Below are 57,671 nucleotides of genomic sequence, written 5' to 3'. Positions count from 1 at the left end.
GTGGTGGACGCGGGCGACAACGTTGGAATGAAGGTTGCGGTTGCCGCCGCGGTGGACGTAGGCAGTGGAGTAAAAATCAACGTGGGTGTGGGCATGAGTAGCGCCGTTGGCGGCGGCAGCGCCGGTGTCGCGACAACGGGCGGTCTGGTCGGCGCGGGCGCGGTCGGTCGCGGCGTCGCGGTTTCCGGCGCGGCGGCGGACACCATCACGAGTTCCAGAGTCAGCAGCGCATTCTTCTCGCCTTGCGCCAAATCGAGTACGGTGACGAGGACGCCGGGAATCTGTGTTTCGCGGATACGCGAGACAAACTCGACGAGTTGATTCGACGAGCCACGCGCCTGCAAACGCACCGTCGTCACGCGAAATAAATCTGCGCCCGCCCCGGTCGGCGCGCCTTGTGGCGCGCGCGTCGGCGTGAAAGTAACCGGCGGGCGTGTGGCAGTGGGACTGAGCAACACAGTTGGTTGGCTGGTTTGGGCTGGCGGCGCGGCGGGCGCGGCAGGAACTGTCGGCGTGATGGTGCGGGTGGCAGTTACCAGTGGAGTGGGCGTAGGCGGCGCAACACCCGCGCGCACGCTCGTCTGCAAATCAATAATCGTCACGTGACTGTCATCCGCGTAAAGATACAACCGTTTGATGTAATCGCTGATTTGCGCGTCGGTCAGAAATACTTTGGACGCGGCGACGAGCGTCGCGCGCGCATTGTTCAATTTAGTTTGTAAACTGTCCGGGCTTTCGGGCAAAATCCCGCGCGCTTGGGCGGCTTGGCGCGCATCCGTCACCTGGGACGCGAGTTGATTGCGCGTGTTGAGCGTGGGAGCAACGAGCGACGTGTAGAAATACAAATAGCCGAACCCAATCGCGATGATAAAGACGCCAGCGAGAATCGCGTAAAGATTTCTTTGCAAGTAATCTGCCGTGCCCGCCGGCAGCGACGGCAAGCGGAGTGTGGGCAGTCTCATTGCAGTTTCAACTCCAAGACCAACGTGAACTTGATCGTCATCGGGTCGGCGTGAACCACGCGCGCGTCGTCACGCGTCCCAGGAATGAACGCGGCAAGTTTGAACGCGGGATCGCGGAACGCGCCCGGCGCTTTGGTCGCGGTCGGCGTGAAGGTGCTCGTCGGCGTTGGCGTCGCGGTTGCGGTGTGCGTGGGAGTGGGCGTCACGGTGACGGTTGCCGTCGGCGTCGGCGTGGGAATGCGCTCCTCGACTGTGATGCGGTACGTCTTGTCGCTGCCAAACACCGGCAAGCGATTCGATATGGTGACGAACGCGAGTTCGTTCGCCCCAGTTTGCACGAACGAAACGTACGATTCGTACGGGCGGTTCGGACGATCATCATTCTCGTAACTTTGTCCACCGACGCGCACGCGCAGAAATGTGTCCACGCCCATCGCGAGATCGAACGTGTAGATATCGTACTGGCGTCCGCTCTTGGCTTCAAACCAAACGACGTCAAAATCGCCGTTGGGATAAAAATTGTGCAGTTGCGGCGCGAACATGAAAAGCGGTTTGGCTTCGGCTTCCGAATTGTCCGGCTCGTACTGGTCGCGCGGTTCAGTGGTGCTTGTCGGTGTGACAGTAGGCGTCGGCGTGTTCGTCGGCGTGCTCGTGAGTGTGGGCGTCACGGGCACAGTCGTGACCGGCGCACGCGGCGTCGGCGATGGGAACGGCGTGCGCGAGGGAATTTGGGTCCACGTGGCGGCGGGTGTGGGGACGACGGTCGGCGTGCGCGTTTGGGTGACGACCGGCATGGACAGGAATTGTTGCGATTGAATCGTGACACGCGTGAAGAGTTTCGATTGCTCGAGTGAACTGACGTACCCAAGCAGAACATCATCGCGCGCGGCTTGACCGTTGACGATGATCGAATTGTTGGTGAGCGTGAGCGAATTGATTTCGAGAAAGTTGGAATCGTACTGTTGGATCGCCGCCATCACTTGCGGCAAATTGGGACGCGGCGCGGCGAGGGTGGGATAAACGAGATTGACTTGCGCGAGTTGCGCCTGCGCTTGCGCGAGCGGCGTGAGCACGCGCTGCGCTTCCGGGAACGGCGTCGGCACGCTCGTCAGCACGGCGCGCAAAGCGGACAACTCGCTGCGGAGACTGCCCGCGTCTTCGGTCAGCGTCGCGGAAAAAAAATACAGCGGCAAAAAGAAAAAGCCCATCCCGACCGCCACCAACCAAAGGATGAGCGTAGTCCGCGTCAGACGACGCGCAGTGGTTGGCTCGGGTGTCGGTGTGGGAGAAGGAGGCGGCTTGGACGCCGCGGCAGGGCTGGGATTTTTCGGTTGCATCGCGCCCACATTGTAGCCGATTTATCCTCGGCGCGCAATGGCGTCCTTGAGCGTCTGCGCCGCGCTTTTGGCATTCGCGATCAAAACGTCTACGTTGATTTCGGGCAGACCCTTGCAGAAATTTTCGAGCGCGGCGAGCGACGTGTCTTCTTCCTCGAACAAACTCGCGAGGTCGCCCAAACCACCGTCCTCTTGCTTTTCTTCCTCTTCCTCTTCTTCCTCTTCTTTTTTCTTTTCTTCTTCTTTCGCGGCGTCTTCGTTCTTCTGCTCGACCACGTCGGGCGTCCCCGCCACTGGCGCATCCAGGTTCACATCGGCAAGTAGCGCTTCGAGTTCTGCGGCGGACGCTTCCGTCGCGACCACGTGCTCCTCGTCGGCGTGTTCGGAAGCCGGGCGAATACGTTCGCGAATGTACGGGACGACGATGAGCACGAGCGCGGCGAACATCGGCGAGAGTGAGAGCAACAGACTGAGCAAGAACGCCGGTTGTCCAAACAACAACGGCACATACGACGTTTGCGAAACCGGCGGACGCACGGTGTCGGCAAGCGCGACGAGTCGTTGGCGACGCGTGGCATCGTTCACCTCGCGCTGCATCGCGTCGAGCGTGCGCGCGATGTCTTCGGGACGCGCGCCGGCAAGATCGCGTTGCGCCTGAAGCGCGTCGCCGGTGCGCGCGTACTTGTCCGCGATCATCGAGAGGTACATTCGTTCGTATGCCGGCGACGATTGCCACGCCGCGCGCGTCGGTTGATTTAGCGAACCGATCACCCAACCCGTCAGCAACGCGAGCAACACGAGCGCGACAACACCCAGGATCAGCACCAGCGTGCGACGCGATACCTTGAGCGATTGTCGCCGCGCTGGGCGCGGCGGCTCCAGCGGCGTGGTCTCGTTGACCGGCGCACTGGAGTCGGGCGCCATTTCCAACATGCGTTGGAGACGAATGTCGGCGGCGGTTGAGAAGGCGTCGTTCTTTTGCGTTGTCACGTTGAAAGAAGGAGTTGCCATTGTGTTTCAGTCAGGAACGTTATCTACCCAGCCCATCCTTGCGAAGGTTGAGCAATCACCACGAACGCTAAATCACCAACTTGACAAGCGACGGACCAACAAGAACCAGAGCGCCGGAAATGATCAGCAGAATTCCCGCGTAGAAAATGGTCTTGATGATGTGCGAGCCTTCACTCGCGACGACCGCGAATGCGTTGACGAATGCGAGCATAAACGTCATGCCCAAAATCATATCGGTCAGAAAATTGATCTGCGCGGCGTTGAACTGGAACATCCCGCCCAAGCCCATACTCGATAACGCGCTCGTGCCACCGGCGTCCCGCATGACCGCTTCCATCCGCACGGTGAACTGCGCTAGAATCCCTAGCAGAAAGACCATCAACGCGGACATCACACCGTGCATCACGATGATGAGCCACGCGAAGGTTGCCGCAACGCCCCGGCGTTTCTCGCGCAACATCGCGGTCTTCATCGCGAATTGGCTGGTCAAAATGCCGGCGCGTTCGGGGTCGCCGCCCAAGCCCACCGCTTCAGTAAATACACCAGTCGCTTGCTCGGCAAGTTTACTGCCCGTTTCCGTCGCGAACATATCCCAGCACAAGCGCGGTTTGCCGAATGCTTTCAAGCGCAAATCCAACATCCGAATATCCGGCTTGAGCGTCGGGAACGATTCGAACCGCAACGTCGCAATCGCTTCTTTGAGCGTCGTGCCCCGCGAGGTTGCCGCGCCGCCAACCGAGCGCAGGAAATCACTGATCTCACGGTCTTTGCGCTGAGTCTTGCCTTGCGATTGATTGTACACAAGACCAATCGGCGTGACAATGAGACCAAAGGCAATCAATGCCCACCCCTTGTTGAGGTTCAGAAAATAGACCAGCGCGACTGGCACGAGGATACTGAACGGAATCAGAACGCGCGCTAGTGTCAGCGTTAGCTTTTGTTGCTTGGATCCTTTGTGAAGCGCCACGTCGAGCACTTCTTGTGGCGACGTGCGGAGCATAATCCACGCGACGGCGAACGCGCCGCCAATCGAAACGATAATCATGCCTGCCATCGTGATGGGACTCATCGAATAGATCATTGTCGAGACCATAATCATGATCACGATGAGTGCGGCAGACACGGTGACCGAAGTGTACGCGTCGGTCCATTTCTTCAGACTCTCGAGTTTTGTTTCGTAATCGTTGCCGTACTGCTCACCCAGCACACCAGCTTCGCGCGTGAGAAACCCAGGAAGCGGTTCGCCGGAGCGCAATGCATCGGAGAGGCGGAGCAAAAATGTTTTCACTTCTTCCGTCTTGGCGCGCTCGCCCACCATCTGCACCGCGTCGGGATAATTAAAGCGCATATTCGTGACGATCTCGTCCACTTCTTTGAAAAAGCGCGCCGGCGTGCACGGGAGTTTGCGCGCCAATTCGAACACCTTGCTGCGCGAAACGCCCGCCGTCGCGGTGGCAGACATATAAGTCAATTGATAGAACATGTCGAAGGGACTGATTTCCTCAAAGTAGTCCCTGGCGCTGTGCTTCGGCGAGGACGGCGAAGACGTCATAGAAATTCTTCAACTTTCTTTCGACGTGCAAACGTTGTAAAATTTTGGCGCGGCGTTTGAGTTCGGTGTAGATGACTTTTTTCTTGAAGGGCGGAATACCGCGCTTGAGCGCGACTTTTTCTTCGAGCAAGTAACTGTTCATAAAGCCCGGAAAGTCGAACGTGTCCGTCGCGGGATTCCACTTGAACGTTTCGATGAACGAAAAACTTTCCGAGGGCGGGTCATAGCCGACGATTTCGTTGATGCTGGTTACACGCCGCGCCATGCCGCGCCCGGCGATTTTGACCGCGGCTTGGATCAGCACCACGTCGAGAATATCCACGTACGATTTCGGAATGTTGATCGGATCGCCGGTCAAACGTTGAATCAGTTTCTCCACCGACGCCGCGTGGAAGGTGGACATGACGCCGTGACCGGTCTGCATCGCTTGAAACGCGATCGCGCCTTCTTCACCGCGGATCTCGCCCACGATGATGCGGTCGGGGCGTTGCCGCAGCGCGGCTTTCAGCAGATCGAACATGCCGACTTCGGAGCCAGTGTGCTCTTTACCCGAACCGCGCGTCGTCTCGCGGATCCAGTTCTTGTGCGGCACTTGCAACTCCGGTGTGTCTTCGATGCTGACGATTTTTTTGTCGGAACGAATGAACGTGGTGATCGCGTTCATCGTCGTCGTCTTGCCGGACGCGGTCGCGCCGCAAACGAACATGTTCATGCCTTCTTCGAGGACGAACGAGAGATACGCCGCCATCATGTAATCCATCGTCCCGAACTCGATCAACTCGGTGATGCTGACCGGCACGTCGGAAAATTTACGGATCGTAAAGTTGCTGCCGCGCTTGCTCACGTCCGTGCCATAGACGATATTGATACGCGAGCCGTCGGGAAGCACCGCGTCCACGATCGGATTGCGAACGGTGACGGGGCGCTTGATCCACTCGCCCATCCAAATTACAAAGTCGTCCACATCGTCTTCGGTCGCAAAGTTGATCGCGGCTTGGATGCTTTTGAAAATTTTGTGCTCGATGAAAATGAAACCAACGCCGCTGCACGATATATCTTCGATGTAGGTATCGAGCAGGAACGGGGCAAGCAAGCCGAAACCGATTTTATCGCGCAAGAGCAAGTACTTGAGCGCCTCCATCTCGCGCGGCGTCACGATCACCTTGCCCAGGTGTGTGAAATTGTCTTTGCCGTTCGATTTGCCGTTGCCGTTGCCATTCGACTTGGCGTTTGCCGCGGCAGTCGCGGCGGCTTGTCGTTTCACCAACGCCAGAGGGTCTACGAATGTACTCTTGTCAATCGCTTCGAGCAATGCCGCGCGTTTATCATCGGTCGTTTCCGCCGCGCCGATCTTTTCCACATAGTCGAGCAATTTTACTTCGAGTTGTGGGATGATCTCGTCGAGATTGACGACGAGGTGCGGTTCGATGGGAATATACCTATCACGTTCACCTTTAGGGTCGGGAAAGATATGGACGTACAATCCTTCCTTGATCGGATAGATGAGGTTGCGCTGTTCCAAACTCGACATATCGCGCGAGAGTTTGGGATAAAATTCCGGCACGCCGACTTGGTCCATCGGCAGCCAATGGAGATAGTCAAACAGCGTCGGATTTTCCTCGCACGCTTTACGCAGGGCTTTGGAAACCGCGTTGATCGGACAACGCGTTCCGTGATCGCACTGAATATCATTGGGCTGTTCGAACGGCAAAACGACACGACCACCCATAATGGTTTATCCTTTGGCTTTGTTGATCGGAATGACCCGAATGCCCCAACCGGGTTCGACTTCGAAACTGATAATGTTGCCAGTCGTTTGCTCCGCGCCGCGCACCTTGGTCACTTCGAGCGTCTTGACGAGTTTGTTGCCCACTTCTTCGGTGCGGAGTTGCAAGTGCGCGTCGCACAATGAACGCAAGCGGGTGAGCAACTCGCGCGTGAGACCATGCGTGTGAATGATGACCATGACGGTCGTGCCTTCCGCGCACATGCGTTTACTGTCTTCGAAAAATCCCAGCACTTCTTTATCGGACGAGTTTGGAATCGAAGAGGTGAGCGAGTCCACCAAAATCATCTCGCGCCCTTTTTCGTTTTTCATGGCTTTGAGCAGGGTCGGCGGCGCTTCACGACCGAGACGCGCCGTCTCGATCGGAAAGATGCGAAGTTTGTCGAGCAAGAGGTAATCGAGAATGTCCATGTTCAAACTACGCATCTGTTTGACCAGACTCTTGACCGTGTTCTCGCTCGAAAAGAGCGACAGTTTGAGTCCGTCTACCAAACAACCGTACATCATTTGTTGCGAAAGCACGGACTTGCCCGCACCCGAATCGCCTTCGATCAACGTGAGCGAACCGAACGGCACGCCGCCGCCCATTTTGTTGTCGAGGTCATAGTTGCCGGTGGAAATCAGTTTGCTCTTGAGGTCGTCGTCGCTCTTGAGCAGGGGCTTGATCTTGGTGATGAGTTCAGCCGGCGCAAAGGGCTTGATCAGAAAATCGTCAACGGACGATCCCGGACCGATTTCGAGATTTTCGAGTTGACTCTCGTCCGCGATCATCACGATGCGGATGTGTTCCGTCGCGGGGTCTTTGCGGAGCGCCTTGGCAACGTCATTGCCTTTTTGCGAAGGCAATTTGAAATCTACGAGCACAAGGTCGGGTTGTTCGCGCCGCGCGGCGCGCAAACCGGCAGGACCATCCGTGGACGCGATGACAGCATTGCCGTCCTCTTCCAACGGATAGCGCGCCAATTCGACCAACTGCAAATCATTCTCGATCAGTAGAATTTTCTTCTTCTTGGTTGCCATAACGCTAGTTTATCCGAAATAATCAGAGGTCGCGCGATAGCGTGGGATTGAATCGCTCGACCTCTCGAATCGTTCCTGCCGTCACGCGTCAGCGAGCGCGGCGAACCTTCTCCGCGTTGTGTTAGGAATAGTATAACGTGCGTGATTGCGTCAAACAATAGTACAAGTTACTTAAGGACTCGAATCCTATCGCGCGCCGCCCTGGTACACCTTGTTGCGGCTAACGGTGATTTTCATTCCATCGTGGAGGTTTGCGCCGTGTTGGTCAATCACGTTCAAACCGGTCTCGTCAATCGCATTTTCAATCGAATCAATGTTGACGCCTTGCGGCAACACCCAGCGTAACGCGCTCCGCACGGTTTGATTCTCGTCTACCTGGATAGTGACGTGATTATCTTTCCACGCAAAGTACACATAGACTTGAACATTTTTGGTTGACATCGCGATGCTCCTGAACTATAGATGTTGAGGTTTGATATTAGAATTGGATTTGGTCGAGACGTTGCACGCTTCGCGAACGTCTCGACCAAATCTGAAATTCCAAATCATTTTCTTAACGTACATAGTACTCGACAAGAGAGATGTTTGGGCAACTCAACTCTACGCCGGCTCATCGCTTAGTTGGGCTTGCTCCACTCCGCGCGCCCGCTCCGAGATGGCGAGCCACCGACGCAGACGTACCACTTTTTCCGAAAGCGTGTACGCCACTTCGAGCGCGGCGTGCGCCGAGAACGTACTGGGCAGCGGCGGCACGATGACCTTGGGCATTTCAGGCAACATACTTTCGAGCACGCTCAAACGGATGCGCTGATCTTCGCTCAACCCCAGTTCGCGTTGTTCGACCGGGATCGGAACTTGCTCGTTGGCTTGCACTCCGATGAACGCGCCGATCTCGCGCTGAACCGGTTCGATGACGAGCGCGAGCAGGCGTTCGTTCTCGCTCAACAGATCGCCAAACGTTTCCCGATCAATATCCGAAAGAAAAATGCCGTGCCCCGGATGCGAATGCACCCAGGCAATCATCGTGACTTGGGGAAAAATTCCCAGGTCACCGAGCGCGAATTTGAGCAGCGCGAGATATTTCATCTCGAACGCGCAGTACGCCGAGTTGCTCCGATATTGCGGCGGAAAGACTATTCCCTTGAGATACGCCTCGCCGGATTTCATGTACGTGCCAATGCCAATCCCGCCCCATTCATCGCGTTCGAGATTGCCGGCAAATTCCAAGGCGGCTTGATAGACGCGTGTATCAATTACGCATTTTCGGACCGGCGGTTTCATGGATCGTCTCCGTGAATGGTCTCTTCGAGCATCTGCCAAAATCGTTGCGGATGTTCACACGCGCCTTTTTCGTGGACCGGGCACGGCGTCGCGATCCGACATTTTTCGACCGCGTTCTCTTTGCCCAGGAAACCCAGGTGATGATCCACGCGCGCAGCTGGTTTCGCCAACGCCAACAGCGCGAGCAACGTTTGCCAACTCGCAATCGCGGCGGTCGTCGTGACGAGCGCCGCGCCGACTTCCGGCGCGTTCGCATCCTCGCGCGTGCACGAGAGATGCGCTTCGTCCATACTCATCGTTTGCGCGACCGTGCGCCCGCGCGCTTGCTCCCAACGACAAAGCAGACAGCCGTGCTTGGCTGGCTCGATCACCTCGACATCACCGTTAAATCCATCTGACCCGCCATTGACGAGCGGCACAAAACTCAACGCCGCCCATTCGCTGAACACATAGCGCGCGCGAAAGTTGTCGAACGTACTGATCGCCAGATTCGCGTGCGCCATCAACTCGGCGTGCGTGACCACTGTCGTCGCTTGAATCTCTTCGAGCAACGCGGTGACGGTGAGCGCGGGATTGATCCGGCGCAGCGCGCGCGCCGCCGCATGCACTTTCGGCGCGCCAATCGCGCTATCGTCGTACAGCACCTGGCGATTGAGGTTGTGATTTTCAACTTGCGTGTCGGCGTCAAACACGACAAGTTCGCCGGTGAAATCCGACACGGCGAGCAACGCGGCGACCCAAGTACCCAGCCCGCCGATCCCGCCGAGCACGACGCGCGGCGCGTGCGGCGCGGACAACGCGATCGGCGCTTCGACGATGCCATCGTTCTCAAGCCGATTGCCCCAGAACGGCGAATAGTACAAACACTCGGTCGGGCTATCGTAAATCTCCGCAATCGGCTCGCCCAACGTGGATTGTTCGAACAAGAGACGCACCAGATCATTGTTCAAATTTACCGGGACGCGGCAGATCGGCAACGCGCCATCTGGCTTGTCGCTGAACGACGCCGTCGGCGCACCGTCCACCGCGAATACGAGTCCCGCGTTCGCCGGTTCGCGCAACGCATAGTTGAGCGTGACCCAGAACTTGACGATCTCGGAGGGACGAAGGCAACGCGTCACACGCAGCACTTCTTGCGCGGCGAGCGCGCCGCACAGCGAGGCAAGCGCCGGCGTGATGAGATTCGGCGCGAGCGGCGCGGCGTGCGGTTTACGCGCGCCGATAAACATGCCGTAATCGGTCACGCCCGCCCAAATCACCGGAATGTTCGACGGCAACGCGTGCGCCACATCGGAGGTGACGACGACGGCATCGCACGCGCGTGCGTGTTGCGGCTCGACGAACTCCGCGTGGATGCGCGGATTCAATTCCGCGACGCGCCGCGCGAGCGTTTCCGAAATCGGCGCGCCTTCATCCTCCGCGCGAAAAAGAAACTGACCGGCGCGCTGTTGCGTGGTGACGCAGCTAGACGCGGCGGGCAGAGTCAGCGTGCCGACGCCGAGCAGCGCGAGATTCGTCGCGACGTACGGCAAGGCGGGACCATCGCCAAGCAAGAGGATGTTCAAATCCATTACGCGGCGTTGATGCACGAGTCCCAGTTGTCGTTTATAGCGTTCAAATTCCCAGTTCATGGTTTATCTCGGAAGACCTACGAGTGAACATTCAAATCATTCTGCCATGCTGTCATTGCGAGGGCGGTTTTCCCTGGCACTTGCGTTCCCGCCAGGGCAAGTGTGTCCGAAGCAATCCCCAATCAGCGATCTGGCGATTGCGTCGTCGCTACGCTCCTCGCAACGACACGTCTTGGCTGTCTCACGGACGCGCTTTGCTGTGCGTGTTTTCGTTGTTGAGCATGAACAGCACCTGGCGCAGAAAACCCAGGATCGTTCGTTCGCCCGGCGCGATGCGGCGCGCCGTCCAATCTTTTTGGTACGCCAACTCCGCGCTCGTGCACACTTCCGGCAAATTGAGCGGCGGGCGCGGTTGCCATATTTGCATGTGAAAGATAAACGCATCGTCCGGTTTTTCGACCCACGCGCGCGGGCAAACGAACGGATAGCCGTCCAGCGTGATCAAGAGCGCATAGTGCATCCGCGCGGGATTGCCCGCGCCGATTGCCCCGCTCATCTCCAATTGCAATCGGCAGATCATCCCGTTCGCGTTGCGAATCGGCGTGATCGGATAAAAAGTTTGCGCTTGTTCCACATCGCGCTCGATTTTACGACGGAGCGCCTCGGCGAGTTCCATGTTTCAATGACTCGGAAAACCAGAACGCTCGCTGGAGCGTTCCTAGTTTTGCTTATTCATTGCCGTGCGCCCAGAGCACGGCTTTGACGCGCTGAACGAGTTCCTTCGCTTTGATTGGCTTGGTCAAGAACTCGGTTGCGCCGACTTCAAACCCAGCCATGCGGTCCTTGACCTTGCCAGCAAAATCGCCGGCTTCGCGATATTTATCGTCCACGCCGCCTTTTGCCGTCAACATCAACACGCCTATCTTGGCGGTCTCCGGATCCGCTTGCAATCGTTTGCAGACCTGGTATCCGTTCAAGCCCGGCATCATCACATCCAGGATGATGAGGTTTGGTTTGAACGAACGCGCTTTGACCAGACCCTCGTTCCCGTCGAGCGCACAATCCACCTCATAACCCTCTTTCCGCAGCACTGCGGAGATGATGCTCAATTGCGGCTGATCGTCATCCACACACAAAATTCGAAACGCCATCCCTTATCCTCCCGCGAGCGCGTGCGCGGATTGTTCCCACGCCGGATCCGTATAGAACGCGATCACGCGCGTGATTTCTTTTTCGAACGCGGCTACCGCATCGTGTCCGCCCACGAGGTTGCCTTGCTCGCCCATCGTTTCGAGGCGCTGACCGACCTCGCGCGCAGTCAAACCACCCAGGTTCGCCATCACACCCTTGAGCCGATGCGCCTTGGCTTCGACCGCCGACGCGTCTTGATTCGACATCGCGTCTTTGAGCATCTGTAATTGTGCCGGCACTTCGGCAAGCGACGAGGCGACTGCATCGCGCAAAATATCAATGTCCTCGCCCACGACTTCGAGCGCCTCGCGCAAATCCACTGGCGCGGGCTGGGTTTCGATGGGCTTGGTCAGCAACGGTTCGATCACGCGATTCAATTCTTCGATGCGAACCGGCTTGGTGACGTACGCATCCATCCCAGCATCAATGCACTTGGTTTGATATTCCTTCGTAGCAAACGCGGTCATCGCGACAATCGTGAGATGACCGCCGAGCGATTTTTCTTTTTCGCGAATCGCACGCGTCGCGTCCAGTCCATCCATCTCCGGCATCGCGACATCCATCAGAACCAGGTCGAACGGCGGCGCGTCCGGCGCGTGCGAAGATTCAAATTGCTTGACCGCTTCGAAGCCGTTCGACGCGAGCGTGATGGTATGCCCGGCTTTGGTAAGCGATGATTTCGCGATGAGTTGATTCGTCGGGCTATCTTCCGCGACGAGGATCCGTAACGCGCGGAGCCAACCCTTGCCCGTCGCGAAGGCGGCGGGCGCTTGCGCGACTGGGACCAGCATTTTCATCTTAACCGTGAAATGGAACGTGCTACCCTTGCCCAGTTCGCTTTCGACCCAGATGTGACCACCCATCAGTTTGACAAGTTGTTTCGCGAGCGCAAGTCCCATACCCAGTCCGCCAAAACGCCGCGTCGCCGAAGTGTCGGCTTGTTGAAATGGTTCGAAGATGAGTTCATGCCGGTCGGCGGGAATGCCAATGCCGGTATCGCTCACGCGCCAATGCAGTTCTACCTCGCGATCATGGATCGCTTCGGCATCCACGCGAATCGTGACGCCGCCTTTCTTGGTAAACTTGATCGCGTTCGCCGCCAGATTCGCCAGCACTTGACGCAAACGATTCGCGTCGCCGATGAGTTGCCGCGGCACATTCGCGCCCACGGTCGCCGCGAGATCGAGCGCCTTGTCCGATGCGCGCGGCGACATGATCTCGGTCGTGCGTTCGATGGGTTCGCTAAGATTGAACGGTTGCTCTTCCAGTCCCAGCTGCCCGGCTTCGAGTTCGGAGAATTCGATGACATCGCTGACGAGACTGAGCAACGCGTTCGACGATTGCTTGACAGTGTTGACATATTTTTCCTGTTCGATATTCAACGGCGTGCTCAACATCAACTCAGTCATGCCGATGATTTCGTGCAACGGCGTTCGCAGTTCGTGACTCATGTTTGCGAGAAAATCGCTGCGCGCTTTATGCGCGGCTTGAATTTCCTGGCGCGCGTTTTGTAACTCGGTTTTCAAACGCGCTGTATCCTCGCCGAAATCGGACGCAAGCGCGCGCGCGGTGGTGAGCGATTGAATTTTACTGACGAGCGCGTTCGGTTCGTACGGTTTGTTCAACAAACAGTCCAAGCCCGATCCCGACGGAAGATCGGCGGCTTCGCCATTGCTCACCAGCAGGATGATCGGAATCGAATTCGTCTTAGGATCAATCTTGAGAATACCGCACGCTTCCAAGCCGCTCATTTGCGGCATCACCGTGTCGAGCACAATCACGTCCGGTTTTTCTACGGTCGCTTTGACCAGACCTTCTTTCCCATCGGCGGCAAGACTGACTTGATAGCCGGCGCGTTCCAAAATCAGGCGCGCGCGCATCGCTTCGGTGCGGCTATCGTCGACAACGAGAATGCGATTGTTCATGGTCAGACTCCTGGGTGAACGACATTGATCCTACGGACGCGGAAACTTGATTTGCGAAACGGCTTTGACTTTGGCAATCAATTCCGCGCCGACAGAAGCGAAACTCGTATCGGTGAGACTGCTCGGCTTTTGCACGATTTCGAGCGCGCCGGCGAGCAGAATATCGAGACCTTCATGGATGAGCTCTTTTTGTGTGACGCTGGTGACGACGACGATCGGCGTCGGCATTTTCGCCATGATCGCGCGGGTCGCTTCATAGCCGTTCATCTGCGGCATATTAATGTCCATCGTAATCACATCGGGTTTGAGTTGCCGCGCCAATTCGACGCCCTGCGCCCCGTCCGCCGCTTCGCCCACGACCTGAATTTCCGGTTCGCTCCGCAGGATCGCGCAAATCGCTTCGCGCGCGGTCGGCGAATCATCCACCACCAAAACGCGTATCATCGTCTTATCTCCTATACCACAACCAACTCTTGAATTCTCTGCGCGATTCGATCGAGTGGCACGATGTGCCGAACCGCGCCCAGCGCAATGGCTTCTTTCGGCATTCCAAACACCACGCACGATGCTTGGTCTTGCGCGAGAGTGATGCCGCCGGCGTCGCGCAACACTTTCATGCCCACCGCGCCGTCCGCGCCCATCCCGGTGAGAATCACCGCGAGCGCGCTCGCGCCGAATGCTTGCGCGACGGATTGAAACAGCGCGGTCACTGCCGGGCGATGTCCGCCGACGGGTGGATTCTCGCTCAATCCGATGCGCGAAAACCGGTCTACGATCATGTGCCGATCATCCGGCGCAATGTACACCTTGCCCGGTTCGACGCGTTCGCCGGCGCGACCCACTTGGACGTGGAGCGCGCACGCGTCGTTCAGCCACGATGCCAAGCCGTCCACAAACCCGAACGAAATGTGTTGCACGATCAAGATCGGCACCGCAAAATTTTTGGGCATCGCGCGCAACACTTGATGGAGCGCCGCCGGTCCGCCGGTCGAAGACCCGATTGCGACAATTTGCGTTTTGACCGGCGCGCTTTCCACCGCCGCCAATCTCGGCGTTCCTGGGTTGCTTGCCATTGGCAACACCGACGATACACCGAGCGACCGCGCGTGACGCACAACCTTGACCGAACTCATCGCCTTGACCTGGCGAATCAATTGCGCGGCAAACGATTTGTAATCCCCACTTGTGATGCTGTCAGGACGGCGCATCACCGACACCGCGCCCAGCCGGGTGGCTTGTGTGGAAACGCCGATCTCGCGCTCGAAATCAACGCCGGTAACCACGATGATCGGCGCCGGGTATTGCGCCATAATTTCACGAATCGCTTCCAGCCCATCCATCTTGGGCATGTGCAGGTCCATCGTGATCACATCAGGTTTCAAGCGCGCGACCTGGGTCACGGCATCCGCGCCGTTTGCGGCTTCGCCAACCACTTTGAGTTCGGGATCGCTTTCCAAGATGAATTTGGTGCTCTGCCGTAAAACGGCGGAATCATCCACGATCAATACGCGAATCACGTGTTTGTCCTCGTTGGTTGGATCGAGTGTATTTCGCTCCAACCTTCACTAGCTAATGTCCAATTTCTAGATCAACTGCGCTACGGTGTCCAACAGATTACTCTGATCGAAATTGCTTTTGACGAGGTACGCGTCTGCGCCCACTTCCAAGCCGCTCTCGCGATCCTTTTGCGAATCGAGCGACGTGACGAGCACGACTGGAATCTTTTTCAGGTTCGGATCTTTTTTGATGCTCGCGGTCAACTGCAAACCGTCCATGCGCGGCATCAACACATCGGAGACGACGAGATCGTAGCCGCCGTTGGAACTGAGCACGCTCAACGCTTCGACGCCATCCGTCGCCACCGTCACTTTATATCCCGCCGTTTCGAGAATATTTTTTTCGAGTGTGCGCGTGCTGAGCGAATCATCCACGACGAGGATCGCGGCTTGCTTGGTCTTTTTCGTTTTCGCCGGCGCGGCAACGGCGTGATTCTGCGCGCCGCGAATAGACTTGACCAAGTCCATCGGGTTGAGCGTCATCACCACTTTGCCGGAACCCAGGATGGTTGCGCCGGCAACGTTTCGCACGCGCGCCAGTTGTTTACCCAGACTCTTGACGACGCTCTCCTGTTGACCGACGACCGCATCCACAAGGAACGCGACGCGCTTGCGTCCCGATCCCAGGATCACGATAGGCATCTTGCCGTCCGTGCTAACTTGTTGCTCGTCATTTTGCAGTTCGAGTACTTGAGCGAGCGGCACAAGCGACACCGGTTCGTCGTCCACCACGACGGCGCGACGCCCCGACACGGCGGCAATATCTTTTTTACTGATGCGTAGAATCCGCTCGACCGCCGAGATTGGAATGCCGAAGGTTTGGTCGGCAACCTGGACGAGCAATTCCTGGGTCGTGGCGAGGGTGAGTGGCAGAGTCAGGTCGAATGTTGTGCCCTTGCCGAGCGCCGTGTGAACGTCCACCTGCCCTTGCAACGCTTCGACATTGCGCCGCACCACATCCATCCCGACACCGCGTCCAGAAACGCCGGTGATGATCGGGCTAGTGGACAAACCAGACGCAAAGATGAGCATTAACGCTTCGTCATCGCTCAACACCTGCGCCTGTTCGGGCGTGATGACCGCGTGTTTGAGCGCGGATTGTTTTACTCTATCGCGATTGATACCCGCGCCGTCGTCTGCGACTTGAATGACGATGTTATTGCCTTTTTGGAACGCACGCAGATTCACGACGCCTTGCGTCGGCTTGCCCACACGCGCGCGTTCGTCCGGCTTTTCGATGCCATGATCCACGGCGTTGCGAATCAGGTGCATCACCGGGTCTTTGATTTCTTCGAGCACCTTGCGGTCCAGTTCGGTCTCCGCGCCTTCGACGCGCAGTTCAACTTCTTTGCCCATGTCGCGCGCGAGATCGCGCACCATGCGCGGAAATGCGTCGAACACGGTCGCGACCGGGAGCATCCGCACTTTCATCACACCTTCGCCGAGATCGTTCGTGACGCGCGCCAAGTGCAACGCATCGCCGGAAAAACCGCGTTTGAGATCGCCGACCTGGATGGAGAGCGCGCGCAATTTTTCTTGATAGACATCCATCAGCCGAATCAATGGTTTGATTTGTTCGTTGCCATCGTGCAACAGCGCGCTGTTGGCGGCGCGCGCCTTGAGCCACTCGCGATTCAACTCTTCGAGCGCGTGCCCGGTCTCTTCGATCTCGCGCAGACGTTGATCAATCTTGAGACCGGCGACGAGCAATTCGCCGGACCGCGCCATCAACGAATCGAGTTTCCCGGTCGCGACGCGAATCGTATCTTCGTTTGCGGGCGCACCGTGCACGCCGGCTTTGCGGCGTTCTTTTTCTGGCGCGGGCTTGTTGCGCGGTTCCGCGATTGCGCGCGATTCGAACGGTTGCTCTGCCGGCGCGGGAAGTGGTGCGACCACGGCTTGCGGTGTCGGCGCGGACGCGCCATTCGAGGGAACCGGTGAGAGAGGCGCGATCACCGGCGCGGGCATCACGGGTGCAGCGGGAGCATCGCGGATCACTTGTCCGCATTCGGCGGCGTCGAGCCGCGCGTACAACGCGGGCAAATCGAGTCCGTGGTCTTTTTCGGCGAGTGACGCTTCGACAATTTCGCCGACCGAATCAATCCCGGCGTACAGCACATCACACAAATCGCGTGTCAATTGGAGTTTGCCGGTCTTTGCCGCGCCAAATACGCTTTCCAACTTGTGCGCGGTTTTTTCCACATCGGGAAAATCCGCCGCGCCCGCCGCGCCCTTGAGACTGTGCGCTTCGCGGAAAATTTCCGCGAGGAGCGCGGCGCGTTCTTGCTCTTCGGGATTCTGTTCGAGCGCGAGGAGGACGCGGTTCATCGCCTGAATATGTTCGGCGGCTTCGATTTTGAAGGTCGCACGCAATTGGCGCATGATGTCGTCATCAAGGTTGAACATAACTGTCTCCCACGAGTGCTATGCCGTAATCGGTCACATCGTCTTGCGTAGGTCGCGAATCTTGTCACCCAACTCTTCAGCGCGTTCTTTGCCGATCATCATCCCGCCGGAAATCATCGCCCAGTGCGCCAGATTCCAGAGATCGCTCGCTTTTAGATTGCTGGGTTCGCAATTGAGATGCGACCGGCATTGCCGCGCTAGAAATGTTTCCGTCTTGGCGGTATTCTCAAAGTACGGCGTCGCAATTTGCACGACGCTTTCATACACGCTCATTATACTCTCCTCTCGCGCCCAAGTTGATAGGGTGTTGGTTTACCGAATGTCCCATGACCACAGGCACATGGTCACACGGTCTCGCCTGGGTTAGCCAGATTTTGCGACCGTAAAGCGCGCAACCGATTGTTGCAACGCGGCGGCGGTGTCGGTCAGCGTTTGCGCGGCTTGTTGCGATTGCGCCGCGCCGTTCGCGGTCTGCTGCGCAGCTTGGGTCATCTCGTTCATCCCCACAACGATTTGGTCGAGACCGATCGTTTGCTGTTCCACCCCGGCGACAATTTCTTGCGCCGCTTGCGCCGATTCGGACACCGAGTCGGTCAATTCCTGGATCGTGTGCGCGGCGCGCGACACGGTTTCACTGCCGACGTTCACGCCTTTGGTGCCTTGCTCCGTCGCCATCACCGCACGGTTCGTCGCTTTTTGAATGTCACCCAGGATCACTTTGACTTGTGCGGCGGCTTGGCGCGATTGTTCGGCAAGGTTACGCACTTCGTCCGCGACGACGCGAAAGCCGCGTCCCGCTTCGCCAGCTTGCGCCGCTTCGATGGCGGCGTTGAGCGCGAGAATGTTCGACTGCCCCGCAATATCTCTGACCGTGTCAATGATCGCGCCGATCTGTTGCGTTTGTTCGGACAACGCCAAGATATTTTCCGCAATCGCTTCGACCTTGCCGCGAATATCGTGCATCCATTCCATCGTCTCTTCGACGGCGGCAGTGCCCTTGTCGGCGACTTGCATCGCATGTGTCGCCTGCGCGGCAACGCTCTGCGCGCGGTGCGCCACTTGCTCCGCCGACACTTTGATTTGCCTGACTGTGCTCGTCACTTGATTCACCGCGCTCGCTTGCTCGCGCGTGTTCGCCGCCATTTGCGTGGACGACGAGAGAATTTGCGACGCCGCCGAACCAATGTGCGACGCGCTCAGTTGCGATTGCGCCGCGAGACGGTTGAGTCCGCCCACCATCGTTTCGATGCTTTCACCCAACAACGCGAAATCGCCGCGATAGTGTCCGTTCATTTTGACGGTGAGGTCGCCTTGCGCGATCATGCCGAGAATTTGTTTCGTCTGGTTGACCGGTTGCGTCACCGCGTCGAGCGTCGCGTTCACGCCTTCGACGATCTTGCGAAAATCGCCGCCGTGCCGGCTCGCCTCCGCGCGCTGGGTCAAGTTGCCTTCGACCGCCGACTGCGAGAGCGCGTTCACATCGGCAAGGAGCATGGCAACCGAGTCACGCACTTGGCGCAAACTATGGTTGAGCTTGGTGTAATTTTCATGCGTCCCGCGCGTGTATTCGTCCGGTTCCGCAACGCGCAGATCGAGATCGAGATTGCCTTCCGCGAATTTCCGCATATTGCCGGTAAAGCGTTCGAGTTCGACACGCGTGTACTCGTTGCGACGCGTCGTCGCGGTCACCTCGCGTATCACTTCGACGTGTCCTAGCCGCTCGCCGTGGCGATTGACGAGGTACGCCGAATCCACTTGGAAATCCTTGCCCTGTTGATGAAACGTCGCGCGCGAACCGGTCTGGCTGATGTCGGCGCTCCAGTCTTTACACCGTGTGCCGGCGAGTTGCGCGCGCCGCGCGCCTAGGAACTCTTCGACCGGCTTGTTGACGAACGTATAGTTCATATTCAGGTCGGTCACCGAAACTCCAACCGGAATCGCGTCGAGCAGTTGTTCGTACCAAAATATCTTTTCGACGACGGTATCGAGCGTCCGATTAATGCCATCCACGATCTTGCGAAAATCACCGGCGTGCTTCGCCGCGTCGGCGCGCGTTTCGAACTGACCGATGAGCGCGGCTTGGTTGAGCCGATCGGTATCGGCGACGAGCGCGTGAATCGCGTCAATGCAGGTGTTGAGATTGTTCTTGAGTTCGTTGAAATCGCCACGATAGGGATCGGTGATTTTCGCGGGAATGTTGCCTTGCGCGATGCGATCCACATACTCCGCCGCAACATTCAACGGACCGATCACGGCATCGAGCGTATCGTTCATTCCTTGCACGACTTGGCGATAGCCGCCGTTGAATTTTTGCGCGTTGCCGCGCACGTTGAGTTTGCCTTCGGTCGCGGCGTGATTGAGCGTGTTGATTTCGTTCACCAACGCGCGCAGCGACGCGATCATCCGCGTTTCCGCCGCGGCGATCTCGTCTTGGGCGCTGAACGCGGTGATCGCGATATCCAGATCGCCCTCCGCGATATGCGCGAGATTATGGTTTAGGAGATGTTGCAAATCGTCTGCGAATTGATCCATCGTGCCGGCAAGCACGCCGATTTCGTCGCGACGTTGCAGGCGCAAGCGGCGCGTGAGTTGACCCTTGCCCATTTCTTGAATCATCTGGACAGTCTGGGCAACCGCGCCGGTTGTGCGGCGCGCGATGACGATGCCGAGCGTGAGCACAATCGCTACACCCAGCACACCGCCAACCAACGCAAGCGCGCTCGCGACGGTGAAGATCATGTCACCGTGCGCTTTGGCGTTTGCCGCGCGCGCGAGCATCTTGGCGCGTACCGCGTCCGCGGCTAAGGTGAACGCGCGTTGCGCCGTCAGCGCGTCGCCCGCGTCCATACTGAACGTGGATGCGCCCTCTTTGCCGGCTTGCGCGTTGTCGAGCACATCCTTGAGCGCGCGCTGATACTTGATCCAGGCAGAGGCGAGGTTGCCGATCAACGCCTGGTCGTCGCGTTCGCGCGTCATCGCTTCTAGCGCGGTGAGCGCCGCGGTCGTTTGCGCGCTGACGGCATCAATTTGTTTTTGCGTCACGCCGCGTTGCAGCGAGTTGAGAATAAACTTGTACGTGTCGCCGCGAATCTGATACATATCCGCGACGATTTGATCCACTTGCCGCAACGTTTGCAGGTCATGGTTGTAGATCTGGAGCGTTTGGTCGTTGATCTGGTACATCCCCATCGCGCCGACGAGCGTGCCGACGGCGATGACGGAGGCGCATAGTACTGCAATGCCGATCAACTTTGTTTGTAAGCTCAGATCATCCAAATGTTTCAACATAAGCACCTAGTTTCCATACAAGTCGAGAAAAAGATTTGGAATCCGAAACCCGAAGGGTCGCCGAGACCCTTCGGGTTTAGCAAGTCACATTACATCCGGTATTGCGCGACGACGTGCTTCAACTGTTCGGCAAGTTCGTTCATGTCCTGCGCCGCTTTCTGCGATTGTTGCGCGCCAGACGAGGTTTGTTGCGCCGCTTGGTTGATGTCGTTCATCCCAATCACGATTTGGTCCAACCCAATCGTCTGTTGTTCTACTCCCGCTACGATCTGCTGCGCCGCTTGCGCCGATTCATCCACCACCCGCGCCAGCTCTTGGATTGTTTGGGCAGTCCGATTGACCTGCTCGCTCCCCGCATGAACCCCTTTCGTTCCTTGCTCCGTCGCCATCACCGCTTGGTTCGTCGCACGCTGAATGTCGCCCAGAATCGTCTTGACTTGCGCCGCCGCTTGCCGCGATTGCTCCGCCAAACTCCGCACTTCGTCCGCTACCACGCGAAAGCCCTTGCCCGCTTCGCCCGCTTGCGCCGCTTCGATTGCCGCGTTCAATGCCAGGATGTTCGATTGTCCCGCAATGTCCGTCACCGTGTCAATGATCTCGCCAATTTGTTGCGTCTGCTCCGACAATGCCAGGATGTTTTCCGCTATCGCTTCGACCTTGCCGCGAATGTCGTCCATCCCGCGCATCGCCGCGCCGACCGCGTCCGTCCCGCGTTGCGCCGCTTCACTCGCCCGCGTCGCTTGCTCCGCCACACTTTGCGCGCGTTGCGCCACTTGCTCCGCCGATGCTTTGATCTCACGCACCGTAGATGACACCTCGTTCACCGCGCTCGCTTGCTCGCGCGTCGTGCTCGCCATCTGCGTCGAACTCGCCAGAATCTGCGCCGTCGCCGACGTCATCGAGACGGCGCTCTGCTGTGATTGTCCTGCCATCCCTTTCAGTCCGCGCACCAGCGTCTCGATGCTATCGCGCAGAACGGCAAAGTCGCCTTGGTAATGTCCGTTCAGCTTGACCGTCAGATCGCCTTGCGCGATTTGTCCCAGGATGTGCTGCGTGTCGTGGATCGGCGCGACAATCGTATCGAGCATGCGATTGATTTCATCAATCAATTTGCCGTTATAGCCGACGTATTTGCGCGCATCCGCGCGCACTGCCAGATTGCCAGCCGTCGCTCCGGCGATCAACAGATCCATGTCCTGGTTGCGCATGTTGACCGTATCAATCAACGCATTCAGGTTGTTCTTGATCTCGTTGAAATCGCCGTTGTATTTATCTGTGATCTTGGAGGGCATGTCGCCCTTGCTGATGCGATCCACGTATTCCGCCGCCACGTTCAATGGTCCAATCACCGCATCGAGTGTGTCGTTGACGCCTTGTACGATCTTGTGAAAGTCGCCCTGATGTTTCGCGGTATCGGCGCGCGTCGCGAGCTTGCCGGCAATTGCCGCTTGGCTCAATTTGTTCGCATCCGCAATCATCAGGTTGACCGCCTCAATGCACTGATTCAAGTTGTTCTTGATCTCGTTGAAATCGCCGTTGTATTTGTCCGTGATCCTCGCCGGGATGTCACCCTTGCTGATGCGATCCACATACTCCGCCGCCACGTTCAGGGGACCGATCACTGCGTCGAGCGTGTCGTTGACACCCTGGACGATTTTGCGAAAGTCGCCTTGATGCTTCGCGGCGTCCGCACGCGTCGCGAGATTGCCGGCGATTGCCGCTTTCGAGAGCATATTCGCATCGGCGACCAGCGCATTCACTGCATCAATACATTGGTTCAGGTTGTTTCTAATTCCGTTGAAATCGCCGTTGTACTGGTCCGTGATCTTGGACGGAATGTCACCCTTGCTGATCCGATCGACGTATTCCGCCGCGACGTTCAGCGGACCGATCACCGCGTCGAGCGTGTCGTTGACGCCTTGCACGATGTCGCGATAACTGCCCTGGAATTTTGCCGCGTCACCGCGCGTCGCGAGCTTGCCTTCGACGGCGGCTTTGGTGAGCATGTTTGCTTCGCTCACGAGTCCGCGCAGCGATTCAGTCGTCGCCTTCAACGCTGGCGAGATTTCATCTTGGGTATCTCTGGGGTTGACATTGGTTGAGAGATCACCCGCCGCGATTTTCTTCATTGTGCCAACCACAGTGTTCTGGAGATCGTCGGCGAATTGATCCATCGTGTTCGCCAGAATACCAATCTCGTCCTTTCGTTTCGTCCTGAGGCGCATCCCCAGGTGCCCTTTGCCCATTTCCTGGATCATCGTCATCACCGGTACCAGCGGTTTGGTGATGGAGCGTGCCACGAGGAAAGCAGTCACCCCAATCGCGCCAATCAGCAAGAGCGCAGCTAGCATAATGCGCCACACGGCAGTTGCTACCTCCGCATCAATTTTTGCCAGCGAGAACCCCACACGGAACCCGCCCCAGTGCTTGCCTTTGACATAGATGGGCGCCGACATGTCCCACGCTATTTCGCCAGTGTCCCGGCGATAGATCTGACGCAGTATTGGTTGCAAATTTTGGGCAGCAGCAATGCCGACTGGATCATTGAAGAGGCGCTTGGTTCGATTGCCCACCAAGTCGGTCTGATAGTCGCCGGTGAGCATCTTTGTGTAACGCGTGTTGTGTGTGGGAAGATAGCTGTTCGTATCCACCGCTACGGCGAAAAGGACATCCGCATCTTTGAGGTATGTGTCTTCGATCTGGAGGATATTGGCATCCAGGAAACTGTCATTGGCGGTGTGATACTTTTGTGGATTGGTACCCGCGATCGGCTTATAGTCCTCGTCGAACACCTGCGCTTCCGTCAGCCGACCAGTGGCAATGGCATCTTCGAGAACATGACTAACGGACGCCGCGCCAGTCTGCGCCATACTCGTGCCTTTTTGAAGCAAGACTTCTTCCAACGTGTTTTTCTGCGATTGGACATCGTAAAAGATAAACGCAGCCAGCAATGCCGTCATTATCCCGACGATCAGCAATGTCGTTTTCGTTTGCAGACTGCCGGTCACCCATTTTAGGTTTGCCATGTTACCTTGCTCTCCTTGCAATTGCTCACGAACGATATGAGCGGTCCTCACGACGACTTCGTCATCCGTCCCGGACCCGTGCGCTCCACAATTCGCGATTTTTCCTTTGGGGTAGACCGACGATGGTTAGCCAATCTGCCTCCACTCCTAACACTCTACTCGATCTTGTGATGGTTTACTTGAGTTGCCCTACCGACTCGCGCATGCCTCGCGTTCCAGACTGCAACTGTTGTCCACGGAGGAATAATCCTCGCGGAGTATCCATTGGAGTTTTGTTGAATTCACTTTACCTTTATTTTGCGCCGGCGTCGAGAGAACTCTTGGGGGCATAGTCAAATCATACCGGAGTACGCCCTGTTTGAGAGCGCGTTATTAAATCGCTCTCAGAAATTAGACCCGAAGGAACGATCTCCTTCGGGTCTAGTACCTGGGTCACGTCAACCGCTTGCGTGTCGCGGAAAAAAAGGTGAACGCCATCGCGCGACTATGCCTCTTCGTGGACGATGATTCGCTCGTCGCGCAACAGCGCTTCGAGATTCAAGATGATGAGCATATCTTTGGTCACTCCTTGGAGAAATTCTTCTTTGACCGCGCTCTGGGTCGCCAACGGCGGCTTGATGTCACTGACGAGAACATTCGTCGCGCCTTTCACGTCGTCGGCGAGGATGCCGATCTCCAAACCCGCCGCGTTGACGAGAATGACTTTGGTCGTATCCGTGTATTCTTTTTTCTCGACGCCGAAGAAACTGCGAATGTCAATCACCGAGTAGATCGAACCGCGAATGTTGATCACGCCGACGACAAAGCCAGGGGTGCACGGCACCGGCGTGACATCACGCAGCGGCTGCACTTCCTGGACGTAGTCGGTGGCGATGCCGTATTTTTCGTTGGCGAGTTGGAACACCACCAACTGCATCGTCTCGCCCGTATGCGTTTCGGTGGACTTGGTCAACGCCTTGGCGCGTTCGAGCAAGACCGCTTTCATTTTTTCGTACGGCACTGCTTTTTCGCCGGACATTTGGGCTTGCGATTCGGCGAGGTGTTGCCGCACCTGATCCCAATCCAAGTTGCTTTTCTGATTTTGATTTTTGGTTAACGGGTGTGTTGTCTTGACCATCGTGTCCCTCTCTTTACGCCGAGTTTATTCGTCGAGCGCGAGTTCGTTTGCCACCAGCTCAAGCAGGCGCGCGACGACGAGTCCATCCCCTTCAGGAACGACTTCGTCGCGCGGCTTCGCTTGCAACATGCGCTGAACGTTTTGTAATTCACGGCGCGCTTGCTCGCGTTCGCCTTGCCGCCGGTAAATCTGTGCGAGGTTGTAACGCGCCAGCGCGAAATCGCGGTCGAGATAAATCGTCTTCTTGAGGGCGTCCACCGCCATATCGAGCAAGCCGTGTTGCTGGTACACCAGCGAAAGCGTATAGTACGGTTCAGGGTGCATCTTGTCGAGACGAATCGCGCGCTCGCACCAATGTTGCGCTTTTTCGAGATTGCCCTTGTTCGCGTAAATCTTGCCGAGCGTAAAATAAGCCGGCGCAAATTGCGCGTCGCGATCAATCTTTTCGTACAATTTCGCGAGCGCCGCGTCGCTCTTGCCTTCGCGCAACAACTCGAGCGCCTGTTTGTATGCGTCGGGCGGCGGCGCGGCAGGCGCACGTGCGGGTTGCGGCGCGGGGGTAGAAGCAATTGGCAAGACCGGCGGCGGCATTTCAATCGGTTTGAAGGGTTTGACTCTGGGTTTCAGGTGGAGCGCGCTCGGTTTTTGGTACACGACCGTGCCGGGAAAATTCTGCGCCGAGAAATCGCTATAGTACAGCATATTCGGTTCGGACGGTCCGGGAATGAACCAGCCGTCGTTGACCAGCGAGGCGTGAATTTTTTGAATGACGGCGCGCGTCACGCGCTCATTGAAATAAATGGTCACGTTTCGACAGAGGATAATGTCCATCGCGTTCGTGTTGTTCGTGAGCGAAGGGAATGGATCGCTGACCAGGTTAAGATAGTCGAACGTCACCATACGCTGGATAGCATCCGCGAGCACGTACTGATTGCCGTCGAGTTGAAAGTACGTGTCTTGCACGCGTTTCTCGACGCCGCGAAAAGACCACGCGCTGTACCGCGCGGCTTGCGCTTTTTTCAACGCCTCGCGATTGATATCGGTCGCCAGCACCAACACATTCCAACTTTCCAGATTCGGGAGTATTTCCTTGAGCAGGATCGCGATCGAGTACGGTTCTTCCCCGGTCGAACAACCCGCGCACCAGATGCGAATCCGCCGATTGGTATGCTCGCGCTCTTGCACGATGCGCGGCAAGACGTACTTGGTGAGCGCGTCAAAGTGGCTGGTGTTCCGAAAAAAATAAGTCTCGCCGACCGTCAACACGCTGATGACCTGATCCCATAGCGCACCGCTGGTAGGCAAATTGCTCAGGCGACGGTACAGTTCGTCCAGGTCCGCGCAACCGATCACGTCCATCACTTGCGCCAAGCCGCGTCCCAGCATCGCGCGCTTGTCCTCGGGAAAATCCAAGCCGATCCGTTCCAACACGAATATGCGAAACCGGTCATAATCGCCTTGCGACAAGGCAAGGTCACGCTGAACTGGCAGACGCAGCTCATGACGATGAAAGTTATCATAGTTCGACGGGTACAGCGCCGGCGTGCGCGATTCATGGGACTGGTCGGACAAAAAACTTTTCTGATCCATACAACCCATTTAATTCGCGCTCATCTGCGCCGCGGCGGTTTCCAAAAGCACTTGCTTGGGATCGAGAATCAGGATAAGGCGGTCGCCTAGTTTGCCAATCGCCGATAAAAACTCCATCTCCGCGCCCACGGCGCGCGTACTTTCGATATTTGAGGTTGGCATCGTCAGGACTTCGGAGACAACATCTACGGTGAGCGCCACCATACGTCCCCCGGCTTGCGCGATCAACAACTGGGTGTTCAAATCGTGTTCCTTGACCGGCAAACCGCAACGCTTGCGAACGTCCACGACTGGAATCACTTTGCCGCGCAGATTGATGATGCCAACAACCGCATTCGCGACATGCGGCGCGCGAGTGATCGCGACCATCCGCACGACCTGGACGACATTCGCGATATCGAGCGCGTACTCTTGGTCGTCCAATTTGAAGGTGAGCAATTGGACGTGTCCACTCTGCACCGATTTGATTTCGCTATGCAATTCGGTTGCCAGCATGACTCTGCTCCTTGCGCTAGATTCGCGCCTAGCGCGTAAACACCATCGAGGCGCTGATGCCATTCGGCGTAGACACAGTTGCGAGATTAATCGTGCTCGCGTCCACAACGGGTGACACGTTGACAGTGACGACTAACTCTTCACCTGGGTTCAGCACGCCCGGTTCAAATGTCTCGGCAGTGGGCGGCGAAGCGATTTGATAGATTTGTTCGGTCCAATGATTAGCGCCAGCGCCGTAGGGATACCATCTGACCTGCCCCGTGCCACTGCCCGTGTATTGCAAAATCACATCCCAGCGATTGAAATCGGTCAGTTTGGTCGTGCCAATATTTTTGAAGGTCACGTACACGTAATCACCACCCGCCGATGTCGTCGCATTGAGCGGCGAGACGTTCGTGCGGACGCGTTCCCCGGCGCGTTCCTGCATCACGCGCGACGATTCGGCGAGACTCGCTTGCGTAGTCAACGCCGTCGTCGTGACGCCGACGACGACCAGAATCAACAAGCCGATAATGATGAGACCGGTAATCGCGGTTTCCATACTCGCTCCGCCTCGCCTCTCTCCCCTGCCCCTCTCCCCTCTCCTGAAAAATTCAGGAGAGGGGAGAGGGGGAAGGGGATGAGGGGTGAGGTCTACTCACTGAAATAGTATTCCGAGTTCACGCCGTTCGTCAGAACGACCTTGACAAAATAGCGCGTGCCGGGACCGAGAAACGTATAGCCCTTGATAACGAACTTGACGGTGGTCACCGGATTCCAATCCGTGCCGCCGCCTTCAATCGAGTACTGCCAGTACGTCCCACTCCCGGTGTTATACGGAATGCGCGCGAAATTGCTCTGCGGTCCGAAAAACACATCGCTGGATTCGATGGCGAGCACGCGCGCGGTGCCAATGTTCTTGACCCAGAGATGCACTTCATCACTCGGCGTCTTCGCCGCGTGAACGATTTGAATTTGCGTTTTGAAACGCTCGTCCATCCGCGTTTGCATACTGGTCATCGTAGCATTGCTCTGTCCGATCAACGGATAGATTGCGTTGAAGACGGTAATGGCGGAAATGACGCCCGCGACGATCAGGAGACTCGTCACGATCATCTTATCCAAGATTCGCCTCCTCGATGATCTGCAATGCTTCTTCGCCGTCCGCTGCGCGGTCGAGCAATTCGTCCAGCTTCAACACCGCGTCGAGAACCTGGGTCAGCGGCGCTTTGATCGGACCTGTGTCTTCGTAGCGCGCGACGACTTCGATCAACTGTTTCCTGTCCACGTCGAGCAGATAGCCGCGTTCGGCGAACAACGTCACGAGTCTGCCCACACGTCCGCTGCCAAGTCGTTCGATACTCCCCTTTGCCCACACTTCCAGCCGCTTGAGATGTTCATGATGTTCCTCGGCGACGATCGCGTGTTGCGCGTGGCGAATTTCGGCGAGCGGGACGGCTTTAATAACCGGGGTTGGCGATTCCGCCGGTTTGCTCACCGCCGCCGCGGCTTCCGCTGCGTACTGCGCGAGAACAAGCTCGTGTACTTGAGTGATCGTGTGCTGGATTTCGTTCTTGAGAATTTTCAGTTCGAATTCGAGTGCTTTGACACGCTGTTCGAGTTCCACGGTCGAATCTCCGTCGGTCTTGCTGGTTTAGAGCAGATTCCTAACGCGTTTACGGCAGACCTGTCAGGTTCGCTTCGCGGAAACCTGACAGGTCTTGGATGCAACGCACACCATAAATCGAATCGGAATTTGCTCTAGACAATTGTGTGAATCGCGACTAGGATTTTTTGCTTTCGTCCGGCTTGGGCGGTAGCGTCGAGCTTGCCAGTTTTACGCGCAACGCGTCCACCGCTTGGATCGTGCCTTCGGAAGGCTTGCTGTCGTCGGCGCGCAAGCTGGGATAATAGTGCAAGAGCACTTGCTCTTGAATTTCCAAAAGCGTGCGTTGCAAATCATTCTTGAGAATCTTGACCTCGTATTCGAGGGCTTTAACGCGTTGTTCGAGTTCCACAGCGACTCCTTTCAACCTTATCTTAACATGGCGTTTCACGCGGCAATCTAAGCAAATGGTACCCGTCGGGCAAACTGAAAGTACTAGCCGCGCGTTACGGCGCGCGCCAACGCGCGATCAGTTCATCCAATTGCGCGTACACGTCGGCGGGCGCGCGGTCGCGCGCGCGTTGCGCCGCGCGCAAGGCGGACGCGCGGTCGCCGGCTTGGTCATACAGCAACGCGATATTTTTATGCGCTTCCCACACGTTCGCCGCGTCCGGCGCAAGTTCGACGAATTTGGCATAGCTCGCAATCGCGTCGCTCAGTTTGCCTTGCTGATAGTACACGAACGCGAGTTTGCGCGCGGCTTCGGCGAGCGGGATGCGCGCGGCGAGCGCGCGTTCGTACGCATCGGCGGCGCGCGCGAGATCCGGTTGCGCCTTGAACACATCGCCCATCGCCACAAAGGTCGGCGCAAAGTACGGGTCCCGCTTGGCGGACTCGGTTAGTTTGTGCAACGCCGTGTCCGAATTTTCCAAGTACGTCAAATCGAAATCCGCCCACTCGTTCCACAGCCGCACGTCGTTCGGGCTGAGGCGCACCGCCTCGGCGAAATACTTGCTCGTGAGGTCCGCCAGTTTCTTTTTGCCCGGCGTGTTGAGCGGCGGCTCGGGTTTGTACAAGCGCGCGAGGTTCGCGCTATGATCAACGTACAGCGGATTAAAGTTGTACGCCCGGAGGTACATCGTTTGCGCCGCGTACACGGAATCGTTCCGATTCAACCGGGCAATCTGTTGCGCGTTCAAGTTGAGTAGATCGTTCAATTGCGTTTGGTCGCCGAACTGCGAGGGGTTCGTCATATCGAGATAGAATGCCTTGTTGGCAAAGACATTGCCGAGCAACATATAGTACCGATCCGTCATCGGCGCGAGTCGAATGGCTCGGCTAAACAACGCCACCGCCGCGTCGGTCTCGTGCGCGTTCATGAAAAACAGTCCGACTTTGTTGTACGTGTCCGCGCGAATCGGGTTGAGCAACTGCGCGTTGCCTGCGACGATGAGCGCGAACATCAACGGCGCAAATGCCGCAAGCGCCCAGCGATTCACCGCCCAACCCAGAGTTTGCCAGCGCGTTTCCAACGTCAGCGCGACGAGCATGAGCAGAAACAACGCCAGAAGCATAACGCTAAAGAAATCAGTCAAGCCGACGAGTTGTTCCGCGACAACCAGTCCTTCTTGCGTACTCGTCAATTTCGCCGGAACGCTTTTCAACGCGCTCACTTGCGCGCTGTAACCCAAACCAAAGAGCGCAGACAATCCCAGGGTTGAGCCGCTCACAACCGCGAAGGCGTTGCGCCAATTGGCGCGCCCAAGCACCCCGGCACAAAGCAACTCACTCACCGCGAGCGCGACTGCCGCCATCCAAACGCCGAGAAGCATAAACAAAATCGCGAATGAGTCCTGCTGCGAAATGGGATTGAACGCGAGCGCCAGCCAAAACGTTTGCGAGACATCGGCGTTGTTGGAGCGTTGAATGAACTCGAACAAGACAATGACGAGAACGATCGCGCCGACAAGCGCGTAACTCGCCGCCGCGCCGAGCCATTCCGTCGCGTGTTGTGGCGACTGAGTCGCTTCGAGTTTCCGCACGCCGATCGCGATGAAGAGCGCGGCAGTCGCCCAGAAAAGCACGCGAGTCGCGGTGAGGTTGATGCCGAATTGAATCTCGACATAGTGCGCGATGAAACCGGCGAGCAACGCCGCGATCAAGATTTGGCGCGCGGGCAGATTCAGTGGCGGCAATCGCGGATCGCGCAACGCGGCGCGACCCAGGAAAATTCCCAGCCCCACCAAGTTTCCCGCCGGCAACGCGATGCCGAAATACTTGAATTGCCCAACGAGGATGGTCGCCAATCCAAAGAGAAATCCACCGCCCAGCCACAGCCCGATGACTATATTGCGTTCGCGGTTCGTCGGTATCAAATCGAGCCATTTCAAGCCGAGCAAAAAAACCGCGAGCCATAGCCACTGGTAAGCCACCAAGCCGAGAATGCCGGTCGAAACGAGCACATCCCAGGTCTCGTTGTGGCTGTGATCTTCTTTCGTGTTCTCGATGTTGCCGTCGGCGAGACGGAACTGGGTAAAGATCACCGCCATTGAATCCGGTCCATAGCCAATCAAGGGACGCAAGAGATGCCAGCGGTCGGGTGTTCCATCGGGAAATTGCGCGACGGGTCGTTCGGCAAAGATGCGCGCATCGGCTTCCCAGATGAGCGTGCGAACTTTGCCCGTGCCGCTTTCGCCTTCAAAAATGTGACCGAGCGATCCGATATACGGCGCGTTGCGAATCGGTTCGAGCGGAGTGTTGGGCACATTCAGTATGACGAGAGTGAGAACACCGATCAGTCCGACCACGACGATGGTTTGCAACGTGCGCCTCATGCGGAAAACGAGCGCGAGCATCAACGCAAAAAAGCCCAGCCCGGTGATCCATCCGACCCAGGGTCCGCGGCTGATCGTAAACAGAAGGCATATCGCTTGAATCAGCGCGATCAATCCGAAAATCCCGGCGCGCAGCCAAGGCACGCGCGTTGCCGCCGTTCTTGCCGCGTGCGCACTGGCGATGGCTTGACCCAGGGTTAGAAAGAAAACCAGGATCAGATACGCGCCTAAAAAGATCGGGTTGCCGAGCGTGGCGAAGACGCGTCCCGGAATGTCGCGATCCCAGACCAGTGGATCGAGACCATAATTTTGAATGATACCGTACAACGCGATCGGTAAACTGGTGAGCGCGAGCGTCGCGACCAAACGGTCGAATTGTTGGCGCGTCGTCAAGCCCTGCGCCATCAGCGCAAAGAGCGCGACGTACGTCAAGGCGATAGATGCGCCCTGGGGACGCGTGAACGATCCAGTGAAGGAAACCGCCGGAGCAATCGCGGTGATCGTGGTGAGCAGTTGCGCCAAGACAATCGCGAGAGTCGGCAAGACGAGCGGCGCGGCGAACCGTTCGCGCCAGGGTCGTGCGCCGAGCCGGCGTTGTTCCAGCCATTTGATCACCCACGCAAGCGCCATGCCGCTCACACACAATTGGATGAACACCATCTTGTCGGCGTCGAAAATGCGATAGGTATTGACGTTGAGGTACAACGGGGCGAGGATGACCGCGATCAACCATCCTGCCTCGATGAGGCGTTCGCAGAGGATACTCAATCGGCTAGGAGATTCTATTTTCTCGTTTATTTTCATTTCCGGCATACCTGGCTTGATTCACAGGGAAAGGCGGTTTGGCTGAACTGTCAACCAAACCGCCGTACCATGTTATGAAATCGGACTCGGGTTCAATGTGCGCCTAGTGGAGGTCCGTCACGACATCAATCTGAGCCGGCGCGGTGCGTTCGATTTGCAATGTGCCGCCGGTCGGCGGTTTGACTTCGAGTGCAAAGGTTTTGTTGGCAGTCACCGCTGTGATCAGATAGACTCGAATTTTCGCCAAATTGCCAGCCGAGAGAATTTGCAAGGTAGCGGTGTTCGCCGGTGGCTGCGTGACGACCCACTTGCCTGAACCAGCCGTGCTAGACACCGCCGAATCGTACGTGAGGTCCGTGTTCGCGCTCGAATCGCGATAGGTTATCTTGACTTTGCTGAGGTCAACGGACGATCCACCCGCAACCGTCGCGAGGTTAAAGACCACTTGACTACCCGTCGTCTCAAGCACGACACTGCCCTTGAGTTCCATCGAGCCGCGGACTTCTTGCAAGCCACTGTACGCGGCTTCTTTACTGCGTTCGGTAAGGAAGGTGCCGGTCGAAAGAACGGTGAAGGCAAAGATCGCGGCGACGACGACGAAGGCAATCAAGATGATCGCGGTCTCCAGCGCGGTGATGCCACTCTCATCCTTCACCATGCGATTGAATTTAGTGTTCATTGGGATTCTCCCTTTTGTGATTTCTAATTCGGGAAGATGATTGATCCTCCCAACTTCGTTGGCTTGGTCGTTGCCTAGTGCAGATCGGTCACGACGTCAATTGCGGCAGGGCAGGTGCGTTCGATTTGCATCGTACCGCCCGTCGGCGGTTTCACTTCGAGCGCAAAAGTTTTGTTCGCGGTCAAAGCGGCATTCAAATAGACCCGAATCTTCGCCAGGTTACCGGCAGATAGAATCTGCACCGTCGCCGTGTTGGCGGGTGGTTGGGTGGCAACCCAGTTACCCGCGGTGCTGGTCGTGCCCGTCGCGTAGGTGAGGTCCGTGTTCACGCCGGTGTCGCGATAGGTCATCTTGACTTTGCTGAGGTCTACCGACGAACCGCCGGCAACCGTTGCGATGTTAAAGACCACTTCTTGCCCGGTGTTCTCGAGTACGACACTGCCTTTAAGTTCCATCGAGCCGCGGACTTCTTGCAAGCCAGCATACGCGGCTTCCTTGCTCCGTTCCGTGAGGAAGGTACCGGTCGAGAGGACGGTGAAGGCGAAGATGGCGGCGACCACGACGAAGGCAATCAGGATAATCGCCGTTTCCAGCGCGGTGATACCACTTTCGTCCTTCATCATTCGTTTGAATTTGGTGTTCATTCTAGTCTCCTTTTAGAATCTTGATTGTCTGGATAACAAGTGGAAGAGTACGTTGCTTGACTTTCGCTTCGATAGATACCTCCATTTCCGACGACCCTACATCGTTGACGTTTTGCTATTCTATAAACGAATTTAACACAGAGATTACCGGCGTGCCCTTTCAGATTCATTGCAAAATAATTTGCGCGCTTTGTGTTTGCGCTCCAGCACATAGCGCACACCCGCACTACCGGCAAGGACGAGCAGAATCAAGGCAACGATCAACCAAGCCGAGGGCAAGAGTGAATTCACGACGGCGACGATCAACACGACAACGGTCAGTCCAATGAGCATATCGGGACGATTACGGACAAAACTCAACGCGTTGCGCCACGCGATGTTTTGCCATTCCGGGTCTTCCTGTTCGAGCAACAAGACCAGCGGGTACATCTGCAACAAGAGCCATACGAACGCGAGCGCGAGCCAGAACGCGCGCAAGAACAAGGCGAGCGTCGCATCTTCAAGAAACAGACCGCCGGGCAGATACAGATAAATGTTGCTGAACAGGACGATGGCAAGGAGCATATTGACGATGGCGAGCAACCAGGCTTTTTTCTGCCAACGCGCACTCGCGGCTGTTTTTTCCGGTAACGCGTGTTGAATCTCGACAAGCGTCTTCTGAATATCGCGCTTGAGCGTTTTGACTTCGTGTTCGAGCGCTGCGATCCGCTGTTGCATTTGTTCGGATTCCATCCCCACCTCACTCTGTTTCACAGTCACTATACCCGGATTCGGACCCGTCTGCCCTTTCAAGTTCATTGCAAAAAAATTCGCCGAGCGATGTTATGCCGGCGAAAAAAAGTAACCGCGTCCGCGCACCGTGCGTATGAGTTGCGGCGCATCGGGACCGGCTTCAAGTTTTTGGCGCAAGCGAAACACGACCGAACGAATCACATTCTCGACCGTCCATTTGTCCATCCCCACGTATCCCACCGACCGGGCAAGTTGATTGACCGACAACACCTGGTTCGGCTGTTCCATCAGCGCAACAAGAATCGAGATTTCGCTTTCGGTCAATTCGACCGTGTGCGGTGGACGCGTGTGAAGGATCGCCATACGCTTGTCACGAACGAGTTCGAGCATGCTCTCCAGCGGCGGCGGAGACGCCGACGCGCGCGGCGCGGGCGCACTTTCACTCGGATCGCGCAACGCGTCCATCACATCGCCGATCATGTTCACCAAATGTTGGCGACGTAATTGTTGCGCGCGCTCTTCCATCGCTCGCGCGATCACGAGGTAGAGATCTTCCGATTTGCACGGCTTGAGCAAATAATCTACCGCGTTCAACTTGACCGCGAGAATCGCGCTCTCCGCGCTCGCGTGCGCGGTGAGCACGACGATGAGCAAATCGTGACGCAGTTCACGCGCGCGGCGCATGATCTCGGAGCCGGACATGCCCGGCAACACCAAGTCCACGATCATCAAATCGTACGTCTCGCCGGCAACCCGTTGCAACGCCTCTTCGCCGGAACTCACTTGGTCAACACGGCAACCCTTCAATTGGAGAAATTTGGCGATGGGTTGGCGCACATTGTCGTCATCGTCAACGACCAGCAGACGCGGCGCAGACTGGGTAGGCGCAGGAAAAGAAGCAGCCATTGGTTTGGTGACACTCTACCAGATTCGGCTCAACGCCGGCGCGGCGTGCGCGCTTCGTCTTCGACTTGACTCAAAATGATCTGGCGTTGATGCCAACCCCACGATACCGCTGCCACACAAATCAGAACGAGCATCGCTTCGAACATCGCACACCTCCGTGAACAAAAAAATCCCACTCCGAGTGACCGAAGCAGGATGGGTAACGAGATGCAGTGTTGAAATTTCTTCGGCGGCTCGGCGACCATCGTCTTGCGACCTTAGGTCCGTAGCTTTGCGTCGCCGGCTTTCGCCGGGTTTGCCATTTTCGAAGGTAGAGACCTGGCGCGCTTGGTCTCTACTTGAATCTGCGCTCATTATACGCGGCGCGATGCATTAGCTAAATGGGATTGTGGGGCTAGTATCAGAGGACTAGACGCGACGGAAGCGCCGTAGGGTTTTAGAAAACCCTGCGGGTCTATCCACCACGCGTCTCCACTGGAACCGGCGCCGCGCGCGCGGGAAGCGGCGGATCGGGATTGACGATCAAGCGTCGCCACACAAACGAGACGACCCACACCATCACGATGCCGCAGAACACGCCCGGCGACCACGCGCCCGCGCGGTCGAGCAGAAATCCGCCGACGATCGGCGCGATCACACGCGTCAAACTTTCGACCGACGCGGCGAGACCCAGGGTTCCGCCGATTTCTTCCGGGTACACCGATTTGGTCAACGCGCTGCTCAACACGGTGTTGAGCAATCCACCGGCGAGCGCGATCGGCGTCGTGATGACAAGAATGCCAATCAAATCGCCGACGACCGACCACGCGAGCAACGCCGCGCCCATCACCAGCGTGCCCACAAAGATCAAACGGTTTTCTGGGAAACGCGCGGTCAACCAACCGACGCCAACCGCTTGGATAAACACCGAGAGAATGCCGACGAATGCCAACACATACCCAGTTGTCTGCGCGGTAAACCCCAGGTGGTGTTGCGCGTACAGCGCAAAGATGGATTGCAACACCGCGAACGCCAAGCCGAAGAAGAACCGAATCTGCAAGAGCGGACCGACGCGCGGGCGCGTCAACGCGTTACGCAGCGCAGCGAAGGTAAACGGCGGACGTTGCCGTGACGCGCTGGCAACGCGTTGTTGTGCCGTCAGCGATTCGGGCAACCAGACCAAGACGGCGATGAAATTCAGGAACGCGAGTCCCGCCGCGATGAACGACGGCGCCGCGTAGCCCCATTGGCTCAACGTGCCGCCCACCGCAGGACCGATGATGAAACCGAGACCGAACGCCGCGCCCATCATGCCCAATCCGTTAGCGCGATTTTTTTCGTCCGTCACATCCGAGATGTACGCTTGCGCGACCGAAATGTTGCCGCCAGTCAATCCTTGAATCAAGCGGCTCGCGAATAACACCCACAGCGCGTTCGCAAATCCAAAGAGCATAAAACCGGTGAACGTGCCGAAAATACTGATGAGCAGTACCGGTCGCCGTCCCACACGATCCGACAAGCGACCCAGGATCGGCGCGCCGATCAACTGCGTCACCGCGTACGCGGCGACGAGCAAGCCGGTCGTGAATGGATCCGCCCCGAACGTCTCGGCATAGTACGGCAAGAGCGGCAGAATCAAACTAAAGCCGAGCAGGTCAATAAAAACGATGACGAAGATAGTCGCCAGACGACGATTATTCATTTGATTTTTTCCAACACCTTTCTCGACGCGGCATCTTGATATTTTGCGCCGAGCGACGCTTCGCGCGCTTCGGCATGTCGCGCGATTTCGTGAATCAGCCCGGAAAAAATCCAGGCATGAATCGGATAAAGCGAATACCAGTAAAACAAACCGAACAGACCTTTGGGCACAAAGAACGCGGTTTGGATCAGCAAGGTCGTACCATTTATTTGCGGGCGCGCTTGAAATTCGAGCCACGCCAAACCGGGGACGCGCATCTCGGCGCGCAAGCGCAACAAGCGATTCGGATCAACTTGTTCGACGCGCCAGAAATCGAGCGCGTCGCCGGTAAACAAATCGTCCGGATGGCGGCGACCCCGCCGATAGCCCACGCCGCCGACCAACCGGTCCACCGTGCCGCGCGCGCGCCACAAAAAATTGGCGAACAACCAACCGCGCGCGCCGCCCAGTCCGGTAAAAATGCGAAACACGGATTCGGCGGAGGCATTCACGATGTGTTGACGTGTTTCGGCAATGATACCTTCTTGCAGCGTCATGGTCACCGGACGCACGTCGCCGGTGCTCGTCACGAGCGCATCGCTCCACGACGTTTCGACTTGCGCGGTCTTGAGACGCATCAACGCAAGCTCGAGCGCGGTCGCGTAATCGAGCGGCTGGATGTCGGGAAACAATCGCCGCGCTTTGTCGTCGCGCACGACAACTTCGTTGCGTAATCCTTCGATGAGCGGCGCGGCGATGCTCGAGGAAATGGGCGTAACCCAGTGCACCCAATAGACCGAGAGGCGCGGCGTCAACACGGGCACGGGAATCAACCAACGCCGCAAACCGCGCGCGCGGGCATACCCCAGCATCATGCTTCGATAGGTTTGTATATCCGCGCCGCCGATCTCGATGATTTGTCCGGCGCTTTCCGGCACACGCAACGCTTGAATGAGATAACTAAGCACGTCGCGAATCGCGATCGGTTGGACACGCGTCGTGACCCAGCGCGGGCAGACCATCGCCGGCACGCGCTCGGTGAGATGGCGAATGATTTCAAAGGACACGCTACCGGAACCGACGATGATCGCCGCGCGAAACTCGGTGACTGGCACCTCGGCTTTGCGCAGCACATCGCCGGTGAGTTGGCGCGAACGCAAGTGACGCGAGAGATCGGCGCGCGGATCGCCCAGTCCGCCTAAATAGATGAGACGGTCCACGCCGGCATCGCGCGCGGCAAATGCAAAATTGTGCGCGCCGACCATGTCGCGCGTGTCATAGTCCGCCATTTGGCTCATGCTATGCACCAGGTAGTACGCGGCGTAAACATCGCGCATCGCCGCCGGCAGAGTATTCGGCTGGATGACGTCACCCTCCACAACCTCGACCTGGGTAAGCCACGCGCGTCCCTGCAAACGCGCCGGGTCGCGCACGAACACGCGCACGCGATAGCCCGCCTCGAGCAAACGCGGGACGAGCCGCCCGCCGACGTAACCCGTGACACCGGTGACCAAAATCAAATCACTCACTTGGTTTCCAATCCAAAATGATTTAGAATTGCAAACCTTCCAGGTCTCGCGCAAGCGTCTGGAAGGTCTTGACGATTTCGTTTCATTTCAACGCGTCGCGCAATGCCGGTTCGACATCTGGAAACTTGAATTTGAAACCGGCTTGCTGCAATCGCGTCGGCATCATGCGTTGGCTCGTCAGCAAAAGCCGGTCTGCCATTTCGCCGAGCGCGAGTTTCAACGCGATCTCCGGCACGGGCAACCACGCCGGACGCTTGATCGCCTTGCCGAGCGCGCGACCGAATTCCGCGTTCGTCACCGGATTCGGCGCGGAGAGATTGAACGCGCCGCGCAACGCAGCGTGATCTATCAAAAAGTGAATCGCGGCGATGTGATCCGCGAGATGAATCCAGGGCACGTACTGTTTGCCGCTGCCCAACGGACCGCCGACGAAAAATTTGAACGGCAGCGCGAGCATCGGAAACACGCCGTCAGTTTTGCTCAACGGCAAGCCGGTGCGAATGACGACGCGACGCACACCGAGCGACCAGGTTTCGGCGGTAGACGATTCCCAGTCTACGCAAACGCGCGCAAGAAAATCATTTCCGGCGGAGGTCTCTTCGGTGATGACTTGTACGCCGCGCGAACCGTAATAGCCGACCGCCGATGCTTGAATCACGACGCGCGGTTTCTCGGTCGTCGCCTGCACCGCCGCGACAATCGCGTGCCCCGCATTGACGCGGCTCTCGCGGATTTTGCGTTTGCGTTCCGCGCTCCACGGAATCGGCGGCATGCCGATGCTTGCGCCGGCGAAATTCACAAGCGCGTACGCGCCGTTCGCCAGATCGCCCCAGCCCTCCGCGGTGCGCCCATCCCATTGGACAGCGCGCATCCCGTTCGGCAAATTCTTCGCCTTGTCCGGTTGGCGCGTGAGCGCGATCAATTCGTATTCGTTTTGCGGCGCGGCTTGCGCGAACGCACGACCCAGGAATCCCGTACCGCCGGCGATAATGACCCGTTTCATTGCATCCTCCTTTGGCGATGACAAAAAACGAATGTGACATTGCCGAATTACTTACGCAGAAAAAAGTACACCGTACCGGCAGTAATCACTGTGACGACGATCAGCGCGCCGATGCCAAGGGCGGCGAAATTGATTTTGCCAAAATAGCTTTGAATGCTAATCCATACATTGGGAAACATCGGCACATCGGACATGCCCCATTCTGCGCGTCCACCGAGCGTAAGCACGTACTTGCCGGTCTTGTTCTGCGCGTTGTACACCGCGATCAGATACGCGCCATCGCCCGGCAAAGTGACCCGCGCGCTTTGGCGCGTCCAGTACGCCGTTTGCGTGGTCGGCTCCAAGAAAACACTTGCTGGATCGTGACCGGGGTCTGGCATCACGAGCGCGTGCTCGTTCGCGTTCAATGGAAACGGCACGGCGTCGGTTTGCGCGATCGCGTTGCCAATCAACGCGATCTCTACGCCAAACTGGGTCGCCTCATCGGTCTTGGGCAAGTTGGCGCTGATGTACACCACATCGCCACGCGCGCCGTCGAACGTGTAATAATTCACTTCGCCGGGCTGGGTCAATTGCGCGTAAACGACCCAGGAAGTTTGATCGTCGGTGATTTTGAACGCCGTCGCGCGCGTCACATTGCTGCGCGGCTCGACGAAAATCGGACCCTGCGCGAACGCCGCACGCGTGGCAAGCATCACTAGAACCATCGCGCCGAAAACAGCCAATCGTTTCATCAGAACCTCATTGGAAACACGCGTCGCTCAAGCGCGCCAGCAACGGTTTGAAAGCGGACGCGTGTTCCGAACCCAGGGCGCGACTAAGCGCGCGCGAAAACAGTTTGATGTGATTCACAACGGCGTCGGGCGGGACCGCTCGCGGCGACAACATCTGCTTGAGCCAGCGACCGTCCAGCTCCATCAAGTCGGGCACGTCGAACGCGAGCGCGGACGCGAGACTATCTGTCAAATACAACCCAGCCATCCGCAAATCTTCGGCGCGCCAACGCGCGCGCGGCGCAAGCGACAACTGCGCGAACACCGCCTCCGCTGATTCGCCCGCAATCGTCAAACGATGTTCCTGCAACGCCATCACCGCGTCCCAAGCGCGTCGCCGCGGCGCATACACCTCGCGACATGGTTTGAGCGTGGCAAGGCTGCGCGCGGCAGTGGATAGATCGTCGCCGAGAAAAACGCCGGGCAGACGTTCCTGCAACGCGGGCACAAGATTCAGCAAGCGTCCGCCGAATGCCAACGGCGTTGGCGGGCGATTTTCTTGGCGCAACCACGGGAGCAAACTTGCCAAGCCGATCACCGTCGTCACAGTAACAACGACCCAGTTCGACCTGGCTTGGCGCGCCGCGGCGGCGATTTCGGCGAGCGGCGTGCGTTGACCCAGGTACGTCACGCTCCAACCCTGTTGTTGCGCGAGCCACGCAAACATCAGCAGACCGATTTCGTGATCTTCAGCGGGCGCGCACGCGGTCAGCACGCGCGGGTTGAGCGTCAGATTGGACGCCTGCGATTGCAGCACCGCCGCCAGTTTGCGCCGCACCAAATTGCTCGCGAGGTGTTCCTGCCACACGGCAATTTCGTTCTGCGCCCACTGTTCGCCGATGGATGCCATCGTCGGTTGAATGATGTCGAGCGCGACCTGGGCGGGCGCGAACAGCGCGAACGCTTGATCGAGAATTTTCTGCGCCGCGTTCTCATCCGCTTCCACAAATGCCGCGAGGAGCGCGGCTTGCATTTCGGCAAGCGGCGGTTGCGTCGCGGCGAACGCTTGCGCCGGCGATTTTTGCTGGAACAGCAGACTGGCTTGGGCGGGCGATAGCCCGCTGGCGATTTGACGCTTCATCCACAGCACGTTAGCGATGTCATGCTCGTCGTACAGCCGGTAGCGATTATCCGCGTGGCGACTGGGGCGCGGGACGCCATAGCGGCGTTCCCACGCGCGCAACGTATGCACCGAAACGCCGGTGCGTTCGGCGACGATTTTGATAGTCAATCCAGCCATGGGCGCATTCACGCTAAAGATTATACATTCCTGTACAATGTTTGTCAAGTGTCCATGCAAGTCGCGCCAACGATTGCATCGTCACAAGAACTGTGTTAAAATTCGCACAAGCACAACGTTCCACCGCGAAATTCAGCCCGTAGACGCATCCTTCGACTACGCTCAGGACGCCGCGCCGCTCAGGATGCTTTCGTGAAGTACTGAACCTGAAAAGTCTGTCGAACGCGAACCAGTTCAGTCCGCGCGCGATGATTCGAATGATGTATCGAAGGGTCTATGCCGGACACGAACAGCACGACACGCGATCTCTTTATCAGCTACAGTCACTACGATGCCGCCTGGGTGCGCGCACATCTGTTGCCGCCACTCGAAGCGGCGGGCATTGCGGTTCTGATTGATTTCCGCGATTTCGAACCGGGCGCGCCTAGCGTAACCGAAATGGAGCGCGCGGTGCTCACTACTCGCAAAACGTTGTTGGTCATTACCCTGCGCTACCTCGCCAGCGAATGGACTGCCTTTGAAAACATCCTCGCCCAAACACTCGATCCTGCCGCGCGCCAACGCCGCGTCATCCCACTGCTCCTGGAACGTTGCGAATTGCCTCTCCGCATTCGGATGCTGACGTATTTGGATTTCTCCCAGCCCGACCCACTAACCTGGACGCGCCTGATCAATGCCGTGCGTCCTCCATCCAATTCATCCACCCCAACCTGACCTCACCAAGACCATCGAACGCGCTATCTGGAGGTGTCGAATGACCGAGAACGCGCGTGCCCAGTACGATGTTTTTGTGAGCCATGCTTCCGCCGACCGCGCGTGGGTGGAAGACTGGCTCTTGCCGCGCTTGGAACAAGCCAACTTGCGCGTGTGTGTCGGCTTTCGCGACTTTGTGGTGGGCAAACCGGAAATCGAAAACATTCAACACGCGGTCGCGCACAGTTATCGTTCGCTCGTCGTAGTGACGCCGGCGTGGCTGGCAAGCGAATTGAATGTGTTCGAGGCGCAATTGTTGCGGTACGACGATCCACTGGCGCAACGACGCAAGTTATTGCCGCTCATCCTCAAGCCGTGTGACCTGCCCGAAATTTTCACCAAGCCCAAATTGACCTCTGCCGATTTCACAAACCAAAAGAAATGGGAACAGCAATTCACGCGCGTCCGCCGCGATGTTGAAGATGTGATTCCCGTTCCTTTCCCGCGTGGCTGGGATTGGAGTGCGTGGCGACGCTGGGTTCGGCGCTATCGGCGCGAGATTCGGCGTTACACCATCGCGTTGACCGCGCTCGGTGTTTTGATATTGATGCTGGGTCAACAAGGACCGTTTGCGCCGCGACTCGGGTGGTCCGCGGTTGATCTGCGCGATGATCTCGGGCACACCGCGCAAGACGCGTTCCGCATTTTGCGCGTGGACGATGCGCTCGTCGTCGGCGCCGCGAGCGATTTTGCAAACGATTGCAAAAAGGTTGCCGATTTGCCGGGCTTGTGGCGCAGTGAGAATGGCGGGCAAACGTGGAAAGCGGTCACGGCGACGCTCGAGTTCAAGCTACCTGGTCAGACCTGCACGATCGCGGCAATCAAATCGTTTGCGGCAACGGGACGTCGCGTGTATGCCGCGACGAGCGATGTCGGCTTGCTTCGGAGCGACAATGCGGGCGCAAGCTGGGACGCGGTCGGTGTCGGTCAAGTACCCGAGCAACTCAAATTGGTGGCAGTTTCACCCAGCAATCCTGATCTGGTCTTTGTCGCGGTCACCGGCGGCAGCTTGTGGCGCTCGACAGATGGCGGCAATCGGTGGACGCGCGTGGATACGGCAGGAGCATGTCCGGGCGCGGCTGGGCGCGCGCTGCCAGAAAATTTTTTGGTCAACGCGATGTTGATGACGGATGCCGGACTGTACGTGGGTAGCGGCGCGACTGAACGTCCACCCAGTTATGCCGGTTTGTACTATAGCCGCGATGATGGCGCATGTTGGCAACGTCAACACGATGGAATGCAACGCTATCGCTATCTTGCGTTAGCCCACGCGCCGAATCCGCAAAACGAGATCGTGATGTTGACCCAGGATCTTCGCGCGCCGTATGATGCCAAGCCGTATCATGTCTGGAGAATCGAAAACGGTGCGCCGTCGAACCCAATCGGCGAATTCTCGCAGACGGTAAGTGGATTGTACGTAGATGGCAACGCACAACCGCGTTGGTACGTGGCGGATTTTTTCGGCAAAGTTTATTACAACTATGTTCGCGGGGCAGGCACTCCCGACACACTTGCGCCGGTGAATCTTTGTTTCGCTTGCCTGTTGTATTTCGCCCAAGACCCGCGCGCGCCGGCGGATGTCCCGCTCGTGTTGATGAACTCGCGCATCGTGTTCGCCAGCAATCGGGTCTTGCGTTATCAAATCGTGCCCTGGTATCGCGCGCTGTTGCCATAAAAGTAATTTTGGAATTCAGTCAACCTTGCGAAGGGTTAATCGAAAAACCTTCGCAAGAGTTTTCGCTAAAGAATGACGCCAGTGTTACGAAAAGAAAGGAGGATGCTCGTGAATCACGTACGCCGTCCGGCTGCGAATTCGATTTACCCGCGCGGCGAATCGCGCTTCGCGCGCGAACTGTCGCCGCAACGTTCGCGTCAATCGCCAATCATTCGCCCCCACGACGACAAAGCGAATATCCGCGTGCTATCGCCTGGTCAGGACCCGTTCGTGGGCGGCGGCTTTAATGCCGACGCGAAAGAGCTGGAGATTTCGCAAACCGCGTTGCGCGATTACCAACCACAGTACGCCAAGATGCAACAGGAATTCAAAAACACCTTGTTCACTTGGCGCGCACAACGCTCGGCGGCGACCGGTCTGCCGACGCATCTCCCAGGTTGGTTGCAATCGGATCAAGTGAGTTGGTCTAATCCGGTCGAGAAGGCAACGGCGTGGCTCAACAATCCGATGATTTCGCAAGCGTTGTTCGGAACAATCGAGTGGAAATCGGTGTGGCGTCTTGTGCCGGACGACTTGACGCGCGAGGTGGAAGCGGACGTGCGTTACCAACAATTCTCCGGCGAATTGCCGGTGTATGGCGGTACGCTCAACGTGCACATCACGGCGAAGGAGCGACGCGTCTATGCGACGAGCGCTTTTTTCCCGGCGCCGCACGATCTCGCCTTCAAGTCAGAGGTCTCCATCGAGCAAGCCGTTTGCATCGCGCTCAATGCGGTAGCGCACTATACCGAGCGTACGCCAAACCCAGACGCGCAAGTCGAAATCGAACTCGTGGAACGCGCACGAAATCGCGTGGTGAAATGTGTGGACGCCGTGCCTTCGTTTGCCGGTTGGCACGCGCGGGTGGTGCATTATGCCGGGAGCGAATCGTGTGTACTGCCTTTCGGTGGAGAGTATTTTCTCGCGACCCAGGTTGAATTGCATTCTCCCGATGACACAGAAACCTGGACGCTGTTCATTGATCGCGAATCCGGCGAGGTGCTCGGTTTGCCGCAATCGTCCGCGTTGCACGCGAACGCGGTGGCGTTTTCGAATGCGGGCGAGGCGTTGCATTGGGAACTCGTACCGAACGCGCAACTGACCGGCAATTTTCCGGACGCCGATCCTACGCCGGCGTTCATCCATGTCAAAATTCAAACGGCGAACGGCGAGGTTCCTTTCCAATGGCAAGCAGGACCGTTGAGCCATGATCCGAGCACGCCCGAATTCAAGGCGGCGAACGCGGCGTATCACGCCGGCAAAATGTTGACCTATTTTCAGAACGGTTGCGCTGGACAACCCAACAGTGTTCGCGCGCGCTTGAATCCGGCGACACACATTGACCTAGTCGTGGACACGATTGCGCGAACCAAGTTCGATTTCGGCAGTACGCCGCCGCGCATCACGTTTCAAAAAGACCCAGGTGATGGCATCGAGACCGCCGCGAATTTAGTGCATCAACCGGCGCTTGACCCGGAGTTGATTTATCACGAAGTCGCGCACGCGTTGATGTGGCTGCTCAATCCAAAACCGTTCAAAGCTTCGCCCGGTGCGCCGCCCTTTGCGCGTTCGTTGTTGGAGGGGTATGCCAATTATTTTGCGCGCTCACTCGCCGAGCAAACGGACCCCGCGTTGTTGTGGGCGCGCGCGGCGTATCGTGCCCAGGATGTCGTCGCCGGCGTTGACAAAGGGTGGGGACAACGCTGGGCGCTGACGCGTCCAGACGCCATCGCCGGCGCAGACCTGTTCGCTTTGCCGAATCTCTATCCGCTTGCCGTGGTCAGTGAGGACGCGTTACCGGTGTATGATGCGGCGATGGTCTGGGCGCGCGTGTTGTGGGATTTGCGAACACTCGTCGGCGTTGATGTGGCGGATCGTTTAGCGTTGAGCGCGTACATCAAATTCGACAGTGAACTCGTTTCCAATTTCGAGTTTGCCAGCGAGACGCTCTCGTACACCGCCGAAGTTGAATTCCCCCAGATCGAATGGCGCGAAATTTTGCGCGTGCTGTTCTCACAACGTGGCATCGTGACCAACCAAGGAATCCAGGCATTAACCACATCGGGGCAATCGGTCGTCGTCGGCGCAGATGCCGGCGTGATGCGCTTTGACGGACAAAATTGGTCGCGCAAAGAAGACGAACTGGTGGACAATCAGCCGAATGAATTTTTGCGCGATGTGGTTGCGCTCGCCGTTCGTGGTAACACGTGGTACGCCGCGACGGAGACCGAGGTTTATCAGCAAGGTCCCAACCATGCCCGGTGGCGCAAGGTCGCGGCATGGAAGAACGCCAAACATGGGCGACTCTTTGCACTTGCCACTCCCTCGAACGACGACCCATTTGTGGGGAGCGGTTTGGGCGCGTTGCATCCGAATCCGACCTGGACATTCTACAACCCGCAAAATGGCACGCAATTCGAAGGTCGGCTCGCGCTCGATCTCGCCATCGCGACGAACGCGGTATCGGCATTGTGCATCGCTGGCTACAACGCAGTGTGGACGCGCGCCGCGAATGGCTCGTGGAAGATGGTTGTCTTAAATCGCCAAGCCGATGATTTGGTCACGTGTCTCGCGTCGAACGACGCGACGGTTTACGTCGGCACGGGCAACGTCGGTATCTGGCAATTGCAGATTGACCAGAATGGCGAAACGCAACATCAAATCCAGGTTGCGACGAAAGCAAACCTGAATGATTCGGCGGTGCTTTGCCTTGCCGTCAGCGCCGCGCCGGAATTCGCGGTGTATGCGGGCACGACGAGCGGCGCGTTCAAAGGCGTCTCGCGCAACCATGCTTGGGAATGGACGCGACTCGACGGCGGCGATTTACCGCACGATGCCACGGTCACGCAAATTCTTGCGAAGGACGATGTGCTCTGGGCAGGCACCGCGCTGTACGGACTGTGGCGTCGCGTGAACGAGGTATGGGAACCGGTAGATGAGGTTGACGCGTTAGCGGGCATCACTGTGCCGACGCTAAAGACCGAGCAGGTCATCGCGCTTGCGCCTTCTACGCGCTGGACTAGTCGCTGGGCGGTTTTCTATTTACAGCAAGCGACGCCCACACTCGTCGTTGATCCGCGACCTGAGGAGTTATGGTGGTTGAAAAGGAGTGTCCAGAAAATTGCCGGCAACGCTGAGGATACGCGGATCGTTTACGCACAACTCGAACCTGGCTACTATGCGCTCAAGTACGGCGCGGTGAATGTGGTCACGACGATCCAACTCGACCTTTGACTGTGACGCAATCGGATGAGCAGAAAGGAGGTGCGCCTTCAAATTTTCGCACAACAAAGTAGTTTGGCATCGGCAAAGTGGTTACAATCGCGCTAGCGACCCAGGTCAAAAAAGGAGTGCTAAATGGCTTCGCAATTCGTGGTTGAAGCAACGTTCGAGATGAAAAAAAGCAAGTCGCTCGGACCGTACTTTGGCAAACGCGCGGTATATTCCTTGGCGAACGCGCCAGACGCGGTGTTGGCTTTTGACTCGTCCGCGAACTTGAGCGCGGCGATTGACCAGACCGTTGATCCGGTGTACTGGATCACGCGAACGCGCAATACCGCCGGCGCGGATTCGTTCAACAGCACCAAGTACACTTTGATTTCCATTGGAAATGCCGAGCCGTTGATTGATTTGCGATTGGATCATCCCAACCAGATTGATCCTGTCGTTCCCGCCGGACGTTCCATTAAACTCGCGCGGCAAAAGGAATTCACCGCGCCCTTGGGTGGTCCGGGAACCAAGGTCGGTGAACTGACAGTGAAACTGGAAGGTCCCGCCGGCGACTTTTATCCATTGACGATTGAAGCGGTGGGACATGCGACGGATCGCGCCCAAGCCCTCGCCAACTTTGCGAATGTTTTCATGGTGTTGGCGCGCCGCGCCGGCGGCTATGGCGTAATGTTTGTCCTCGGCGCTCAAATCGCCGGCGACCCAGCTACCTGGAGAGCCGAGTTTTGCGAGAACACACGCGGGACAACCGATCCGATTTTGCAGGGGATGCGCGCAATCGCGGGCTGTTGAAGCGTGAGTCTGCGCTTGCCGCATCGCAAATCCAACGCGCCTGATGGTGAATAAAACAAGACCGTCTCTGAATCAGAGACGGTCTTGTCATTACACAAAAGCAAATCGCTGGAAATAGTCCAGGTTGAGCGCCAAGAGTTGCGACACCTCGATTGTGGACGCGTCGGTTGGAACTGGGAATGGATTATCTTGTTGCGCGGACTTTATGAGTGTTTCGATGGCGCGCAATAATTGTTGATCTTCACTCGCGCGCAGTTGCTCCGCCGTCAAATTGCGTTCCCCTTCCGGCATCAACAGACGCGCGGTCACCGGCAGTGTGACCGTTTTATCCGGGATGATCCCTTTGTGCCAAATCACGCGTCCATTCGGCGTCAGCCATTCTTGGATCGCGAGCATCAACGCCGAGCCGTCGGACAGCCCAAACTCGGTGAGCACGGTGCCGGTGCCGAAGGTCGTCTCGCCGATCAGCGTCGCGCGCTGTGCGTCTTGCAGCGCGCCCGACACGATCTCGGACGCACTCGCGCTCCCGCGATTGACCAAGACCACGAGCGGAACCTGGGTTGCGAGTCCGCCAGGGCGTACCGCGATGTGACGGATTTGTCCCTGCGAGTCTTTTTCCAAAAGCACATCGCCGCTCGACAAGAATTGACTCGCGGTGGTGGTCGCTTCGCTCAACAATCCGCCGGGATTATTTCGCAAGTCCAAAATGATGCCGGTCATACCCTGTTGCTGAATCTCGGTCAGCGCGGCGCGCAGATCGCGGCTGGTGTTCTGGCTGAACGCGGCGATCCGTAAATGCGCGAGCGTTGTGCCGGGCAACTGTTGCCACGTCACATTGTTCAGCGTGATCCGCGCGCGCACGATGGTCAGATCCATCGTCTGGTTCGTTTGCGGATCCAGGATCGTCAACGTGACCGCTGTGCCAGCCGGACCCAGGACGCGGCTGATCACTTGTTCCAACGGCAGACCCGTAACCACGTCGCCGTTGACTTTGAGAATGATGTGACCCGCGCGCAAGCCGGCGCGTTGCGCTGGCGAATTATCGAACGGCGCGATGATGACCGGGTGTCCATCCTTCGATTCCAGTTGCGCGCCGATGCCTTCGTACGCCCCTTGCCGGAAATTGTGTTGCGCCTTGACCATCTCCGGCGTCATAAACGTGCTGTGCCCGGTATCGCCGAGCGCGTTGACCATGCCGCTGATCGCGCCATACGTGAGCGGCTTGGTTTGCTTGGCGCTCTTGTCTACATAGTGTTGGTCAATCTTGCTCCACGCTTCGGCGATCAATTGCATATCGGGTCCGGCTGGCGTGGGCGTCTGCGCTTGCGCGGCGAGGACCTGGTGATCGAACACAATTCCAACGCCGATGCCGAGACACAAAACGAACACTATGATCACGCGCATCAAGATGCGTCGTAGATAGATTGGCATAGTTTCCTCCGTTAAAAATGTCGGACCAGTTGAGACGATAGCCCGGTTACCGATCTCCGTCACAACTTTAACTCCGGCGGGTGCTGAAGCAAGTTGAGTCGGTGGCGCATCGGGGTTCTTACGCAATCATTTTGAGCACGCCGAGGTCTTGATTCTCGGATGCCGCAACGTATTTGGTTCAACGAGAATTGCCGTGGTACCCCCATTTGTAGTGGGTATGAGATGTGATAGAATTGTTAGTAAGTAGTTTGGATGAGGTGCTGGAGGGTGTTGGGTTCATAGCTCTAGTTTACATCAAAACGCTCGAGTTGGCACATCCGCATCAGCGGACGTACCACAGGGTGTGCGTCAAGTTTTTGGGTGGTGAAAAAACCTTGCGCAGGTTGAACGGCAATCCTATTTGATTTGTCGTCAAAACCTTCGCAAGGTTGAGTGTTCCAAAATTTGGAGGGACACCCCGTACCACAGTCTCGATTTCTTTTCCTTGATTACCTGTGTTATTCTATGTTAATCCGTGTCCATTTTTCAAACGATCAGGTGGCTAGAATACTGATTACCGACGACTGACGACTGATGATAACCTGGCTTGCTTCCTACCCCAAATCCGGCAACACCTGGATGCGCGCATTGCTCACGAATTATTTGCGCGCGGCGGACGCGCCCGCCAACATCAACGCGCTCGATGGCGGACCGATCGCGAGCGCGCGCCTCTGGTTCGACGAGTGGGTCGGCGTCGAAGCGTCGGCATTGAGCGATGCCGTCATCGCGCGCTTGCGTCCCGGCGTGTATCGTTGTCTCGCGCGGGAAACGCCGGACATGCTCTACATGAAAGTTCACGACGCGTGGGCGCGCACGGATCGCGGCGAGCCGCTTTTTCCCAGCGATGTTACTGCCGGCGTGATTTATATTTTACGAAATCCGTTGGACATGGCAATGTCGGTCGCGCATCATTATGGCGTGAGCGTGGCAAAGGCAGTCGAAAATCTCTGCGATCCAACGTTCGCCACGTCGCGTTCGCTCGGCGGACTGTCCGATCAACTGCGCCAATCGCTTGGCTCGTGGAGCGGGCACGCGCGTTCCTGGCTCGACGAATCAGGTCTGCGCGTGCATGTGGTGCGCTACGAAGACCTGCGCCGCGATCCAGAAACCGTGTTTGGCGCGGTGGTGCGTTTCTGCGGGTTGCCCTGGGACGCGACGCGCGTGCGTCACGCCGTCGCCTTTTCCGATTTTTCGGAATTGCAAAGACAGGAACAGACCCAGGGATTTCGCGAACGATCCGTCGCCGCGTCCGGCGCATTTTTCCGACGCGGGCAAGTCGGCGCGTGGCGGGAAGAGTTGCCGCCTGATTTGGCGCGACGATTGATCGAAACACATGGTGAAACGATGCGACGATTTGGTTATGGTGAACAGTAAACAGTGAGCAGTGAGCAGTGAGCAGTGAGCAGTGAGCAGTGGAGAAGAGTAGATGACAATTGAATTGAACACGCGCGTTGTGCGCGCTGAAGGGTTGGTGAGCCGCGCGGTGGATCAAGACATTGTGATCCTCAATCTGGCAAGCGACAATTATATCGCGCTGGATCAGATCGGCAAACGCATCTGGGAATTATTGGAGACGCCGCGCCGCGTGGACGAATTGTGCCGGCAATTGAGCCAGGAATTCGCGGGCACGCCGGAGCAGATCGCCAACGATGTCCTGCATTTCCTGGCTGAATTGGAAAGCGAGCAGATGGTGCATGGGCTGGATAAACCGTCTGCGTAAATTGCGCGCCACGTCCTGGTCGGAGCGTTGGTTGTTATTCGAAGCATTGGTCTGGCTTGGCATGATGCGCGCGGCAATTCACTTGTTTCCGTTCCGCCGCATTGCCGACGGGCTGGGCTTGACGCAAGGCGCTGATGCCGTCACGCTCGATTCTGTGCGCGCGGCACAAGCCGCGTGCATCGGTTGGGCAGTGCATGCCGTCGCGGCGCGCGTGCCGTGGTTGAGCACGTGTCTGGTCGAGTCGCTAGCCGCCGTCATCCTGTTGCAGCGCCGCGGCATTCCCGCCACGCTCTACCTGGGTGTTGCCAAAGATACGACCGCGCCGGAAAAGATGGTGGCTCACGCCTGGTTGCGTTGCGGGGATGGCATCGTCGCCGGCGCGCATGGACGTGAACGGTTTACCGTCGTTTCGACATTTTGTGCGGCGAACCCAGCCAAGCGCGACCTAGCATAGAGCAACACCAGTCGGCGCGAGATTTTCACGCGGGCGGCTCCAATTGACGATGATACTTGATTCTTGTATCATGCAGTTGTGATCGTGTTTGTAGAAGAATACGCTAGAGTTAGTTGGCTATCGAATCGTCGCGCTGAGTTTTGGATGGGCGATGGGATTGACCCAGGTCTGGCATAGATTGCTCAATCGAATCGAAAACATTAGCATCCGCACGCGCCTGCTCGTGCTGATGCTCCTCTTTGGCTTGGCAGTCATCATCAACATCCTCGCGCTTTTCTTTCTCGCGCGCTCCGTATCCTCCTCGCTTCAAGTGATCGAAAGCGCGCGCGTGCGCCAGTTGGCTGCCGTCGAGACGCATGAAAAACTCCGCAACGCCGAAGCCGCGCTCTACCGCTATCACCTTGAAGGCGCCGCCGGATTTGCAACCCAGTTCGAAGATCAAATCACACTTTTCGGCGCGAGCGTGGCGACGTATCAATCGCTCGCCGCGACCGATGAAGAACGCCGTTGGGCGAATGAACTCGCGCAGACGCGGCAGAATGCCGCCAACCTCGGCAAGGACTTGATTCGCCTGCACGACAAACAGACCAGCGATTTGGAAATCATGCTCGACACGGAGACGCAACTGACCGGTTTGTTGCTGAGTCAAGTGCTCCCCTTGCGCGGAACCGATCCCGATTTCCAACGCGTGGTCAATGGCATGAACGAAAACGCGCAGGGGATGTTGCTGGCAGTCACCGCGTATCTCACCCTGCCGGACGATAACACGCGCGCGCAATTTACGGCGACGACGATCCAGTTTCAGCAGTACGCGACCCAGTATCGCGCGATGGCGAACCGTGCGACAGAGGCGGACGGCGCGAATCGGATTGACGCGCAGTTCGCGCGCCTGCAAAACATCGGCTCGCAATTGATCAGCGATCGCGATCAACAGCAATCGTTGTACGCGCGTTTCTTTGCCGAAATGTTTCAGGCGGGTCAACGCGTCATTGTCGGACAGATCCAGCCGCATGAGGCGCAACAATTAGCCGAGGCGCAACAGAATTTGTGGGCGGCGGTCGGTACCGCCATCCTCGTCAGTCTGGTCGTTCCGATCACGATGACGGTGATTGCCGCGTTCATTGCGACACGCCTCGCGCGCGGCATGAATCAAAACATCCTGGCGTTGCTGCGCGGCGCGGATCGCGTCGCGGCGGGTCATCTCGAACAGCCGGTCACGGTCAACACGACCGACGAACTCAAGCGGCTCGCCGAAGCATTCAACAACATGATGACCGACCTCGCCACGCGCGAGTTGCGCTTGAAAGCGCGTCTCGCGGAACTCGAAACACTGCGTCAGGTGAGTCTCCACATTACGAGCACGCTCGATCTCGACCAGGTGTTGAACACCATCGCCACGAGCGTCCTGGGTCTCGTCGAGGCGTCGAACGTGTACATTTTTACGCGCGATGACGCGGCGCGGGCATTGCAACTGGTCGCCAGTGCCGGCAGGCATGGGAGCAGCGCGACCACGCCGCCGCGTCCCGATAGTCTCGTCGCGGTGGTCGCCTCGACTGGGCAACCGCACGTCGTCCACGGTGCGTTGAGCGAACCGCTGTTCAATTCCGGCGATACGCAAAGTTGGTCCGCGCCCTCCACCGCTGCGTTCCCGATGAAACTGAGCGAACAAATCCTGGGTGTGTTGCACATTGTGTTGGACGCGCGGCGCACCTTTACGAGTGAAGACGTACGGATTTTGAGTCTCCTCGCCGATCAAGCGGCGGTTGCACTGGGCAACGCGCGTCTGTATACCAGTCTGGCTGAACGCGAAGAGCGCGTGCGGACGCTGATGCAAAAGATGGCGCAGATTCAAGATGAAGAACGTCGCCTGATTGGATTGGATTTGCACGATGGATTGACGCAACTCGTGATTAGCGCGAACATGCACCTGCAAACGTTGAATTCGATGATCGCCCAGGTCGTGGACGCGCCGGCGCGGCACGAGTTGGAGGAGAGTCGCGCGTTGATCCAAAGCGCGATTGCCGAAGCGCGCCGCGTCATCACCGAACTGCGTCCGACCGCCGTGGAGGATTGGGGTCTGGCGGAAGGTCTGCGGCGTTATGTGCTTGATGTGTGCGTGGAGGAAGGTTGGCGCGCTGAAACCCAGATTAACTTGGATGGAATTGAATTGAGTCCCGCGGTCCAAACCGCGATCTTTCGCATCGCGCAAGAGGCGCTCGCGAATGCGCGCAAACATTCCCATACGGACACCATCAAACTGGATTTGCAATCCGATGCCAACAATCTATTTTTGCAGGTGCAGGATTCCGGCTGTGGTTTCGATCTTGCCGCCTTGACGAATGAGACCGAGCGGCTTGGTTTGATCAGTATGCGGGAACGCGCCAAGATGCTGGGCGGCGCGTGCGAGATCACGAGCCAGCTCGGGCACGGCACGCGCATTTCAGTACGGATACCCCTCGCGGCATTTCAGAGGAGCGTGAATGAGCAGTGACATGAATTCGGAAATCACCATCGTCATCGCCGACGATCATCCGATGGTACGCACTGGGTTACGCAGTATGCTCAACGTGCCGCGCGTGCGGATCGTCGGCGAAGCGGAAAACGGCGACGAAGCGGTTCGCATGGCACTGGCACTCAAACCGACCGTCGTGTTGATGGATGTGCGAATGCCGGGGATGGATGGCATTCAGGCGTTGGAAACATTGATGAATGCCAAGTCGTCGGCGCGCGTGATCATGCTGACGACGTATCGCAGCACCGCGTACCTCTTGCGTTCGCTGTCCGCCGGCGCGGTGGGATTCGTGCTCAAAGACATCGCGCGGGAAGATTTGCTCGCGACGATCTATGCGGTGGCGAGCGGCACTTCGATGGTGGATAGCCAATTTCTCAAAAGCGTCTTACGCAACTTGGAGAATGAGCCAGGCGGTAAAGACACGCCACCCGAAAACATCGAGCCGCTGACCGCGCGTGAAAAAGATATTTTGCGTTTGATGGTTGAGGGCTTGACGAATCAAGCGATTGCGGATGTGTTGAGTCTCAGCGTCGGAACAGTTAAAGGACACGCGCATACCATCCTGCAAAAACTGGGGACGAACGACCGCACGCAAGCCGCGGTGAAGGCGATTCGGCTGGGGTTGATCAAGTAGAGGGGACTTGCTAGGGCTTTGTCAAAGTCGCGCCAGGCTGTCATTTCGAGCGAAGCGAGAAATCTTTTTCCTGCGCGACCAGAGATTTCTCCTCGCAAACGCTTCGCGGCTCGTCGAAATGACAATGACAAAGCCTTGTCGAGCTACCCAATGTCATTTACCTTTCCTGGGAGTTGTTATATAATCCGCACATAGGTAATTATACAGAAAGAATTCTGTATAACAATCCCAGCGGGGTCTCATGCGGAAATTTGTCCGCTTAAGTCATAGTTAGGCGCTTCAAGGAAAATGAAATATGAGCATGTGCTTAGTAATTTACACATTGAGCGATACAAATATTCAGAAAGTCCTTGCCGATCCGCCACTTATTTGGAAAGTCATTGCTTCAGCTGATCCAGATCCGTATGAAAATGCCCGTGTAGAACCATCGGGTTTCTTCAGCAAGGTTTTTGGACGAAAGAATGGTAAAACTGAACAACCAGCGGAACTCCTACTCGCCGAAGATGAAATCGCCGATATAGATATTGACAAAGCGTGGCACGGTCTACACTACATGCTTACCAAATCTGCGTGGGAAGGCGAAGCACCTCTGAATTTCCTAGTAAAGGGTGGGGGTGAAGTTGGTGATATTGATGTCGGTTATGGTCCTGCCCGAGTTTTCACATCGGATGACGTCCACAAGATAAATGCGGCATTGAAGCCAATTGATGGCGAGTTTCTCAAAAGCCGTTTTGACCCTATAGAAATGACAAAGTTAGAGATTTATCCAGACATTTGGGAGCGCAATCCTGAAGAAGACGATACTTTCGGTTACTGTGAAGAGTATTTTGGCGTTCTAAAGAGTTTTGTTGAGCAAGCAGCAGAGCGTAACCTTGGTCTGGTAATTTGCTTGTCATGAAAACGCGCCTAACAAAGCGTGCACCCGACGCTGGGGAGTCTGCGCGTTTTCAAGCGCTTTTCGTGGCTTGAAGCTGGTTCCATCAAAGAGGCGTTGTCTCGTCCCGCCCACCAGCGGGTAACGCACACCGTTATGCGTTTTGACAGCATCGTTAATTCATCTGTCAGTCTTGAACACTCGTAAGTAGAGAAAACATGAACGAATTTCTGTACTGGGCAGTCTTTGCCACAATCATCACGATCATGCTGGCTCTGGACTTGGGTGTATTCAATCGCAAAGCGCATACTATTAAACCCAAAGAGGCGTTATTGACGAGTCTCCTGTGGATTACAGTTGCACTCGCATTCAACGCGGCAATCTTTTACATGCAGGGCAGTGAGAAAGGTCTCGAATTTCTCACGGGTTACTTGATTGAAAAGTCGCTCAGTGTGGATAACATTTTCGTATTCGTCGTCATTTTTTCTTACTTCCACACCTCTGGGGAATTGCAACACAAGGTATTATTTTGGGGCATCTTGGGGGCGCTCATCATGCGCGGCATTCTAATTGCCGTCGGTTCAGCATTGATTCACGAATTCGAGTGGATCATCTACATCTTTGGCGCGTTCCTGATTTACACTGCAGTTAAACTTGCGACGCAGAACGAAAGCGGCATGCATCCTGAAAAGAATCCTGTCGTCAACCTCTTCCGAAAAATCATGCCTGTTACGCAAGAGTATGATGGCGCAAAATTCTTTACACGCGTGAGCGGCAAATTGGTCGCAACACCATTGTTCATCGTGCTACTCGTCGTCGAAACCACCGATCTCATTTTTGCGCTGGATTCAATCCCTGCCATCTTTGCCATAACCACCGACCCATTCATAGTATATACGTCTAACGTTTTTGCAATACTTGGACTGCGCGCGTTGTACTTTCTGCTGGCAGGCGCAATAGGCACGTTTCGCTATCTAAAGATCGGTCTTTCCCTGGTGCTTGGTTTTGTCGGTATCAAGATGATTATCGCCGCGCTCGACATTAAAATCCCGATTGCCATTTCACTCGGCGTGATTGCTGTCATCTTAACCGTGTCTATCGTCGCCTCAATCTTCGCGAACCGACGCGACGCTAAAGCAAAATAATGGAACGCTTGATCCGAATTAAAGTAGGCGTGATTGCGCGTTCTTTTTTTGCGGGCTTGAGTTACTTTATAAAAACCAGCGTATTCAATGGGTAAAAAACGCCAAACAAAGCGCGCAATGGAAAGGTGGGAATTGCACAAAACCGCGCATCCACCGAGCGCATTCGCGCAGTGGCGGCGCGCTTGTCCGACGATGAAATGCAACACGCCGTCGGCGAACGCTGGACTGTCGCCATCGCTCTGGCGCATCTGGCATTCTGGGATCGCCGCGTGATGTACGACCTCGATATGACCGAACGCGATGGCAAACTCTTCATCCCAGAAATTGATATTTTTGTGAACGACCTATCGCTCCCGCTCTGTGGGCGGCGATCCCGCCGCGCGCCGCCGCGCGGATCGCGATTGAATCGGCTCAACAACTGGACAAACGACTGGAAAGTTTTCCGCCAGCATTACTCGAAGAAATCTACACCTACAACAAACGCGGGATCGTGCTCGCGTTGCACCAGGGTGAACATCTCGATGAAGTGAACGCGGCGTTGAAACGCTGAATTCTAATCTTGATGATCGCTCCAGACCCGCGAGCGGGCATAGAGCCGAAACCTCGGCGCCACCCTACCAGGTGGGGGATAAAAAACCCCCCATCTGGTAGTTCTTTTTACCTTCTCACTATGCTATTCTTCAAACACCTCTTTTTTCGAAACTGTAGTATGCCCGCCGGTAAAATGGCAATTGAAATTGCCCCGCGTGAGCCGTTGGCTGGTCGCCCGCCCCCACTCCGCTTCGCTACGGGGCTATAGTACGCGGGCGAATTTCGCGTCCACGTAGGCAATTGTCCCGAATGCAATGAGGGATGGACGCCCGGCGGAACGC

Annotated in this window: 48 protein-coding genes and 1 riboswitch (1 of these 49 running past the window's edge); of the genes, 12 read left to right on the top strand and 36 right to left on the bottom strand. The window is 57.1% G+C overall.

The window, feature by feature from the left end:
* From HY868_11445 to HY868_11275, 35 genes are all read right to left on the bottom strand, one after another.
* On the bottom strand, positions 1-962 hold the 5' portion of the coding sequence (locus HY868_11445) for a LysM peptidoglycan-binding domain-containing protein (protein MBI5302744.1). The gene continues 136 nt to the left of window position 1, outside the view; 962 of the gene's 1,098 nt are visible here — the first part of the coding sequence; the start codon lies at positions 960-962; its stop codon lies beyond the left edge, outside the window.
* Positions 959-2,299: a hypothetical protein gene (locus HY868_11440; protein MBI5302743.1), complete on the bottom strand. Its 1,341-nt coding sequence runs from the start codon at positions 2,297-2,299 to the stop codon at positions 959-961. Before HY868_11440 ends, HY868_11445 begins: the two co-directional genes overlap by 4 nt.
* Positions 2,300-2,320: 21 nt before the next feature.
* Positions 2,321-3,310 (bottom strand): hypothetical protein, encoded by a 990-nt coding sequence (locus tag HY868_11435; protein MBI5302742.1) that lies wholly within the window; start codon positions 3,308-3,310, stop codon positions 2,321-2,323.
* 67 nt (positions 3,311-3,377) lie between these two features.
* Entirely contained in the window at positions 3,378-4,793 is a 1,416-nt protein-coding gene (locus HY868_11430) for a type II secretion system F family protein (GenBank protein ID MBI5302741.1), read from the bottom strand.
* Between the two features lie 19 nt (positions 4,794-4,812).
* Positions 4,813-6,591, bottom strand: a complete 1,779-nt coding sequence (locus HY868_11425; protein ID MBI5302740.1) for a type II/IV secretion system ATPase subunit — start codon at positions 6,589-6,591, stop codon at positions 4,813-4,815.
* Positions 6,592-6,597: 6 nt separating this feature from the next.
* The gene (locus tag HY868_11420) at positions 6,598-7,668 is read right to left on the bottom strand and encodes a response regulator (GenBank protein MBI5302739.1); all 1,071 of its coding nucleotides are present in this window, start codon (positions 7,666-7,668) and stop codon (positions 6,598-6,600) included.
* 186 nt (positions 7,669-7,854) lie between these two features.
* Positions 7,855-8,109 (bottom strand): hypothetical protein, encoded by a 255-nt coding sequence (locus HY868_11415; GenBank protein MBI5302738.1) that lies wholly within the window; start codon positions 8,107-8,109, stop codon positions 7,855-7,857.
* A gap of 159 nt (positions 8,110-8,268) precedes the next feature.
* The gene (locus HY868_11410; GenBank protein MBI5302737.1) at positions 8,269-8,949 is read right to left on the bottom strand and encodes a hypothetical protein; all 681 of its coding nucleotides are present in this window, start codon (positions 8,947-8,949) and stop codon (positions 8,269-8,271) included.
* Positions 8,946-10,580 (bottom strand): ThiF family adenylyltransferase, encoded by a 1,635-nt coding sequence (locus tag HY868_11405; protein MBI5302736.1) that lies wholly within the window; start codon positions 10,578-10,580, stop codon positions 8,946-8,948. The genes HY868_11410 and HY868_11405 overlap by 4 nt, the downstream gene beginning before the upstream one ends.
* A gap of 181 nt (positions 10,581-10,761) precedes the next feature.
* Positions 10,762-11,196, bottom strand: a complete 435-nt coding sequence (locus HY868_11400) for a hypothetical protein (GenBank protein MBI5302735.1) — start codon at positions 11,194-11,196, stop codon at positions 10,762-10,764.
* 52 nt (positions 11,197-11,248) lie between these two features.
* Entirely contained in the window at positions 11,249-11,671 is a 423-nt protein-coding gene (locus HY868_11395; protein MBI5302734.1) for a response regulator, read from the bottom strand.
* Between the two features lie 3 nt (positions 11,672-11,674).
* Positions 11,675-13,636, bottom strand: a complete 1,962-nt coding sequence (locus HY868_11390; protein MBI5302733.1) for a response regulator — start codon at positions 13,634-13,636, stop codon at positions 11,675-11,677.
* A gap of 30 nt (positions 13,637-13,666) precedes the next feature.
* A complete protein-coding gene (locus tag HY868_11385) occupies positions 13,667-14,080 on the bottom strand; it encodes a response regulator (GenBank protein ID MBI5302732.1) in 414 nt (137 codons plus the stop codon).
* A gap of 11 nt (positions 14,081-14,091) precedes the next feature.
* Entirely contained in the window at positions 14,092-15,153 is a 1,062-nt protein-coding gene (cheB, locus tag HY868_11380; GenBank protein ID MBI5302731.1) for a chemotaxis-specific protein-glutamate methyltransferase CheB, read from the bottom strand.
* Positions 15,154-15,219: 66 nt separating this feature from the next.
* Complete coding sequence (locus HY868_11375; protein ID MBI5302730.1) at positions 15,220-17,598, bottom strand: hybrid sensor histidine kinase/response regulator; 2,379 nt, start codon at positions 17,596-17,598, stop codon at positions 15,220-15,222.
* Between the two features lie 33 nt (positions 17,599-17,631).
* A complete protein-coding gene (locus HY868_11370) occupies positions 17,632-17,871 on the bottom strand; it encodes a hypothetical protein (protein ID MBI5302729.1) in 240 nt (79 codons plus the stop codon).
* A gap of 90 nt (positions 17,872-17,961) precedes the next feature.
* Complete coding sequence (locus HY868_11365; GenBank protein ID MBI5302728.1) at positions 17,962-20,886, bottom strand: HAMP domain-containing protein; 2,925 nt, start codon at positions 20,884-20,886, stop codon at positions 17,962-17,964.
* Positions 20,887-20,975: 89 nt separating this feature from the next.
* A complete protein-coding gene (locus tag HY868_11360; GenBank protein MBI5302727.1) occupies positions 20,976-23,912 on the bottom strand; it encodes a HAMP domain-containing protein in 2,937 nt (978 codons plus the stop codon).
* A gap of 484 nt (positions 23,913-24,396) precedes the next feature.
* Complete coding sequence (locus HY868_11355; GenBank protein MBI5302726.1) at positions 24,397-25,029, bottom strand: purine-binding chemotaxis protein CheW; 633 nt, start codon at positions 25,027-25,029, stop codon at positions 24,397-24,399.
* Positions 25,030-25,053: 24 nt separating this feature from the next.
* Positions 25,054-26,601: a tetratricopeptide repeat protein gene (locus tag HY868_11350; protein ID MBI5302725.1), complete on the bottom strand. Its 1,548-nt coding sequence runs from the start codon at positions 26,599-26,601 to the stop codon at positions 25,054-25,056.
* A gap of 27 nt (positions 26,602-26,628) precedes the next feature.
* Positions 26,629-27,114 (bottom strand): chemotaxis protein CheW, encoded by a 486-nt coding sequence (locus HY868_11345; GenBank protein MBI5302724.1) that lies wholly within the window; start codon positions 27,112-27,114, stop codon positions 26,629-26,631.
* A 28-nt stretch (positions 27,115-27,142) separates the two neighbouring features.
* Complete coding sequence (locus HY868_11340) at positions 27,143-27,655, bottom strand: hypothetical protein (protein ID MBI5302723.1); 513 nt, start codon at positions 27,653-27,655, stop codon at positions 27,143-27,145.
* Positions 27,656-27,747: 92 nt separating this feature from the next.
* On the bottom strand, positions 27,748-28,218 hold the full coding sequence (locus tag HY868_11335) for a hypothetical protein (GenBank protein ID MBI5302722.1): 471 nt from the start codon (positions 28,216-28,218) through the stop codon (positions 27,748-27,750).
* Positions 28,211-28,720, bottom strand: a complete 510-nt coding sequence (locus tag HY868_11330) for a hypothetical protein (GenBank protein MBI5302721.1) — start codon at positions 28,718-28,720, stop codon at positions 28,211-28,213. Before HY868_11330 ends, HY868_11335 begins: the two co-directional genes overlap by 8 nt.
* A gap of 157 nt (positions 28,721-28,877) precedes the next feature.
* Complete coding sequence (locus HY868_11325; GenBank protein MBI5302720.1) at positions 28,878-29,111, bottom strand: hypothetical protein; 234 nt, start codon at positions 29,109-29,111, stop codon at positions 28,878-28,880.
* Positions 29,112-29,205: 94 nt separating this feature from the next.
* On the bottom strand, positions 29,206-32,337 hold the full coding sequence (locus HY868_11320) for an O-antigen ligase family protein (protein MBI5302719.1): 3,132 nt from the start codon (positions 32,335-32,337) through the stop codon (positions 29,206-29,208).
* A gap of 103 nt (positions 32,338-32,440) precedes the next feature.
* Positions 32,441-33,016, bottom strand: a complete 576-nt coding sequence (locus tag HY868_11315) for a hypothetical protein (protein ID MBI5302718.1) — start codon at positions 33,014-33,016, stop codon at positions 32,441-32,443.
* Between the two features lie 74 nt (positions 33,017-33,090).
* A complete protein-coding gene (locus tag HY868_11310; GenBank protein ID MBI5302717.1) occupies positions 33,091-33,660 on the bottom strand; it encodes a hypothetical protein in 570 nt (189 codons plus the stop codon).
* Between the two features lie 144 nt (positions 33,661-33,804).
* A complete protein-coding gene (locus tag HY868_11305; protein MBI5302716.1) occupies positions 33,805-34,392 on the bottom strand; it encodes a hypothetical protein in 588 nt (195 codons plus the stop codon).
* A 90-nt stretch (positions 34,393-34,482) separates the two neighbouring features.
* Positions 34,483-35,298: a response regulator transcription factor gene (locus tag HY868_11300; protein MBI5302715.1), complete on the bottom strand. Its 816-nt coding sequence runs from the start codon at positions 35,296-35,298 to the stop codon at positions 34,483-34,485.
* 225 nt (positions 35,299-35,523) lie between these two features.
* Positions 35,524-35,608, bottom strand: a riboswitch (cyclic di-GMP riboswitch).
* 144 nt (positions 35,609-35,752) lie between these two features.
* Entirely contained in the window at positions 35,753-36,979 is a 1,227-nt protein-coding gene (locus HY868_11295; GenBank protein MBI5302714.1) for an MFS transporter, read from the bottom strand.
* Positions 36,976-38,487 (bottom strand): DUF2867 domain-containing protein, encoded by a 1,512-nt coding sequence (locus HY868_11290; protein MBI5302713.1) that lies wholly within the window; start codon positions 38,485-38,487, stop codon positions 36,976-36,978. Before HY868_11290 ends, HY868_11295 begins: the two co-directional genes overlap by 4 nt.
* A gap of 82 nt (positions 38,488-38,569) precedes the next feature.
* On the bottom strand, positions 38,570-39,490 hold the full coding sequence (locus HY868_11285) for a TIGR01777 family protein (GenBank protein ID MBI5302712.1): 921 nt from the start codon (positions 39,488-39,490) through the stop codon (positions 38,570-38,572).
* Between the two features lie 47 nt (positions 39,491-39,537).
* The gene (locus HY868_11280; protein MBI5302711.1) at positions 39,538-40,224 is read right to left on the bottom strand and encodes a hypothetical protein; all 687 of its coding nucleotides are present in this window, start codon (positions 40,222-40,224) and stop codon (positions 39,538-39,540) included.
* 7 nt (positions 40,225-40,231) lie between these two features.
* The gene (locus HY868_11275) at positions 40,232-41,503 is read right to left on the bottom strand and encodes a MerR family transcriptional regulator (GenBank protein ID MBI5302710.1); all 1,272 of its coding nucleotides are present in this window, start codon (positions 41,501-41,503) and stop codon (positions 40,232-40,234) included.
* Positions 41,504-41,779: 276 nt separating this feature from the next.
* On the opposite strand from HY868_11275, the gene HY868_11270 reads away from it, so the two are divergent.
* From HY868_11270 to HY868_11255, 4 genes are all read left to right on the top strand, one after another.
* Positions 41,780-42,217 carry a toll/interleukin-1 receptor domain-containing protein gene (locus HY868_11270; protein MBI5302709.1) on the top strand — a complete coding sequence of 146 codons (438 nt, stop codon included), beginning with the start codon at positions 41,780-41,782 and terminating at the stop codon, positions 42,215-42,217.
* 40 nt (positions 42,218-42,257) lie between these two features.
* Positions 42,258-43,931: a TIR domain-containing protein gene (locus tag HY868_11265; protein ID MBI5302708.1), complete on the top strand. Its 1,674-nt coding sequence runs from the start codon at positions 42,258-42,260 to the stop codon at positions 43,929-43,931.
* A 108-nt stretch (positions 43,932-44,039) separates the two neighbouring features.
* Complete coding sequence (locus HY868_11260; GenBank protein MBI5302707.1) at positions 44,040-47,204, top strand: hypothetical protein; 3,165 nt, start codon at positions 44,040-44,042, stop codon at positions 47,202-47,204.
* Positions 47,205-47,327: 123 nt separating this feature from the next.
* Entirely contained in the window at positions 47,328-47,990 is a 663-nt protein-coding gene (locus HY868_11255; GenBank protein ID MBI5302706.1) for a hypothetical protein, read from the top strand.
* A gap of 90 nt (positions 47,991-48,080) precedes the next feature.
* Here HY868_11255 and HY868_11250 read toward each other — a convergent pair whose 3' ends face one another.
* On the bottom strand, positions 48,081-49,421 hold the full coding sequence (locus HY868_11250) for a S41 family peptidase (protein MBI5302705.1): 1,341 nt from the start codon (positions 49,419-49,421) through the stop codon (positions 48,081-48,083).
* A 573-nt stretch (positions 49,422-49,994) separates the two neighbouring features.
* On the opposite strand from HY868_11250, the gene HY868_11245 reads away from it, so the two are divergent.
* From HY868_11245 to HY868_11210, 8 genes are all read left to right on the top strand, one after another.
* Positions 49,995-50,834, top strand: a complete 840-nt coding sequence (locus HY868_11245; GenBank protein MBI5302704.1) for a sulfotransferase domain-containing protein — start codon at positions 49,995-49,997, stop codon at positions 50,832-50,834.
* 52 nt (positions 50,835-50,886) lie between these two features.
* The gene (locus HY868_11240; protein ID MBI5302703.1) at positions 50,887-51,180 is read left to right on the top strand and encodes a PqqD family protein; all 294 of its coding nucleotides are present in this window, start codon (positions 50,887-50,889) and stop codon (positions 51,178-51,180) included.
* Entirely contained in the window at positions 51,164-51,634 is a 471-nt protein-coding gene (locus HY868_11235; GenBank protein ID MBI5302702.1) for a lasso peptide biosynthesis B2 protein, read from the top strand. Before HY868_11240 ends, HY868_11235 begins: the two co-directional genes overlap by 17 nt.
* Positions 51,635-51,785: 151 nt before the next feature.
* A complete protein-coding gene (locus tag HY868_11230) occupies positions 51,786-54,125 on the top strand; it encodes a GAF domain-containing protein (GenBank protein MBI5302701.1) in 2,340 nt (779 codons plus the stop codon).
* On the top strand, positions 54,115-54,780 hold the full coding sequence (locus HY868_11225; GenBank protein ID MBI5302700.1) for a response regulator transcription factor: 666 nt from the start codon (positions 54,115-54,117) through the stop codon (positions 54,778-54,780). The genes HY868_11230 and HY868_11225 overlap by 11 nt, the downstream gene beginning before the upstream one ends.
* Before the next feature lie 295 nt (positions 54,781-55,075).
* On the top strand, positions 55,076-55,678 hold the full coding sequence (locus tag HY868_11220; protein MBI5302699.1) for a YfbM family protein: 603 nt from the start codon (positions 55,076-55,078) through the stop codon (positions 55,676-55,678).
* A gap of 194 nt (positions 55,679-55,872) precedes the next feature.
* Positions 55,873-56,799, top strand: coding sequence for a TerC family protein (locus tag HY868_11215; protein ID MBI5302698.1), 927 nt, complete (start codon positions 55,873-55,875; stop codon positions 56,797-56,799).
* 125 nt (positions 56,800-56,924) lie between these two features.
* Positions 56,925-57,329, top strand: coding sequence for a hypothetical protein (locus HY868_11210; GenBank protein ID MBI5302697.1), 405 nt, complete (start codon positions 56,925-56,927; stop codon positions 57,327-57,329).
* Positions 57,330-57,671: the final 342 nt, after the last annotated feature.

It is taken from the genome of Chloroflexota bacterium (assembly GCA_016219275.1).
Taxonomy (GTDB): domain Bacteria; phylum Chloroflexota; class Anaerolineae; order UBA4142; family UBA4142; genus JACRBM01.
This window is presented reverse-complemented; position numbering and strand designations above follow the sequence as displayed.

Excerpts from the sequence above, each read along its gene's own strand:
- HY868_11440 (MBI5302743.1), bottom strand. The coding sequence starts at position 2,299 with ATGCAACCGAAAAATCCCAGCCCTGCCGCGGCGTCCAAGCCGCCTCCT.
- HY868_11435 (MBI5302742.1), bottom strand. The coding sequence starts at position 3,310 with ATGGCAACTCCTTCTTTCAACGTGACAACGCAAAAGAACGACGCCTTC.
- HY868_11430 (MBI5302741.1), bottom strand. The coding sequence starts at position 4,793 with ATGTTCTATCAATTGACTTATATGTCTGCCACCGCGACGGCGGGCGTT.
- HY868_11425 (MBI5302740.1), bottom strand. The coding sequence starts at position 6,591 with ATGGGTGGTCGTGTCGTTTTGCCGTTCGAACAGCCCAATGATATTCAG.
- HY868_11420 (MBI5302739.1), bottom strand. The coding sequence starts at position 7,668 with ATGGCAACCAAGAAGAAGAAAATTCTACTGATCGAGAATGATTTGCAG.
- HY868_11415 (MBI5302738.1), bottom strand. The coding sequence starts at position 8,109 with ATGTCAACCAAAAATGTTCAAGTCTATGTGTACTTTGCGTGGAAAGAT.
- HY868_11410 (MBI5302737.1), bottom strand. The coding sequence starts at position 8,949 with ATGAAACCGCCGGTCCGAAAATGCGTAATTGATACACGCGTCTATCAA.
- HY868_11405 (MBI5302736.1), bottom strand. The coding sequence starts at position 10,580 with ATGAACTGGGAATTTGAACGCTATAAACGACAACTGGGACTCGTGCAT.
- HY868_11400 (MBI5302735.1), bottom strand. The coding sequence starts at position 11,196 with ATGGAACTCGCCGAGGCGCTCCGTCGTAAAATCGAGCGCGATGTGGAA.
- HY868_11395 (MBI5302734.1), bottom strand. The coding sequence starts at position 11,671 with ATGGCGTTTCGAATTTTGTGTGTGGATGACGATCAGCCGCAATTGAGC.
- HY868_11390 (MBI5302733.1), bottom strand. The coding sequence starts at position 13,636 with ATGAACAATCGCATTCTCGTTGTCGACGATAGCCGCACCGAAGCGATG.
- HY868_11385 (MBI5302732.1), bottom strand. The coding sequence starts at position 14,080 with ATGATACGCGTTTTGGTGGTGGATGATTCGCCGACCGCGCGCGAAGCG.
- HY868_11375 (MBI5302730.1), bottom strand. The coding sequence starts at position 17,598 with ATGTTCAACCTTGATGACGACATCATGCGCCAATTGCGTGCGACCTTC.
- HY868_11370 (MBI5302729.1), bottom strand. The coding sequence starts at position 17,871 with ATGAGCGTGTATGAAAGCGTCGTGCAAATTGCGACGCCGTACTTTGAG.
- HY868_11365 (MBI5302728.1), bottom strand. The coding sequence starts at position 20,886 with ATGTTGAAACATTTGGATGATCTGAGCTTACAAACAAAGTTGATCGGC.
- HY868_11360 (MBI5302727.1), bottom strand. The coding sequence starts at position 23,912 with ATGGCAAACCTAAAATGGGTGACCGGCAGTCTGCAAACGAAAACGACA.
- HY868_11355 (MBI5302726.1), bottom strand. The coding sequence starts at position 25,029 with ATGGTCAAGACAACACACCCGTTAACCAAAAATCAAAATCAGAAAAGC.
- HY868_11345 (MBI5302724.1), bottom strand. The coding sequence starts at position 27,114 with ATGCTGGCAACCGAATTGCATAGCGAAATCAAATCGGTGCAGAGTGGA.
- HY868_11340 (MBI5302723.1), bottom strand. The coding sequence starts at position 27,655 with ATGGAAACCGCGATTACCGGTCTCATCATTATCGGCTTGTTGATTCTG.
- HY868_11320 (MBI5302719.1), bottom strand. The coding sequence starts at position 32,337 with ATGAAAATAAACGAGAAAATAGAATCTCCTAGCCGATTGAGTATCCTC.
- HY868_11315 (MBI5302718.1), bottom strand. The coding sequence starts at position 33,016 with ATGAACACTAAATTCAATCGCATGGTGAAGGATGAGAGTGGCATCACC.
- HY868_11310 (MBI5302717.1), bottom strand. The coding sequence starts at position 33,660 with ATGAACACCAAATTCAAACGAATGATGAAGGACGAAAGTGGTATCACC.
- HY868_11305 (MBI5302716.1), bottom strand. The coding sequence starts at position 34,392 with ATGGAATCCGAACAAATGCAACAGCGGATCGCAGCGCTCGAACACGAA.
- HY868_11300 (MBI5302715.1), bottom strand. The coding sequence starts at position 35,298 with ATGGCTGCTTCTTTTCCTGCGCCTACCCAGTCTGCGCCGCGTCTGCTG.
- HY868_11295 (MBI5302714.1), bottom strand. The coding sequence starts at position 36,979 with ATGAATAATCGTCGTCTGGCGACTATCTTCGTCATCGTTTTTATTGAC.
- HY868_11285 (MBI5302712.1), bottom strand. The coding sequence starts at position 39,490 with ATGAAACGGGTCATTATCGCCGGCGGTACGGGATTCCTGGGTCGTGCG.
- HY868_11280 (MBI5302711.1), bottom strand. The coding sequence starts at position 40,224 with ATGAAACGATTGGCTGTTTTCGGCGCGATGGTTCTAGTGATGCTTGCC.
- HY868_11275 (MBI5302710.1), bottom strand. The coding sequence starts at position 41,503 with ATGGCTGGATTGACTATCAAAATCGTCGCCGAACGCACCGGCGTTTCG.
- HY868_11270 (MBI5302709.1), top strand. The coding sequence starts at position 41,780 with ATGCCGGACACGAACAGCACGACACGCGATCTCTTTATCAGCTACAGT.
- HY868_11265 (MBI5302708.1), top strand. The coding sequence starts at position 42,258 with ATGACCGAGAACGCGCGTGCCCAGTACGATGTTTTTGTGAGCCATGCT.
- HY868_11255 (MBI5302706.1), top strand. The coding sequence starts at position 47,328 with ATGGCTTCGCAATTCGTGGTTGAAGCAACGTTCGAGATGAAAAAAAGC.
- HY868_11250 (MBI5302705.1), bottom strand. The coding sequence starts at position 49,421 with ATGCCAATCTATCTACGACGCATCTTGATGCGCGTGATCATAGTGTTC.
- HY868_11245 (MBI5302704.1), top strand. The coding sequence starts at position 49,995 with ATGATAACCTGGCTTGCTTCCTACCCCAAATCCGGCAACACCTGGATG.
- HY868_11240 (MBI5302703.1), top strand. The coding sequence starts at position 50,887 with ATGACAATTGAATTGAACACGCGCGTTGTGCGCGCTGAAGGGTTGGTG.
- HY868_11230 (MBI5302701.1), top strand. The coding sequence starts at position 51,786 with ATGGGATTGACCCAGGTCTGGCATAGATTGCTCAATCGAATCGAAAAC.
- HY868_11225 (MBI5302700.1), top strand. The coding sequence starts at position 54,115 with ATGAGCAGTGACATGAATTCGGAAATCACCATCGTCATCGCCGACGAT.
- HY868_11220 (MBI5302699.1), top strand. The coding sequence starts at position 55,076 with ATGAGCATGTGCTTAGTAATTTACACATTGAGCGATACAAATATTCAG.
- HY868_11215 (MBI5302698.1), top strand. The coding sequence starts at position 55,873 with ATGAACGAATTTCTGTACTGGGCAGTCTTTGCCACAATCATCACGATC.